Origin of the sequence: Streptomyces sp. SAI-170, from assembly GCF_049739565.1 — a bacterium.
Classification (GTDB): Bacteria; Actinomycetota; Actinomycetes; order Streptomycetales; family Streptomycetaceae; genus Streptomyces.
In genome coordinates, this window is sequence record NZ_JBMGQD010000001.1 from 7,297,254 (window position 1) to 7,354,924 (window position 57,671).

Below are 57,671 nucleotides of genomic sequence, written 5' to 3' on the forward strand. Positions count from 1 at the left end.
CAGCTGCCGCCGCCGTACGCCGACGAGATCCTGACCGCCGGCGTGTCCAGCGCGTTCATCGTGGCGGCGATCTTCACCGCGCTCGCCGCGGTGATCGCGGTTCTCGTCATCCAGGTACGCTCCTCCGATCTGGAGCGCCTCCAGGGCGGCGGACTGGGACCCGGCCCCGGCTGAATCCGGAGCCGGGGTGCCGAGGTGCCGCGAACGAGGGGGCGCTGTCAGGAGAACAGCAGCTTCCAGGTCAGGGGCCCGGGGAAACCGTCGGCGTCGCCGCGCAGTTCCGGGCGGGACTTCTGGAAATCGCGCACATTGAGCCGGTCGGCCTCGCCCCAGGTCCGGCCCGGGCCGACCTTGTAGTGGTCGCCGAAGCCGCGCTTGACCAGCTGCTTGCCGAGCTTCAGGACGTGGTCGTTGATCGCGCCCTCGCCGAAGAACTTGCGGCCCGGGAACGCCGGGATCTTCGGCCGGCTCGGCGCCGGCTGGGCCGGCGGTTCGTCCAGGTCCAGGTCCGCCCTGGCGCGCCGCAGGATGTCGGTGAAGTCGATCGCGCCGGGGTCGCCGTGCTCGTTCTCGGGGACGTGCATATGGCCGCACACTCCCGAGAACTTGCTCCACTTCGAGGCGCTCATGCGCTGCTTGTGGCCGTTGCCGAACGAGTCGGGGTAGGCCGGCCACGCCTTGGGTCCGGCGAGGGGCACGCCGTGCTCCTCGTGCATCCAGGACAGGAACCGCGCGACGCCTTCGAGCGCCCATTCCGGGGCCTCGGGCCAGAAGATGTGCTCCTGTCCCGCCTTCTTCCACTTGCGGTGCGTCTTGGGGTCGCAGGTGCCGACCAGCTCGACCTGGCAGACGTTGAGCGTGTTCGTCTCGACGCCGCCCTTGAGGTTCTGCAGCGCCCGGGAGGAGACCTCGACGTCGAAGTGCTGGAACCAGCGCAGCCGCTTCGCGCCGAAGTCGGGCACCGCGGTGAGGTTCGGAGCGGAGCCGCCGCCGCCGTAGCCCGGCAGGGTCGGGCCCTCGGTGGTGTGCAGGACGACGACGTTGACCTCCATCGGGTCGCCGGGGAAGTCGTCCTGGTACCAGTTCGCGCGGCTGGAGCCGGGGTACCGCTGGGGGCCGGTTTTCACGCTCATGCGCAGCCTTTCCGAGTCATGAGGTTCCCGGGGGCCTGGTGCGGCCCGGGGCATGCCTGATGATGTCTCAGTTGGCTGGCCACATGCTGAAGTTGACGGAACACGACACGTTTCGTGCATGCTTCGTGACAATTTGGACCGAGCGGGGACGAAGCGGATGCCCGGCCCCCCGGGCCCCCGGGCCCCCGGGCCCCCGGGCCCCCGGGCCGCCGGGCCGCCGGCCCCCCGGCCCCCGGGCCGCTGGAGTCAGGAGAAGCGGCTGCTCGGCACCGGGCCGCTGGATCGCAGGGCCGTGCGCTCGCCGCGCAGCCAGGTGGCGCGCATCGCCGTGGCGAATGCGGCGAACGCCTCGTCGGGGTCGTCCGGTGTCTCGCCGTCGCCCTCGTCGGGGGCGGGGTCGGCGGACAGGATCTCCTCGGCGATCCTCGCCGCGGGGCGCTCGTCGGCCGGCTCCCGACCCACTTCGCCGTCCTCGCCGACCCTCAGCCGCTCGCCCCAGGGCGCGACGGCCGACTGGTGCAGCAGCGCCACGCTGTCCGCGGTGACCGTGGGGGCGTCCGTCCAGCAGCTCGCGTGCTCGTGCAGCACCTGACCGGCGGCACGCTCGTGCAGCTGCCCCAGCAGTTCCGGGCCGTCGGGCGTGTCGAGTAGCCCGTTCAGGTCGTAGGCGACCACGACGGTGTCCTCGCGGCCGGGTACGAAGGGCTCCGCCGGGAGGCCGAGCAGGCCGGCCGCCGCGCGGCCGAGGATCTCGCTGTCGCGGTCGGGCAGCAGGGACACGGACCGCGGCCGCAGCTCGGCGGCCTCCAGCACCGTCCTGAGGCGCAGCAGCCCGCGCAGGCACAGCTCGGGCGTGTCCTGGAGCCAGGCGAACCGGCCGTTCATCCCGGCCCCGAAACCGTACGGAGAGATTGTGCCGAGGATGCTCCCGCCGATCACGTACTGCCATCCGCGCAGGTCGAACAGGTCCAGCGGGGTCGTCGGCGCGGCGGCCGCGGCGCGCTCCAGCATCCGGGTCTGCCGCTGCCGCGCGGGCAGCCACTGGGGGTCCTCGGGGTCGGCGAGCAGCGCGTGCTGTCGGCGGGCCAGCTCCAGGTCGCCCGCCATCAGCGCGTTGTACACGAGCAGGTAGCGGTCCGGCCATGGCGGGAGCGAGGCGTCGTACCGGCCGAGCAGCTCGACCGCCTCCCCGTGCCGGCCCTCCCGCTCGTACGCCGAGACCAGCTCGCGCACCACACCGAGCGCGTCCGGGTGGGTGCGCAGCACCTCGCGCAGTGCGGGGACCGCCAGGTAGGACACGCCGCGCTCGACGCAGGCGTACCCGAAGCCGTACAGCGCCTTGGCGTCCTCCGGCCGGGCGGCGAGCGCCTCCGCGGCCTGCCGCAGGTCGTCGAAACCGGCCCCCTCCGCGGCCCGCGCCGCCACCAGCGCGACCTCGCCCAGCGGCAGGGTGTCGGTGGCGGAGCGCAGCCGTCGCAGGGCGCCGGTTATGTCACCGGAGTCCAGCAGTTCCCAGGCCTCGAGGACGACGGGGGACTTCGGGCGGCGGCGATTCCTGCGGGAGAACATGGCGGTGATCATCACCGAGGGCGCCGCACGCCCTCAACCGGATTTCCCGCCCGAGGCGTCAGTGCTGCTGCTGCGCGCGCTCCGCGTCACGCTTCTTCAGCCGCGCCGCCTCCTTGCGGACCTCCGCCTGCGTGGCCCGCTCCTTCTGCAGCCACTCGGGCATCTCGGCCTTCAGCGCCTCGATCTGCTCGGTGGTGAGCGCCTCGGTGACGCCGCCCCGGGCCAGACCCGCGATGGACACACCGAGCTTCGCCGCGACCACGGGGCGCGGGTGCGGACCGTTCTGCCGCAGCTCGCTCAGCCACGCGGGCGGGTTCGCCTGCATCTCGTTCAGCTCGGCGCGCGTGACGACCCCCTCCTGGAACTCGGCGGGGGTGGCGGGCAGGTACACACCCAGCTTCTTCGCCGCGGTGGCGGGCTTCATCGTCTGGGCGGTCTGGTGCGACTTCATGCAGACCAGACTATCCGCCGGGTGCGGGGCCGCCGACCACAGCGCTCTCCGCTGGGCGCGGGGCCGCGGGCTGCAGCGGGGTTCGCTGGGCCGGTCTGCCGACCGCCGTGCTGCTCGCCGGGTGTGCGGGCAGGGCCCGGAGTGATGGTCGCCGGGTGCGCGACCGCGACCACACCGCTGCCCGCCGAGCGCGCGCCCGCAGGCCGCAGCGCTGCCTGCCGAGCGCGGAGCTGCCGACCACAACGCTGCCCGCCGAGCGCGGAGCTGCCGACCACAGAGCTGCGCTTAAGGCGCGCGCCCGGCGGGACGGCCCTGTCGGCCGGGTCAGGCCCCCACCAAAGAGCCGTCCGCCGGACGCGCGACCCCGGTCACAACCCAGCCCGCCAAGCCGGGGCGGCCAGCCGCAGCGCTGCCCGCCAAACCCAAGCGCGCCCACGCCAGCCCTGTCCGCCGAGCCCAAGCTCGCCACCGCAGCGCTGCCCGCCAAGCCGGCCCACCCGCCACAGGGATGTCCACCGGACGCGACCGCTGATCACAGCCCTGCCTACCGAGCATGTCCGCCGGCCACAACCCAGTCCGCCGAGCCCAGCCCCGTATGCGACAACCCCGCCCGCCAATCCCCAGCCCGCCCACCAACGCCTCGCCCGTCACACCCAAGCCCGCCCACCCCACCGCCCGCCGGTGCAGGCCGGCCAACCCGTACCCGGTAACCTGGCGGAGTGACAGGCCCCGAAACACCCCCCTCGTTCCGGCTCGCGTACGTCTCTGGGGCCACGCCCGGAAAGTGGGTGCGGATCTGGGCGGAACGCCTGCCTGACGTCCCGCTCGTGTTGCTGCCCGTGGCTGCGGCGGAGGCACCCGAGGTATTGCGGGCCGGGGAGGCGGACGCGGGTGTTGTGCGGCTGCCCGTGGACCGTACGGTCTTCAGCGCGATTCCTCTCTACACCGAGACGTCGGTCGTGGTCGTGCCCAAGGACCACCTGCTGACCGCGGCCGAGGAGGTGGCGGTCGAGGACCTCGCGGACGATGTGGTGTTCCATCCGCTGGACGACGTACTCGGCTGGGAGCGGCTGCCGGGCAAGCCGGCCATCGAGCGGCCCGCGACGACCGCGGACGCGATCGAGCTGGTAGCGGCGGGGGTCGGTGTTCTGGTCGTGCCGCAGTCGCTGGCGCGGCTGCATCACCGCAAGGACCTCACTTACCGCACGGTGACCGACGCGCCGCAGTCGAGCGTCGCCCTGTGCTGGCCGGAGGACGCGCACAGCGACTTGGTCGAGGACTTCATCGGCATCGTGCGTGGCCGCACGGTCAACAGCACGCGCGGACGGCAGCGGCCGGCCGAGGAGCAGGAGCGCAAGCAGAAGCCGGCGGCCGCTTCCGCCGCCCGCCGCAAGCCCGCTCCCGCGAAGGGCGGCCGCCCCCGCACGGGAAGTGCGAAGGGCGGCGGCAAGGGCGGCGCGGGCCGGGGCAAGCCGCGCCGCCGCTCCTAGAAAGGCGTCAGCGAAGGGCGTCAGGGAAGGGCGTCAGCGTCGATACGACGCCGCCTCGGCCGTCCGTACGACCGTGTCCGCGTCGCCCCGCGACAGCAGCCCGGCCGCGACCCAGGCGTCGGCCGTCGCCCGAACGCGTGTGACCAGCGCGCTCTTGTTCACGAAGGGCGCGCCCGCCCAGATCTCGTCGAGCAGGGTCGTGCCGTCGGCCTTCGCCGGGTTGGCCACGCCGGAGTCGATGCCGCCGAACACCACGCGTGGCTCCGAGCGCCGGAAGTAGGCGTGGGTGGGGTCCTCGGTGCCCTCCAGGAAGGGGGCGATCTCCCGGCCGTCCAGCGTGAAGTGCAGGGGCTTGCCGGTCACGGGGGAGAGCGAGGGCAGCAGATCGCCCGAGAGGGCGGCGTTGCGGTACAGGCCCAGCTGAAGATGTGTGGTCGCCGGGTCGCGGGCGACCAGGTTGACCGGGCCGAGGAACAGGGTCTGCAGCGACGGGTCGTCCAGGGCCTTCTCCACCCGCAGCCGGAAGGGGAAGGAGACCCGCACGAGGTCGCCCGAGCGCCAGGTGCGGGACACCGGGAAATAGGAGCCGGGCCGCGGAGTGCCGCTCACGGCACGGCCGTTGACCGTCACCCGGAAGCCCGCGGTCGCCCAGGACGGCACGCGCAGCAGCAGCGTGAAGGTGCCGCCGCCGCGGACGGTGAGCGTGCTGCCCTGCTCGAAGGGGAAGTCGGTGGTCTGCGTGACGGTGACACCGCGCTCGGCCCAGGCGACGGAGGCGGGGCTGTAGAGGTTGACGTACAGGGCGCTGCCGTCGGCCCGTTGGAAGTACACCGAGTCCTGGTACTTGGTGGCGCTCTCCATGCCCGTGCCCTCGCAGCAGGTCGTGCCCTGCTTGGGCGTGTAGTCGCGCACATGCCCGGGCGTCAGCCCGATGAAGTAGGTGACGAGCGGCTTCTCCGCGTCGGGCCGGTCCTGCTTGGAGCCGAGGACCTGGTTGAACAGGGCGCGTTCGTAGTAGTCCATGTACGCCGGGTCCTGCTCGTGGAAGAACAGCGTCCGGCTCAGCTTCAGCATGTTGTACGCGCAGCACGTCTCGGCCGTCGTCGCGGACAGCGTGCCCGCGACGGCGTCCCGTGCCCGCCAGAACTCGCCGGTGCTGGTGCCTCCGATGCCGTACATGCGGTGCGGTACGACCATGCGCCAGAAGTTCCTCGCCGCCGTGAGGTAGCGCTCCTCGCCGGTCGCGTCGTACAGCCGCAGGTAGCCGGTGAAGATCGGGATGTGCTGGTTGGCGTGCAGTCCGTCGAGGATGTCGGTGCCCGCCGCGCAGGCGTCGATGAGCCGGTCGAGGTCGAACAGCCGGGCCAGCGCGAGGTGTTCGGGCTTGCCGGTGAGCGCGTGCAGGTCGCAGATCGCCTCCACGATGCCGCCGAACTCGCCACTGGAGAACAGCCCCCACATCCGTTGGAGCGTGGCCTCGGGCAGCCGTGACAGCCGGAAGTGCATCCAGTCGCCCATCCCGGACGCCAGGTCGAGGGCCCGGGTGTCGCCGGTGGCCAGGTGCGCGTCGAGCAGGCCTCGCAGGATCTTGTGCGCGGTGTAGTACGGCGCCCACACGCGCGTGTAGTCGCTCGCGGTCATCGACTCCAGCGCGATGAACTGCGTCTCCGGGTACGCCGCCAGGAACCCGGGGTGGCTGGGCCCGCCCCAGGTGCGCCGCAGCGTGGCGGTCAGGCCGCGCCCCGAGGCGTCCGCGAAGGTGGAGCCGGTCGTCTCGGTGAAGGCGTAGGAGGCGAGGTCGCCGTGTCCGGGGCTGCTCTGCAGCGCGGTCACCTCGGCCGGGGTCAGCGCCCGGGACCATATGTCGAACCCGCCGAAGGCCCCGGCGAGGACCGGGTCCGCGGGGTAGTGGGACCGGCCGAGCCAGTGGTGGGCGAGGGTGCCGAGGGCGGCCGGGGTGAGGGTCATGGCCGTGTTCGTCGCCACGGCCGTGCCGTTGACGTAGAGCGTCCCGGTGCCGCCCGCGAGGGTCACCGCGAGATGGCTCCACCGGTTCAGGGGCAGCGCGGCGGTGCCGTCGAGGCCCTGCTCGGCGCCGGGGCCGTCGGTGGTGACGGCGAAGCGCGGTACGCCGCTCGCGTTGCGCGCGGTGAGGTACAGATACCGGGTGGTGTCGTCGCCGAAGTCGAGGACACGTGCCCAACCGGCCTCGTGCGTGGGCTTGATCCAGGCCGCCAGCGTGATCTCGGCCGCGCCGCCGAGGACTTGGGCGGGCAGGTCGACGTACTGGTACGACCCGCGCACGTTCTCCGCGGCGGCGCCGAACCTCCCCTCCACGCTCAGCACTTGAGGATCGGTCCGCAGCGCCTCGCGCACCTCGGTCAGGGCCGTGACGATCGTGCCGATCCGGTCGGCGAAGACCTGCTCGCCGGTCCCCGCGTACGCCTGGGACAGCATGGTGAGGAAGTGGCCCGTGTAGTGGCCGCGCAGGTTGCCGTTGGCCTCCCCGTCCAGTCCCTCCCAGCCGCCGGGGGCGACCGCGCCCAGCGTGGACAGGCCCGCGTTGGCGCGGAAGACCTGGAGCAGCCGGTTCACGTCGTACCCACGGGCGTGGTCGAGCATCAGCGCCCGCTTGGCGGCGAGCACGCCGTCCCCGAGTGCCACGTCCTTCAGTGCGAACGGCCGTACCGTCCAGGCCGGTGGCGCGGGAAGCGCGGCCGCGGCCGCTCGACCGGCCGCCGCCGTGGCGATTCCGGGGGTGGTCGCGGCGAGCAGTGCGCCGCCGATCAGGGTGCGTCGGGACAGGGGCGGGGCCATGTACTCCTCCACGTTGTTCGATATGGCGAACGCTGTACGGGTAATCGACCAGACGCTAGAGGTGTGGGGAAAAGGCGTCAACGGTACTGACGGGTTCGGCAGTTGCGGCCGGGGCCGGTACTGTCACCCCCATGGGGGATACGACGACCGACCTGGAACTCGACGCGTACCGCGCCGAACTCACCGGCTACTGCTACCGGATGCTCGGCTCGGCCTTCGAGGCCGAGGACGCCGTGCAGGAGGCGCTGCTGCGGGCCTGGAAGAACGGCGACCGCTTCGAACAGCGCTCGTCGGTGCGGACCTGGCTCTACCGCATCACCACCAACGTCTGTCTGGACGCCCTCGCCGCCCGTGGCCGGCGCGCCCTGCCGATGGACCTCACCGAACCGGCCGTAGGTGCCACGTCACCGGGTGCGCCGCTCGACGCCGCCATGTGGATCGAGCCGTGCCCGTACGGGGACCCCGCGCAGTCTGCCGCCGCCGACGAGTCCGTACGCCTCGCCTTCGTCGCCGCGCTGCAGCACCTCCCGCCCAAGCAGCGCGCCACGCTTCTGCTGCGCGAGGTGATGGGCTTCTCCGCCCAGGAGGTCGCCGAGCTGCACGAGTGCAGCGTGGCCTCGGTCAACAGCGCGCTCCAGCGGGCCCGTGCCACCCTCGCCGCACGCCGCGCATCGGGTGGGGAGGCCGCTGCTGAGCCGTCCGGCACCGTCCGTTCGGTCCTCGCCCGGCGCTATGCCGCCGCCTTCTCCCGCTTCGACATGGAGGAGCTCGGCATGCTGCTCCACGTCGACGCCACGCTGTCCCTCCCGCCGTACACCGTGTGGATGCGCGGCGCCTCCGACATCCGGGCCTGGCTGAGCGGGCCGGCGGTCGGCTGCCGGGGGTCGCGCCTGGTGCCGGTCGAGGCGAACGGCTCGCCGGCCTTCGGGCAGTACCGGCCCGCGGGCGCGACCTACGAGCCGTGGGCGCTCCAGGTCCTCGACGTGCGCGGCGACCGGGTCGCCGCGATCCACGCCTTCCGGGACACCGAGCGGCTGTTCCCGCTGTTCGGTCTGCCGGAGAGCATCCCGGCCTAGGGCTGCCTCGCGCCCTGCCGATCCTCCCGGCGTCGCCGCCCGGCCGATTCTTCCCGGCCTAGGACTGCCGCGCCGCCCGGCCCGTTCTCCTGGCCTAGGACTGCCGCGCCGCGCGGCCGATCGACTCGACCAGGGGCAGCAGTCGGTGCGGGACGCGTTCGCGCAGGGCGACCTCGGTGCGGGTGCGGACCACACCGGGCAGGCTGATCAGCTTCTGGATGACGTCCTCCAGATGCGCGTTGTCGCGGGCCACCACGCGGGTGAGCAGATCGCCCCCACCCGTGATGGAGAACGCCTCGACGATCTCCGGCACGGACGCCAGCGCGTCGCCCACGTCGTCGAGGTGCCCCTGGGTCACCTCGATGTGCACGAACGCCAGCACCGGATGACCGAGCGCGGCGGGGGAGAGGGCGGGACTCGTGCCGGTGATCACACCGTCCCGCTCCAGCCGGTCCAGGCGGGCCTGGAGCGTGCCGCGGGCCACGCCGAGGATGCGGGCGTACTCGCGGACGCTGGTGCGGGGCTGCTCCAGGAGCAGCCGCAGAATGCGGGTGTCCAGTTCGTCCACGGCCATGGCGCACGGCCTCCTCGTCGCTTGTTGATCTTCATCGACTGTACCAATGGCCCATCGCCGCGCGACCCGGCTGGACCACGGCCGGTGGTCCGTTGGCCCTCCTCTGGTCGACCTGCAGCATTTACGACTGTGCCATTGGCCCACCGATGGTGAGTCGACTTGAGCCACTGGCGGCCGGGATGCTGTCATGGAGACGTCGATGGCGCTGCGGATCCCGCGGCGCCTTTTTCATGCCGGTCGGTACGAGGGGGCGGTAGCCAGTGCTGAAGAGGGTGTTCGTGGCAGCGGACCCGGGGCGGACGCGACTGCGTTTCGCCACGCGGGCCGTCCTCGGCGTCGGGCTCGCCGTGGTCGTCTGCGGACTGGCGGGGCACTCCCTCGTCGGCGCCGTCATCGGTGGTCTCGCCGCGCTCCTCGCCCTGTTCACCGTCACCGACACCACCGTCCGCGGTCAGGCGGTCACCACCGCCCTGCTGCCCGCCGTCGGCCTGCCGGTGCTCGCCCTCGCGGCCGAGCTGCACGACCGTCCCGTCGCCCGTGACCTCGCTTTCCTGGCCGTCGTCGGGGTCGGCGTGTACGCCCGTCGCTGGGGGCCGCGCGGCCACAGCCTCGGCGTGTTCGCGTTCATGACGTACTTCATCGCCCAGTTCCTGCGCGCCACCCCGGACCGGCTGCCCGAGCTGTACGCCGCCGTCCTGCTGTCGGTGGTGGCCGCGGCCGCGGTGCGCTTCGGGCTGTGGTGCTACGAGCGCCGGCTGCCTCCGCCGCCCGCGGTCGCCCCGCCGGGCGGCACCGGGCTGGCCCGCATCACCACGCGGCAGGCCGTACAGGCCACCGCGGGCGCGGGCTTCGCGCTCGTCGTCGGGCAGCTGGTGTCCGGGCAGCGCTGGTACTGGGCCGTCGGCGCCACTTGGTGGATCTTCGTCAACACCACCTCACGCGGCGAGACCCTGGTCCGCGGCTTCCGCCGCGTCCTGGGCACGGTGATCGGCATCGGCCTCGGCCTGCTCGTCGCCGTCCCCGTGGCGGGCGAGCCCGTGGCCACCTGCGTGCTCCTGGCCGCCTGTGTCTTCGGCATCTTCTACACGGCCGCCGTGTCCTACACCTGGATGATGCTCTGCGTGACGCTGCTCGCGTCCCTCCTCTACGGCCTGCTGGACCTGCTCGACCCCGCCCTGCTCGCGCTGCGGCTGGCCGAGACGGGCGTGGGTGCGCTCGGCGCGGTCCTGGCCGTGCTGTTCGTCCTGCCCGTCACCACCCACGCCGTCACGGACGCCTGGATCCAGCGCGCCCTGACCTGCGTACGGGCCGCCACCACCGAGGCCGCCGCACGGATGGCCGGCGTTCCGGACGCCGACCCGGCGCCGCGCGTGGCCGAACTCGAGCAACTGCTGGGCCGGGTACGGCTCGCCGTAGCGCCCCTCGTCCACCCGCTGAACCCGATGCTCGTCCGCAAGCGGCGCGCCCGCCAGGTGCTGGCCCTGCTCGACGCCTGCGCCCGCGAGATCCGCGGCCTGGTCGCCGTCGCCGCCGACCCCGAGGCCTCCCACGACGCCCGCCTGGCCACCGCCTGCCACCGCGTCGAGGCCTCCGTCCAGGCCCTGATCGACAGCCCGGCCGGCAAGGGCCCCCGCCCGCCCGAGCCCGGCCCGGCCCCGCTCGTCCACCCGCCGGTCGCCGAGCCCGCCCTCGCCCACCTCCACGGCCTCGAACGCGCCCTCTCCGAACTGGCGACCCCGCTGCGGACCCCTTCGGGCTCGCCGCTCGTGGGGGCGTGAGCAGGTCCGCAGCGTCGCGTCGTGGGTGTCCCACGCTGCGGTAGGTCGTCCTGGACGAGAGGCGCGCCCCACTCTTCCGCCTCACCGCCGTGCCCGCTCGCACCCTTGGTCTAGACCGCAACTGCTACCGTCGCCTCCGACGGGCAGTCGACCGAAAAGGGGACAGCGGTGGCAGACGGCGGCATGCGGCGGGTGCGGGCGTTCATCGGGTCGTTCACCGCGGCGGGAGGCCCCGGCGTGGTCGTGGCGGCCGTGGAGCCCGCCGACGGCTCACTGGCCGTGCTGGGCGGCGTCGACGGCCTGCCCGACCCCTCCTACCTGGCGCTCTCGCCCGACGGCGGCACCCTGTACGCCGTGAGTGAGACGGCCGAGGGCGCCGTCGCCGCGTACCGGGTGGCCGGGGACGCCCCCGAACCCCTCGGCAAGCCGGTGCCCGTCGGCTCGGGACCGACCCACCTCACCGTCTTCGCGGATCACCTGCTGACCGCCGACTACGGCTCCGGCAGCGTGTCGGTCGTGCCCCTGCGGCCCGACGGCACGCCGGAGGGCGCCGCGTCCGACGCGCTCCAGCACACCGGCTCCGGCCCGCACACGCCCCGCCAGCAGGGCCCGCACGCCCACCAGGTGCAGCCCGACCCGAGCGGCCGCTGGGCCGTCAGCGTCGACCTCGGCACCGACTCGGTGCGCGTGTGCACCCTGACGGACGGCAGGCTGAAGCTGCACCGCGAGATCGCCCTGCGTCCCGGCTCAGGACCCCGCCACCTGGCCTTCCACCCCGACGGCGACCGCGCCTACGTCGTCAACGAGCTCACCCCGACCATCACCGTCTGCCACTGGGACGCCGCCGACGGCACCCTCAGGCCGCTCACCGAGACACCGGTACTGCCCGGTGCTCCCGACGGGGACGCCTACCCGTCGGGGATCGTGGTCTCGCCGGACGGCCGGTTCGTGTGGACCGCGGTCCGCGGCGAGGACGTGCTGTGCGTGCTGTCCGTCGAGGGCGACGAACTGCGCCTGGTCGCCACCGTCCCCTGCGGGGGCCACTGGCCGCGTGCCCTCACCGTCTCCGGCGGCGTCCTCTACGTCGCCAACGAGCGCTCCGGAGACGTCACGTGGTTCCGCCTCGACCCGGACACCGGACTCCCGCGACGCACGGGTTCCCTCCGGGTGCCCGCCGCCTCCTGCGTCGTCGTCGGCTGACCGCACGAAAGGACCCGCAAAAAGGGCCCGCTCCCCGGCGGGAGCGGGCCCTTCGGTCGTACGGCGTCCAAGGCCGGCCCGGGTCAGCGGACCGGCGCGCCCTGCGGGGTCTGCGGGGCGATGCCCAGGGCCGTGGTGTACTGCGCCAGCGCGAGCTTGCCGATCGCCGGGTAGGGGCCCAGCGCCTCGGCGGCGGGGCACCCCGCCTCCTGCGCGGCCGCCTCGACCAGCGAGGCGTCGATCTCCGGGCCGATCAGGTACGGCGCCAGCGCCAGCTGCTGCGAGCCGGAGGAACGCAGCTGCTCGGCGACCGACGTGATCGAGCCCTCCTGGTCGAGCGCCGCGGCCATCACCGGCACGGCCAGCCGCGCGGCGAGCAGCATGCCGGTGATCCCGGCCGCCTGCACGGCCTCCTCGCCGCCCACGGACGCCAGGATGATGCCGTCCGCGGCCGTGGCCACGGTGAACAGCCGGGCACGGTCGGCGCGGGCCAGACCGGCCTCGGACAGCCGCACGTGCAGCGCCTCGGCGAGCAGCGGGTGCGGACCGAGGACGTCCGTCAGATCGGCGGCGACCCGGCTGTCCATGACGGCCTGGCGGACCTGGCGCAGCAGCGCGTTGTCCGGGCCGGCCAGCAGCGGCACGACGACGGCGACGGGACCCTCGGGCTCCTTGGCCTCAAGGCCGGCGGCCAGCGCCTGCTCGTAGCGGGCGGTGCGCTCGTCGGCCGCGTGCGCGAGCACGGCCTGCAGCGAGGGGAACTCCGCGTCGTCCCCGTCGAGGTACCCGATCCGGGCGTCGAGGCCGGGCAGCTCGGAGCGGGCGATGCTCACGATCTCCTCGGCGAGGCCGCGGGTGGCGGCGCTGGGCGCGCCCGGAACCGCGAGGACGAGCGCGGGCGCGCCCTCGGGAGCCGCCAAGGGCTCGGGTCGGCGGTGGCGCCCGGGCTGGCGGGGGCGCGGCATTCGTACTGGCAGGCCGGACGCGGGCCCAGTGGGGGAGCTCATGGCGCCGCATGTTACTGGTTTCCTGGGCTCCCCTGTTCGGGGAGGGGGCAGGTGAGCGGTATCCGTCCGGTTTTGTCTGATGAGTTCTGATGAGTTACGGGCGGATCAGCCACGATCCGTCCACAACTCGGCCCTCACCGGCCCCCGTCACGTGCTGTGACCGCCCGTCACCTCTCCAGGGTCGTGACCTGCAGCATTCGCTCGTCGCGCGGCAGCGCGAGCCGCCCCTCGGCGAGCGCCGCCGCGACGCGCACCGCGCCCAGCATCGGATCGCCCTCGGCCTCCACCTGCCGCGCCCGGGGCAGCCGCTGCGCCAACTCCTCGGCCAGCGGTTCCAGCAGCGGCTTGCCCATGCGGAACAGGCCGCCCGTCAGCGCGATGACCGCCTCGTCCTCGCCGGGGCAGACCGCGGCGGCCGACTCGGCGATGTGCCGGGCCGCGTCCCCGAGGATCCGCTCGGCGACCGGGTCGTCGTCCGCGCACGCGGCGACCTGCGGCGCGAACGAGGCCAGCACGGCGGGCCGGTCCGGCCGCGGATACAGCTTGCCCGGCAGCCCCGCCATCGGCCCGAACACCTCCTCGGCGCGCGAGAGCAGCAGCGCGGAACCGCCGTCGCGGCCGTCGTGGGCGCGCAGTGCCGCCTCAAGTCCGGCCCGGCCGATCCAGGCCCCGCTGCCGCAGTCGCCCAGCAGATGCCCCCAGCCGTCCGCCCGGCGCCAGCGCGTCAGATCCGTGCCGATCGCGATCATGCCGGTGCCGGCCGCCACCACGGCACCCGGCTGCTCCCCGAGGGCGCCCACGTACGCGGTGACCGCGTCGGCGGCGAGCGCGACCGTCCCGACCCCGAACTCCCGCCGTAGCGCACCCGGCAGTTCGGCGCGCAGCGCGTCCCCCAGCGTGCTCAGCCCGGCCGCGCCGACCGCGGCGGTGCCCAGCTCGGCAACCCCGGTCTCGGCCCTCAACGAGCGGACCAGCGGCAGCAGTTGGGCCATGAGATGGTCGGCGTCGATACCCCCGGGCCCGGTCCGCACCGGCACCGCCGACTCGCGTCGCGCCGACACGGCACCGTCCGCCGTACCGACGACGACCCGCAGGCCGGAGCCTCCGGAGTCCACGGCGAGAAACCCGGCGGGCCCGCGGCCCCCGCGCCCGGTGCAGGACAGCGGTGCGCTTGCTGCGTCGGCCGCCCCGTCCGTCGCCGACTCCGGTGTCCGCGACGGTCGTGTTGTCCGTGACGGGCGTGGTGTTCGCGGTGTCGGCGCCGTTCCCCCCGGACCGGTCACGGCAGGCGCCAGTCCACGGGCTGGCCGCCCTGCTGGATCAGCAGGTCGTTGGCCCGGCTGAACGGCCGCGAGCCGAAGAAGCCGCGGTCGGCGGACATGGGGGAGGGATGCGCCGACTCCACCGAGGGCAGGCTGCCCAGCAGCGGCCGCAGATTACGGGCGTCCCGGCCCCACAGGATCGACACCAGCGGCTTGCCCCGCGCGGCCAGCGCGCGGATCGCCTGCTCGGTGACCTCCTCCCAGCCCTTGCCGCGGTGCGCGCCGGGGCGGCGCGGAGCCGTGGTGAGCGCCCTGTTGAGCAACAGCACGCCCTGCTGGGTCCAGGGCGTCAGATCGCCGTTGGACGGCTGCGGGAGGCCGAGGTCGGAGTTGAGCTCGCGGAAGATGTTGATCAGGCTGCCCGGCAGCGGCCGTACCTCCGGCGCCACCGAGAACGACAGCCCGACCGCATGCCCCGGGGTCGGATACGGGTCCTGCCCGACGACGAGGACGCGGACCTCGTCGAAGGGCTGCTGGAAGGCCCGTAGGACGTTCGCCCCCGCGGGGAGGTAGGTGCGCCCCTCGGCGATCTCCCCGCGAAGGAAGTCGCCCATCTCGGCGATCCGCCCGGCCACGGGTTCCAGAGCCTTCGCCCAGCCCGCTTCGACGATTTCATGCAACGGTCGTGGTGCCACGGCGTCACCCTACTGCCGTACACGGCACGGCGATCAACCGGTGGCGGCCGACGGCGGATCGGGAAGACCTCATCCGACGACCGCGGCCCGCACGCACAGCACATCCGGCAGATGCGACGCCAACTGCCGCCAGCTGTCGCCGTGATCGGCCGAGGCGAACACCTCGCCGTTGCGATTGCCGAAGTACACACCCGCGGGGTCGGCGTCGTCGGTGCACAGGGCGTCGCGCAGCACGGTGCCGTAGTGGTCCTCCTGCGGCAGGCCGGCCGTGAGCGGCTCCCACGACTCTCCCGCGTCCTCGGTGCGGTAGACCCGGCAGCGGCGGTCGGCCGGGACCCGGTCGGAGTCGGCGGTGATCGGGAAGACGTACGCGGTGTCGCCGCGGTGCGGGTGGGTCGCCATCGCGAAACCGAACGTCGACGGCAGGCCCGCCCCGATGTCCGTCCAGTGCGCCCCGGCGTCGTCGCTGCGGTACACGCCCCAGTGGTTCTGCAGGTACAGCCGGTCCGGGGTCACCGCGTCCCGCGCCACCTTGTGCACGCACTGACCGAACTCCGGGTTCGGGTCCGGCAGGAACACCGCGGAGACGCCGGAGTTGGAGGGCGCCCAGCTCGCGCCGCCGTCGGACGTACGGAACACGCCGGCCGTGGAGACGGCCACGGTGATCGCACCCGGGTCGCGCCGGTCGGTGAGGACGGTGTGCAGGCCCTCGCCGCCACCGCCCGGCACCCACTGCGAGCGTGTCGGGTGCTCCCACAGCGGGCGCACCAGCTCGAAGCTCTCGCCGCGGTCCTGCGAGCGGTACAGCGCGGCCGGTTCCGTGCCCGCGTACACCACGTCCGGCTCGGCCGCCGCCGGGTGCAGCTGCCACACCCGCTCCAGCGAAGCGCCCGTGTCCTGCGGGAACTTGACGGCCGGCCGGGCGGGTTCGGTCCACGTCCGGCCGAGGTCGTCGGAGTGGAACACGGACGGGCCCCAGTGCGCGCTGTCGCCTCCGGCCAGCAGGCGCGGGGTGTCGCCGCGGGTGTCGATCGCGACCGAGTAGACGGCCTGCGCGTTGAAGTAAGGAGTCTCGTCGAACTCCCATGCGCCCCCGCGCCGGCGCCCGATGAAGAGGCCCTTCCGGGTGCCCACGGCCAGCAGTACGTCGGACATGCCGCTCACCTCCGCTGTGCTTTGACGTATGCGTCTCAGACACCGGCCAGTCTGCACCCCACCACTGACAGTCACCCCTGGAAGCGGCGTCGCCGCAGGTCAGAGCGTGTCGGTGGGCGCCTGGGCAGAAATGCGGGCGCGGCGGCGGGAGCACATCCGAGCCACCGTCGGGGGACTTTTCCGCGAAGTCGCCCGCACGGAACGAGGCGCATGGCACCTTCATGGCGGAGGCCGCCCCTGAGCATCGGCGGGCCGCCGCCCGTATGGGAGGCCGGTGGGGTGGCCGTGCGCTGATGAGGAGGCGGGCTTCGATGGGCCTGCAGGGTGTGAGGGGTCGCCGCATGCGGCGCGTGCGTCGGGTACGGCGGGTTCGACGGGCCTGGCTGTGGCGCTGGCGGCGCAATCCGCTCAGGCGCCGCTCCGACGCGGTCGAGGCGTGGGTGCTGCTCGGGGCGTGGACGCTGACCGTGCTGTGCGGGGTGCTCGCCGGAGTGACCGTCGCCGGGTCCGTGGAGCGGGGGATGGCCCGCGAGCGGGTGGAGTGGCGTCCCACCACCGCCCGGCTCACGGAGGACGCGGTCGGCACGTCCGCCGTGCCGGCCGCGGCGGGCGGCTCCCAGGTGTGGGCGAAGGTCGGCTGGACCGCACCGGACGGCTCCCCGCGTGCCGGACAGGCTCGGGTCCGTCCCGGCACCGCCGAGGGCACCCCGGTCACCGTGTGGATCGACCGCACCGGCCGCCTCGTCACCCCACCCGCCAGTCCCGACCAGGCCCGTGTCCGCTCCGCCCTCGTCGGCACCCTCGCCGGCCTCGGCGCGGCCGCCGTCCCCCTCGCCTGCGGCCGCGCCGTCCGCAGCCGCCTGGAGTCCCGCCGCCTCGACCGGTGGGACGTCGACTGGGCCCACTTCGACCCGCTGTGGGGCCACCGCACAGGGTGATACGACGGCACGCCGGCGGCGCCCAAGGGGCGCGGGGAACTGCGCGACCAGCTACAAGGCGCCCGCACCCGGATACGCACAGCACCACCCCCGGCAGGCGCCGGCCTTTGTGCCCTCGGCGAAGGCCCCTCCCCGCTCCGGAGGCCTGGCCCCAGTCACCGGTGAGGCGGGCGGCGCAGAAGGCGTCGGCGACGGCGGGAGGGGCGTGCCGGACAAGGACCCGGCACTGGCGCGGGACCAACGGGGGCTCCGGGCCGGTCGCACCACCAGGCCAGGCGGCTCCAGGCCCGGCGGCACCACCAGGCCCGACCGCACCACTCGGCCCCGCCCTCAGTGACCGAACCCCAGCGACCTCCCCAAAATCCCCTCCAGATCCGCCGAGTCCGGCAGCGTGCCGAACGCTTGGCCCCAGTCGCCCGCCAGGCGCGTGGCACAGAAGGCGTCGGCGACGGCGGGAGGGGCGTGTCGGACGAGGATGGAGGCCTGGAGGGCGAGGGTCATGGCCTCCACCAGGCGGCGGGCGCTCGACTCGGACGCCGTGGTCAGGCCCTCCTTGAGGCGGGCGACCGCAGCGTCCAGCCGGGCGTCCGCCCCCTGGGCGAGGGCGAGTTCGGCGAACAGGGCCTCGGACGTGCGCGGGTCGCGGGTCAAGGCCCGTAGGACGTCAAGGGCGTTGACGTTCCCGGAGCCCTCCCAGATGGACAGCAGGGGCGCCTCGCGGTAGTGGCGGGGCATGCTCGAGTCCTCGACATAGCCGTTGCCGCCCAGGCACTCCAGGGCCTCGGCGGTGAAGGCGGGACCCCGCTTGGTGACCCAGTACTTGCCGACGGCCGTGGCGATCCGGCGGAACGCGCGCTCGTCCTCGTCCCCGCGTACGGCGCGGTCGGCGGCTCCGGCCAGCCGCAGGGTGAGCGTCGTCGCGGCCTCCGACTCCAGCGCCAGGTCGGCCAGCACATTGCGCATCAGCGGCTGGTCGGCGAGGCGCGCGCCGAACGCGCTGCGGTGCCGCGCGTGATGCCCCGCCTCGACGAGGGTGCGGCGCATCAGCGTCGCCGACGCCATCACACAGTCCAGGCGGGTGCAGTTGACCATCTCGATGATCGTCTTGACGCCCTGCCCCTCGGGCCCGACGAGCCAGGCGACCGTCCCGTCGAACTCGGGCTCGGAGGACGCGTTGGAGCGGTTGCCCAGCTTGTCCTTCAGCCGCTGGATGCGGAAGGCGTTGCGGGTGCCGTCCGGCAGCACGCGCGGTACGAGGAAGCAGGAAAGGCCCCCTGGCGCCTGGGCGAGCACCAGGAACACGTCGCACATCGGCGCCGACGTGAACCACTTGTGCCCGCGCAGGGTGTAGACGCCGGACTCCGAAGTCGGCGTCGCCGCCGTGGTGTTGGTGCGGACGTCCGAGCCGCCCTGCTTCTCGGTCATCCCCATCCCGGCCAGCAGGCCGCGCTTCTGCGTCGGCACCCGCAGCCCGGGGTCGTACGCGCGGCTGGTCAGCAGCGGTTCGTAGACCTTGGCCAGCTCCGGCTCCCGGCGCAGCGCCGGGATCGCCGCGTACGTCATCGAGGTGGGGCAGCCGTGCCCGGCCTCGCTGTGCCCCCAGACCAGCCCACCGGCCGTCCGCGCGACATGCGCTCCCGGCCGGTCGTCCGCCCAGGGCGCCCCGGCCAGGCCCTCGGCGACCGCGACGCCCATGAGGCGGTGCCAGCTCGGGTGGAACTCGACCTCGTCGACGCGGTTGCCCCACCGGTCGTGGGTACGCAGCTCCGGCTCGTGCCGGTTGGCCTGCTCGCCCCACTCCTGCGCCTCGGTCCCGCCCGCCAGCAGCCCGAGCCGGCGGACGTCCGGCTCGGCCCAGCCGGCGCCCTCGCGGCGCAGCCCCTCCAGCAGCGCCACGTCCTCGGAGGCGTCGTAGGGGGCCAGCGGCGGGGGCTGGTTGGTGACGTCGTGCGTCGCGTACGGCAGCTGCGCGGGTGTCAGGACCATGCGCCGAGTGTTGCACTCGCTCTGCGGTCGCAGCAATAGTGCAACACCTGCCGGTGGCCCGTACAGTACGAGGCCATGGCCGGCCCACCCCACGAGATGACCGCCCCGGACGCCTTCGAGCTGCGTCCGCTGTCCGCGCGGTCCGTCGTCCTGAGCCTGCTGCTCGGCGCGGATCCGCCCGAGATGGCGGCGAAGGACCTCGCCCGCGCGGTGGCGCCCTTCGGGGTCGGCGGGTCGACCCTGCGGGCCGCGCTCAGCCGGATGGCGGCCGCGGGCGATCTGCGCCGCACCGGCACCGGTTACCGGATCGGCGAGCGGCTGCTGGAGCGCAGACGCCGGCAGGACGACGCCGTACGGCCCCGCACGCGCGCGTGGGACGGCGACTGGGAGATGGTCGTGGTCACCGCGACCGGCCGCGGCCCCGCCGAACGCGCCGAACTGCGCACCCGGCTGGCCGGCCTGCGCCTCGCGGAACTCCGCGAGGGCGTTTGGCTGCGCCCCGCCAACCTCGCCCGGGAACTGCCCGAGGACCTCGATCAGGTGGCCGAGCGGTACACCTCCCGCCCCGCCCGGCCCGCGCGCGAGCTGGCCGCGAGCCTGTGGCCCCTGGATGCCTGGACGGCGACGGCCGACGCCCTGCTGGCCCATGTCGCGCGCGTGGAGCGCCCGGCCGACCGGCTCACCGCCTACGCGGCCGTCGTACGGCACCTGCTCGCCGACCCCGTCCTGCCGGACGCCCTGCTGCCCGCCGGCTGGCCGGGCGCGGCCCTGCGCGCCGCCTACGCCGACTACCGCCGCGAACTGGAACAGCAGGTGCACGCGCGCGTGGCGGACTGAGACGCGGACACGCAGAACAGCACAGGCGGCCGTACGAAGCGCGGTGCGGGAACGCTCCGTACGGCCGCCGTCCTCATCCCCGAGCCGTCACCGGTAGGTGATGTCCGAGGCGGAGTAGAGGCAGTTGGTGCTGTCCGGGCCGACACCGACCGCCGTGTTGTTGTTGTACTTCTGGCACGGGACCACCTTGCGCGAGGCGTCGTTGAGGATCGTGATGCCGCGCAGGGTGGCCACGTCGTTGCGGTTGACGTTGATGCCGACCAGCCGGGCCGTGGTGCCGGTGCCGGTCACCTCGATGGTGTTGAGGTTGACCTTGCGGGTGTACTGCGTGGAGCAGTCGCCGCAGGAGCGGTACAGCGTCTTGAACTCCTGCACCGCGAAGTTCGAGATGTTCACGGTGCCGCCGCCGTTGTGCTGGAACACCTTGTCGGACGCCTTCTTCGCGCCGCCGCCGACGACGTTGTAGGTGGCGCCGCTGCCGCCGCGGAAGGTGGCGGCGTCCTCGCCGACGTCCTCCCACCAGACGTTCTGCAGCGTGCAGCTGCCCAGACAGTGGATGCCGTCGGCGCCGGGCGCGCCGATGATGACGTTCTTCAGCGTGACGCCGTTGGCGAGCGTGAGGATCGGCTGCTGGTCCTCGGACTGGTCGCCGGTGCCGAGGGCGCCGCTGCCGTAGAGGCGCAGCATGCCGTAGTCCTTGGAGCTGGTCAGGTTGATGGTCGCGGTGACCGGCTGGCTGCCGGAGGCGGAGGGCCACGTGGCGGCGTTCGCCGGGGTGAGGGCTCCGCTGGTCATGAGCATGCCAACAGAGAGCGCGGCCAGGGTCCCGACGTGCCTCCGGCTGTGCGGGTGTCGTGCGTGGGGCATGTCCCGATTCCTTCTTCCGTGTCGTGGGGTCTGCGGCTCGAATCGGTCATGGTGCTGAACGGAACGTAGATGGAAAGCGCTTACTGGTCAAGAGGGTGTGGGAGCGCTTCCACGTCAGGCGTGTCCATGTCACCATGCTTCTCGGGACGTCTCTCCTCACGAAGGGGCAGTCGATGTCGACTCCACGTATGTGTACGTACGTCAGCGGGCTGATCGACCGCGCACGCAGAGCCCCTGGCAGGGCGCCCGCCCTGATGCGCACCCTCCTCGCAGCGCTCGTGCCCCTGCTGCTGGCCCTGCTCGCGGCACCCCCGGCCGCCGCGCGCGGCACCGAGGCCGAGGCGGCCGCACCCACCGCGGCGCTGACCGAGATCACCGGCTTCGGCGCCAACCCCAGCAACCTGCAGATGTACCTGTACGTCCCGGACAGCGTCACCGCCCACCCGGCCGTCGTGGTCGCCGTGCACTACTGCACCGGTTCCGGCCCGGCGATGTACAGCAACACCGAGTACGCCTCGCTGGCCGACCGCCACGGCTTCATCGTCGTCTACCCGTCCGTCACCCGCGCCAGCAAGTGCTTCGACGTCGCCTCCCCGCAGGCCCTGCGGCGCGACGGCGGCAGCGACCCGGTGGGCATCAAGTCGATGGTCGACTGGGTGGTGCGCACCTACGACGCCGACACCCGGCGGATCTTCGCCACCGGCATCTCCTCGGGCGCGATGATGACCAACGTCCTGCTGGGCGACTACCCCGACGTCTTCGCCGCGGGCGCCGCCTTCTCCGGGGTCCCCTTCGCCTGCTTCGCCACCACGAACGGCTCCGAGTGGAACAGCGACTGCGCGAACGGCACCGTCGTCCGCACCCCGCAGGCCTGGGGCGACCTCGTCCGCGGGGCGTACCCCGGCTACACCGGACCGCGGCCCCGTATGCAGCTGTGGCACGGCACGGAGGACGACGTCCTGCGCTATCCCAACTTCGGCGAGGAGATCAAGCAGTGGACCGACGTCCACGGCCTGACCCAGACGCCCTCCGCCACCGACAGCCCCGCCGCAGGCTGGACCCGTACCCGCTACGGCGGCACCGGTGACCGGGCCCCCGTCGAGGCCATCAGCCTCCAGGGCGTCGGCCACAACCTCTACGCCTCCGGCATGGGCGCCCGGGCCATCACCTTCTTCGGCCTCGACACCGAGGGCCCGGCCCCGCAGCCCCAGCCCGGCGGATGCCGGGTCACCGTCACCACCAACGCGTGGAACACCGGCCTGACGGCCTCCGTGACGATCACCAACACCGGCAGCACCGCGATCAACGGCTGGAAGCTGGGCTTCACCCTGCCGTCCGGCCAGACCGTCACCAACGGCTGGGGCGCCGGATACGCCCCCACCAGCGGCTCGGTGACCGCCACGAACGTGTCGTACAACGGCACGATCGCGCCGAACGCGAGCGTGAGCATCGGCTACCAGGCCACCCACACCGGCAACAGCGCGGCCCCCTCGGCCTTCACCCTCAACGGTGCCGCCTGCGCCAGCGGTTGACCTTGCCGTCGTACGGCGGCCCCGGACGCCGACCCGGGGCCGCCTGCGCGTTTGCCTCCATGTGGGACGGATGAGCGGCCGGATCATGGGCACTCGGCGGTGCGCAGAGGCCGATCACTGTCTGGGAGGCGAGTAGAGCCATGGCACGCGAGAATGCGCCCGCCGGCCTTCCCCAGCCGCTGCGCGCCACCGCGTCGGTGCTGAGCCGGGTGCCGGGAGCCGGAGCGGTGGGCCACGCCGCCGAGGGCGCGCTGAACGCGGTTGGGACCGTGTCGCCGCGCGGCCGGCGGATGGCCGCGTACGCGGGCGCCGGAATCCTCGGCGCCGCCGGAGTGGTGGAGTGGCCCGTCGCCCTGACCGGGGCGGCCGTCGTCTGGCTCACCCAGCAGAAGCCGGGCGCGCGCACCGAGAAGGCCGGGAAGGCGACGTCCGGGGCCGCCGGGTCGCCGAGCCGCGCCAAGAGCGCCACCATCGCCGCCGGCCGGCCGAAGGGCCCCGCCGGCACCCCCACGCGCACGGCGTCCCACCCGGGACACGGCCGCGCACATCACAGCCGTACCACCGAAGGCGACTGAGGAGGCGGGCAGCGGATGGGGCTGATCACCGGAACCACGGCGGCGGTCCTCGCCGGACCACGGCTGCTCGCGTGCGGTGCCGTGCCCGCGGCCGGGGCGGCCGTCGGCGCCGCGGCAGGAGCAGCGCGGGCCGGGGTGCGCGGCGCCGACAGCGCGGTGCGGGTCGCCCGCGTCGCGCGCAACGCCCTGCCCGGCGGCGAGCGGTCCTGGCGCTCCGGGCGACGGGCCCACCTCGCGCTCGAGCCCACCGCCCCCGCGCAGGTGCACCGCGCGGGCGGCACTCAGCGCGCCCTGCGCAAGACCGCCGCGGCGCTCGCGGAACGCCCCGAGGTCGCGTACGCCTACTGGGACGGAGGCCTGCGCCGACTGGTCGTGGCCGCCGTCGACGAGGCGGTCGCGGACCGGGTGGTCGAGCGGGCCACGGACCTCGCCGCCCGGCACGGGCTCAGCCCGGCGGGCGGCGGCGTGGAGGAGTTCTCCCACCCCGGCGACCCGGCGGGGGTGCGGTACGCCGCCGCCGCGCTGGCCGCCGACGTGGCCGGTGCCGCCGTCGCGGTCACCGCCCGCGCCCTGCGGCTGCCGCCGACGCCCCGCACGCTCACCGCCACGGTGTCGGTGCTGCGCGAGAACCCCGCCTTCCGCGGTCTGCTGCGCTCCCGCCTCGGCCGCTCCCGCTCGGACCTGCTGCTGGCCGTCGCGCACGCCGCCGCACGGGGCGCCGGCCAGTCGTCGACCTCCTTGCTGCTCGCCGCCTCCCTGCGGGCCCTGCAGCTCGGGGAGACGGTCGCCCGCGCGGCCGCCTTCGACGCCGACCACGACCGGCTGTGCGTCCCCGGCCGCGAGGACGTCGCCGCCGACCGCTGGCCCAGGCCGCCGCTGCGCAGCACCCCCGCCGAGGACTACGCCGGTTCCGCCTCGGCCGGCCGGCTCCTCGGTGCCGCCGCCGCGCTGCTCGTCAAACGCGACACCAACGAGGCCGCCGAGGCGGCCCTGGCCGGTTCGCCCAAGGCCGCCCGCTACGGTCCCGCCGCCTTCCACGCCGTCCTCGGCTGCGCGCTGGCCCGCACCGGCGTCCTGGTCCGCGACACCGACCGGCTGCGGCAACTGGAGACGGCCGGGACGCTGCTGCTGCACCCCAGCGCGCTGTGCCGGCAGCAGGAGTCCGGCGAGGACGTCTGCGACCCGTGGGGCGAGGCCGTGCTGGACGCGGCGCGGCGGGCCGGTATGCGGGTCGTCGTGGTGGACGACCCGGTGGTGGGCGAACTCACCGGCCTGGCCGACCAGGTCGTGGAACCCGGGCGGCCGCTCGCCGACGTCGTCGCCGAGCTGCGCGAACCCGACGGCACCGTCGTGACCGTCGCGCGGCCGCGGTCCGCCGACGACGAGGACGTCCTGTCCGGCCTGCTCGCCGGGGACATCGCCGTCGCCCTCACCGACCCCGGTGCCGCCGTCGCCTGGGGCGCCGACGTGCTCGCGGTGCAGGGTCTGGTCGACGTGTGGCGGCTGTTGGTGGCCGTCCCGGCCGCCCGCCGGGTCGGGGACCACGCGCAGGTGCTCGCCAAGTCGGGCGCCGCGCTGTCCGGGCTGCTCGTCGCCATCGGCGAGTCCCCGCACGGCAGGCGGCGCAGGGGCCTGGCCGCGCTGCGGGACGTGCCCGTCGAGACGGCCGCTGCCGCCTCCCTGTTCAGCGGGGTGCGCGCGGCCCTCGGCGTGGCGGTCACCCGTGCCCCGCACCCGCGGCCGCGCGTGGCCTGGCACGCGCTGGAGACGGACGCCGTGCTGTCCCGGCTGGAGCAGGACCCCGGCGTGCGGCCCGAGGGGCTGGCCCGGACCGCCGACCGGGTGCGGACCAGGGCGCGGTCCGTCGGGCGGACACCGGTGCTGGCGCCCGCCCGCTGGACCCTGAGTCTCGCCCGCGCGGTGCGTGGCGAACTGGACGATCCGCTCACCCCGATCCTCGCCGTCGGCTCCGCCGCCGAGGCCATCCTCGGCTCCGCCGTCGACGCCTTCCTCGTCCTCGGCGCCCTCGACCTCAACGCCCTGGTCGGCGGCGCCCAGCGGCTGCGCGCCGAGCACGCGCTGTCCAAGCTGGTGGCGGAGCAGAAGCAGAAGGCGCGGCTCGCTCCGCGCGAGGAGGCCGAGGCCGGCCAGGACACCGGGGCCCCACCGTCGTACGGCACCGCCCCCGAGGACGAACCCGCCGACGCCCTGCGTACGGTGGACGCCTCCCGCCTCGCCCCCGGCGATGTCATCGACCTGCGTGCCGACGACGTGGTGCCCGCCGACGCGCGGCTGCTGTGGCAGGACGGCCTGGAGGTGGACGAGTCCGCGCTGACCGGCGAGTCGCTGCCCGCGGACAAGCAGACCGACGCGACCCCGCGGGCCACGGTCGCCGACCGGCACTGCATGGTCTTCGAGGGCACGACTGTGGTCGCGGGCCGGGCCCGTGCCGTGGTCGTCGACACCGGCGCTCATACCGAGGCGCACCGGGCCGTCGCCCTGGCCGCACGGACCCCGCCGTCCGCCGGTGTGCAGGCCCGGCTGCGTGAACTCACCGAGAAGGCCCTGCCGATGACCCTCGCGGGCGGTGCCGCCGTCTCGGGCCTGGCCCTGCTGCGCGGTACGCCGATCAGGGAGGCGGTCAGCGGCGGCGTCGCGGTCGCCGTCGCCGCGGTGCCCGAGGGCCTGCCGCTGGTGGCCACGGTCGCCCAGCTGACGTCGGCGCGCAGGCTGAGCCGCCGCGGCGTGCTGGTGCGCACCCCGCGCACCCTGGAGGCGCTGGGCCGCATGGACACCCTCTGCTTCGACAAGACCGGCACCCTCACCGAGAACCGGCTGCGCCTGGTCCGGGTCTCCGACGCCGCGGGGAGCGTGCACCGGCCCGGCGAGGACGGCGCCGACCCCACCCTGCGCGCTGCCGCCCGGGCCTGTCCGCGCCTGGACGGCGGCGACGAGCGCCCCGCGCACGCCACCGACGAGGCCGTCCTGGACGCGGCCGGCCCGGACCCGGAGTGGGAGCAGAGCGAGGGCCGGCCCTTCGAGGCGGCCCGCGGATACGCCGCCGCTGTCGGTCGCGCGGCGGACGGCTCGCCGGTGCTGGTGGTCAAGGGCGCCCCGGAGACGGTCCTGCCGGCCTGCCGCGCCCTGCCCGACGACGCGTCCGACAGGGCGCACCGGCTGGCCCGCGACGGACTGCGGGTCCTCGCGGTGGCCGAACGGAGCCTGAGCGAGGGCGAGTCGGCGGCGGACGTCCTCGAAGAGCCGCTGCAGGAGCTGGAGTTCACCGGCCTGCTGGGTCTCGCCGACACGCCCCGTGAGACGTCCACGGCCCTTGTCGAGGGGCTGAGCAACGCGGGCGTACGACCGGTGATGCTGACCGGTGACCATCCGCAGACGGCCCGGGCGATCGCGGCCGAACTGGGCTGGCCCGAGGACACGGTGGTGGTGACGGGCGAGGAACTCGCCGCGGCGGACCGCTCGGTGCGGGCACGGATGCTGCGTGACGCCGGAGTCGTCGCGCGGGTCGCGCCCGAGCAGAAGCTCCAGGTGATCGAGGCGCTGCGGGACGCGGGCCTGGTGGTCGGCATGGTCGGCGACGGCGCGAACGACGCCGCGGCGATCCGCGCCGCCGATGTCGGCGTCGGCATCCAGGCGCGGGGCTCGGCGGCCGCCCGCAACGCCGCCGACATCGTGCTCACCGGCGACGATCTGACGGTGCTCATCGAGGCGGTGGGGGAGGGGCGCGCCCTGTGGCACGGCGTCGCCGACGCCGTCGCCATCCTGATCGGCGGCAACGCCGGCGAGGTCGGCTTCGGCATCCTCGGCACCCTGCTCTCGGGCGCCGCGCCGCTGTCCACCCGGCAGATGCTGCTGGTGAACCTCTTCACCGACCTGTTCCCGGCGATGGCGGTCGCCGTGACGCCGAAGGGCGAGGAGTCAGGGGCGGAGGACGGCGTACCCGAACCGGGTCCCCAGCCGCTCGGCACCTCGCTGCTGGGCGCCCCGCTGATCCGCCAGATCCGCCATCGCGCCCTGACGACCTGTCTGGGCGCCACCGCGGCCTGGCTGTTCGGCCGCTTCACGCCCGGCACCCGGCGCCGCTCCACCACGATGGCCCTGTGCGCCCTGGTCGGCACGCAGCTCGCCCAGACCCTCGCCGACCGCCGCGGCAGCCCCCTCGTCCGGGCCACCGCGATCGGCTCCGCGGCCGCGCTGTTCCTCCTGGTCGAGACCCCCGGCGCGAGCCAGTTCTTCGGCTGCACCCCGCTGGGCCCCTTCGCCTGGGCGGGCGTGGCCGCGGCGATCGCCCTGGCGGTCATGGGCCAGCGGGCCCTGCCGGGCCTGGAGCGGACGGTGTCCCGGCTGGCCCGGTGAGGGGGCGTGGCCGTCAGACCGAGCGGTGGTACTGGTCCGGCACCCGCACCTCGCCGCCCAGTTCGCGGGCGGCGTGCCGGGCCCAGGAGGGGTTGCGCAGCAGTTCGCGGCCGAGCAGGACCGCGTCGGCCTCGCCGTTGGCGATGATCTTCTCGGCCTGCTCGGCATCGGTGATCAGGCCCACCGCGGCGACCGGCAGGTTGGTCTCGGCCTTGACCCGGGCGGCGAAGGGCACCTGGTAGCCGGGGCCGGTGGGGATACGGGCGTCGGCGACGTTGCCGCCGGTGGAGACGTCGAGCAGGTCGACTCCGTGCGCCTGGAGGTCACGGGCGAAGCGGACGGTGTCGTCGACGCTCCAGCCGCCCTCCTCCAGCCAGTCGGTCGCCGAGATACGGAAGAACACCGGCTTGTCCTCGGGCCACACCGCGCGCACCGCGTCGACGACCTCCAGGGCGAAGCGGGTGCGGTTCTCGTACGAGCCGCCGTAGGCGTCGGTGCGGTGGTTGGAGTGGGGGGAGAGGAACTCGTTGACCAGGTAGCCGTGGGCGCCGTGCACCTCGACGACCTCGAAGCCCGCGGCGAGCGCCCGCCGGGCCGCGTCGCCGAACCGGCCGACGATCTCCCGGATCTGCTCGACCGTCAGCTCCTCGGGCACGACGTGCCCCTCCTTGAACGGCACCGCGCTCGGCGCGAGCGGCGTCCAGCCATGGGCGTCGGCGCCGACCGGCTCGCCGCCCTTCCAGGGCTGGGCGGTCGAGGCCTTGCGGCCCGCGTGGGCGAGCTGGACGCCCGGCACGGTGCCCTGCGCGACGAGGAAGCGGGTGATCCGGCGGAACGCCTCCACCTGCGTGTCGTTCCACAGACCCAGGTCGTACGGCGAGATCCGGCCCTCGGGGCTCACCGCGGTCGCCTCGGTGAGGATCAGCCCGGTACCGCCGGCCGCGCGGGCCGCGTAGTGAGCGAAGTGCCAGTCGTGCGGGACGCCCGCTTCGGGGCCGTCCGGCGCGGCCGAGTACTGGCACATCGGGGCCATCCACACACGGTTGGGGATGGTCAGTTCACGCAGGGTGTAGGGCTCGAAGAGCGCGCTCACTGCGCCTCCATTCGTCGCGGGTCCGATGCCGAGTCGTACGATACTCATCGTAGTACGGGAAATGTCAAACTACGAGAATCCTCGTACAATGAACCTCATGGCCATCACCGCACCCACCGGCAGCCGCGACCTCCCCCATCCGGACCGCGAGGAGATCCGGCTGGAGGACGTCCTGCACGCCCTCTCGGACCCGCTGCGGCTGCAGATCGTGCGGGAACTCGCCGGCACCGGGGGCGGGGAGCTCACCTGTTCCCAGTTCGTGGTGCCGGTCGCCAAGTCCACGACGACCCACCACTTCCGGGTGCTGCGCGAGGCAGGCGTGATCCGGCAGATCTACCGGGGCACGGCCAAGATGAACGGCCTGCGCAAGGACGACCTGGACGCTCTCTTCCCGGGCCTTCTCGACGCCCTCCTGGCCGGCGCCGACCGCCAGGCCGCCCGGCTCGGCTAGGGCCTTTCTTCCAGACCCCGCGACGCCGGCATGATCCGGAAGACAGGCCCTAGACCGCCGGCCGGCCGAGCCTCGGGCGGCCGGGTGCGCGCAGGGTCCAGCCGGCCGCGCGCCAGAGAGCGGCGTCGAGCGTGTGCCGCGCGTCCACGACGGCCGGGACGCGCACCACGGCGGCGAGGGCCCCGGGGTCGAGTCCCCGGTACTGGGCCCACTCGGTGAGGTGCAGGACGACATCGGCCTGTTCGCAGGCCTTGGTGACCTCCAGGGCGAACTGAAGGTCGGGATGGGCCGCTCGGGCGTTGTCGACCGCCTCCGGGTCGTGAACCCGGACCTGGGCGCCCCGTTGCCGGATCGCCTCCGCGACGGCGAGGGCCGGCGAATCGCGGACGTCGTCGCTGCGCGGCTTGAAGGCGGCTCCCAGGATTCCGACGTTGCGACCGGCGAAGGACCCGCCGACCATCCGTTCGGCGAGGCGGACGACCCGCAGACGCTGCCGGGTGTTGATGGCGTCGACCTGACGGAGGAAGGCCACCGACTCGCCGAGGCCGAGTTCCTCGCCATGGGTGGCGAGCGCCCGGATGTCCTTGGCCAGGCAGCTGCCGCCGAAGCCGAGACCGGGGACGAGGAAGCCGGGGCCGATCCGGGAGTCGGCGGCCATCCCGCCGGCCAGTGTCAGGACGTCCGCGCCGGTGGCGTCGCAGATCTCCGCCATGGCGTTGATGAAGGAGATCTTCGTCGCGAGAAAGGCGTTGGACGCGAGCTTGACCAGCTCGGCGGTCGCGGTGTCCGTGACGATGAGCGGCGTGCCGGCCCGCGCCATCGGCGCGTAGATCTCCCGCAGCCGCGCCTCGGCGTGCGGCGTACGGACACCCGCGACGACACGCTCGGGCCGCAGGGTGTCCTGGATCGCGTGGCCCTCGCGCAGGAACTCGGGGTTCGAGGCGACGTCGGCGGCCGGGCCCAGCCGGGCGACGAGCCGCTCCGCCGTACCGACGGGCACGGTCGACTTGCCGACGAGCAGGACCTCGTCGCGGCCGCACGCCCGTGCGTACGACATCACGCTGTCCGCGGCGGCCCGGAAATGGCTCAGGTCGGCCGCGCCCGAGTCGCGCCGCTGGGGCGTGGGGACGCACAGGAAGTGCGTGTCGGCGAACTGGACAGCCTCGGCCAGGGAGGCCGTGAAGCGCAGCCGGCCCGAGGCGACGGTCCGGCGGAGCAGGGCGGCCAGGCCCGGCTCATGGAAGAAGGGACGGCCGGCGGCGAGGGCCGTGGCCTTCTCGGGGTCGATGTCCACGCCGAGGACGGTATGGCCGAGATCGGCCATGCAGACGGCGTGGACCGCTCCGACGCGTCCGGTGCCGATCACTGTCATTCGCATGTCCGTCTCCCAGGGTGGCCTAGTCCAGCCGCCGGATCATCGCCGCGTAGTCGTCGAGCGAGGAACCCGGTGTCCCGTCGTAGAGGTTGTCGTCGAAAGCCCACATCAGGCCCTGGAGGTGACAGGACCGGACCTGGGCGGCGGCGTCGTCCATCACGCCGCTGTAGTACGGATGCACATGCGTGCCCGCGCTCTCGCCGCTGACGGCGAATCCCTCGCGTCGGGCGATCGCGGTGACCCAGCGCACCGAGGACCAGCCCCGTACGCGGGCGTCGTCCACGGCATCGAGGTCGACGGCCGCGTCCGCGACGGGCCGGCAGGAGTTCGCGGGAGGGTCGCCCGTTCCGTTGACCAGGGACGTGGCGACGATCTGGACGTCCTTGTCCTGCCTCAGCTTCCCGATCGTCCGGTAGAAGCCGGCGCCGAGACCGAGCAGTTCGCTGACGTCCGGCCCGGCGAAGTACTCGTCCACGGCCTCCGCGTAGTCGCTCGGGTAGTAACCCTGGCCGGGGACCAGCACCTTGAGCAGACCGCCGTACCCCAGCGAACGGTAGGTGCGCTGCTGCCAGTTGACGGCGTCGGCCAGAGCGTCGAGATACCAGTCGTACCAGCGGGCCGCCTCTTCCCGGCTGAAGTGCGCGCCGCGGTACTCGCGCTGTCCCGGCCGCCAGCCCGGGTACGGGTTGGGCGGCACGGTGGCCGCCCGCTCGTCCGGCGGCGACTTCCGCTGGGCGTTGCTGTCGAAGGCCCAGTAGTCGGGGCCGGGGCGGTCGTCGTCCGGCACCTCCGGCGGATAGGTGAACTCGCCGTGGTCGTTGGTCCCGAGGCGGATGGCCCAGAAGTTGTCCAGGCCCACCTTCTCGTCCAGGACCTGGACGTAGCGGCGTACCTCGTTCCTGATCTCCTGGCTGAAGACGATGTTGGCGACGGCCTCGTAGCGGTCGCCGTGCTCGTCGGTGAACGTCGCGTCGGGGTACTGCTCGTACACCCACTCCGGGGCGTGGTTGATGCCGATCCCCACCTCGACGCGGGCGCCGGCGTCACGCAGGGTCCGCAGTTGGTCCTTGATCTGATGGACATAGCCGTCGTCGTACTCACCGTCCTCCGGTTCGAACTGCTCCCAGCGGATGGTGATGTGCGCCACGTCGATGCCGTTGCGGTGCTCCAGACGCGCCTTGTCCGGGTCGGTGCGGAGCGTGCCGAAGTAGTACGACGGACGCTCCGCTCGAGAGTCCGCCGGACGGTCCCTCGGCAGGGCGAGCACCGCTCCGCCGGCCAGGACCGCGAGGGCGAGTCCGGCCAGCAGCTGACGGCGCCGGGCGGTCCTCATGGCAGCAGCTCACGGTAGAGATCGGCGTACCGCGCGGTGAACCGGTCGACGCCGAACCGGGCTTCCACCGCGCGCCGGCCCCGCTCGGCCAGCAGGTCCCACCACCGGGGCTCCTGGAGCAGCCGGCACAGCTGCCGGCCCGCTCCCGCGGGGTCGTCCCGCGGGGCGCGCACCACCGCGTCACCGAGAGCGCGGAACTGGGGATGGTCGCTCAGCACCGCGGGGCGCCCGGTGGCGAGGGCCTCCAGGACCGTCAGGGGGATGTCCGCCTTCCCGCCGAGCCGGCGCGGCAGGTGCAGCAGGACGTCCGCGCGGTCCATCAGCGACCGCATGTCGTCGACGGCGCCGAGCACCTCGACGTCGGGGAGGCCGTGCTCCTGCGCCCGGGCGCACAGCTCGGCCCGCAGCGCCCGCGGGTTCTGCCCCGACCGCGGCCGGAGCGCCATGACCAGCCGTAGGCGCGCCCCGGCCGCGGCGGCGGCCGCGACGGCCGCGAGGCTCTCCTGCGCGCCTCCCGCCGGGTCGTGATGGCCGGTCACCAGGACGACCGGCACGGCGTTCGACGACCGCGGACGCCGTGGCCAGCGGTCGATGCGCAGGGGAGGCGGGATCACGGACACGTCCCCGAAGCCGGCCCGGAGCAGGTCGCCCGCGGTGGCTTCGGAAAGCGCCACGGTCCTCCCCAGGGGACGGCACCGGCGCAGCAGGGCGGGGTCTCTGACCCCGGGCACCGTGTGCAGCACCGGCCGGCCGCGCAGGAGCGGCGGCCAGAGCCGGGAGAACAGCGGATAGCCCGAGCCGATCGTCAGCACGGCGTGGACCAGGTCGGCCCGGCGCCCCAGGACGGTGCCGGCGGCGGCCACCTGGAGCCGCTGCCATGGATGGGGCAGTCCGTCCAGGGACACGACGGGAACCGGCCGCCCGCCGGCCACCCGGGGCCGCAGGCCGCGGCTCGGCCAGCGGGTGAACCACAGGAAGTCGACGTCCGGCACGGTCTCGGCGAGCACCGCCGCCAGCTGGATGTCGGCGCCCTCCTGCCCCTCCAGCGGCCCGCTGGTCAGGAGCAGCACGCGCGGCCGGGCGCTAGTGGCGCGCATCGGGCTGCCCCTTGGCGGAGCGCTGGGGCGGCAGCAGGTAGAGGGCCACCGTGCCGTACATGTCGCTGTGGGTGCTGTGGAGCAGCGTGCCGTTGCCGACGACGCGCCGCATCTGCTCCGGCGTGAAGCGTCCATAGCCGTCCTCGAGCAGTTTCCAGGGGACGACGAGGTAGCGGAACTCCGTCGGGTGCGGTCCCAGCCGCCTGACGTCGTAGATGTCCCTGAGCACCCAGCCGGTGATGCCCCGCGTGGTCACCCCGTCCGCCGAGATGACGGTGCTTCCCTTCGGCACGTGGGCCGTCATGTAGCTGCGCATCTGCGCGTAGCCGTCCTCTATCTGCGTCCGGGATCGCGCATAGGACACGCTGGAGGCGGTCACGACCGCGACGACGAGGACCGCCGCCGCGGCTCGCAGGACGCCGTGCCGGCGGCTGGGAACCGGCCGTTTCGCCACCACCCCGGAGAAGGCGACGGTCACCGCCGCCAGGTTGGGGACCACGAGCAGGTAGAGGAACTGCTCCTCCAGCGTGCCCAGCGCGAGCGCGTACCCGAGCGTGATCCCCGCCGACAGGTGGAACAGGACCAGCAGGCGGTGCGCCCGGTCCCGGCGCCGCAGCAGCAGGACCAGCGCGATCGGTCCGAGGGCGAGCAGGAGGTAGGTGGGCCAGAAGGTGGGCAGCTCCTCGTAGAGGCGCTCGGACAGCGAGTTGCCCCTCGGGGCGTTGAACCCCGTTGCCTGGACGAGTCCCAGGAGGCGGCGGATGCCGTAGGTCTTCACGTTCCAGTAGAGAGGGAAGTGTCCCGAGGCCACGACGATGCTCACATAGACGCCGTAACAGGCCACGGCGACACCGGTGGTCAGGGCCACGAGGCGGCGTGGAGGCCCCCACTTCAGGACCAGCGCCAGCACCATGGGCAGCAGCGTGATCAGCGTGCTGTGCTCCTTCGTCAGAATGGCCAGGCCGAAGCACAGCCCGGCGCCCGCGGCCCGCAGTGCCGCCCGTCTGGGCAGCGGGTCCTTGGTGAGGGCGAGGAGCAGCACATAGCCCGCCACGACCCACAGCATGGTCTCGGTCTCCAGCTGCGCCCGGTTGTTGTGCCGGAGGCAGTACGGGTCGACCGCGAAGATCAGGCCCGCGACGAGACCGACCCGCCAGGTCGCCAGACGGCTGACGAAGAGCACCAGCAGTGCTGCCGTGGCGGCTGCCAGCACGGCGTTCAGGGCCCTTCCGTCGTACACGCCGACGACGACGTCGGGCGGGTCGCCGAGCAGGAGGCCCCAGCCGGCCCGCAGATAGAAGAAGCCTGGCGGGTGCAGGAAGAACAGCCCGTTGTCGTCCCGGGGGAAGCCCCCGTGCCCGGCGCTCTCGCTCAGCTCGTAGTAGATGATCTCGTCGATGAACAGGTCCGCCGAACGTTCCGAACCCAGCAGTCTCAGCAGGCCGGTCAGCACGGCCACTGCGGCGGCGACGGGAAGCAGCGGCGTCGTGGCCGCTCGGACCCGGGACGGCGTGGGGCTGGGAGCTGTCGTCGTGATCACCGTGGTCTCCGGCTGGCTGCTGTGTCGGCGGGACGGGTGTGCCGCACCCCACCACGTGCGGGGACGTCGAGGTCCGCGGCGGGTTCGTCGAGGACTCGCTCGACGAGGGAGAGGTAGTGCTGAGCCATGGCGTCGGCGGTGAACCGCCGTGCCGTGCGGGCGGCTTCCTCACCCAGACATGCGCGGCGGACGGGGTCGGCGGCGAGCTCCTTGATCCGGTCGGCGAACAGACCGACGTCGAAGGCCGGTACCCGCACCACGCCGGCGCCCCCGGTCCAGCGCAGGGCGGGCAGATCGAAGTGCACGACGGCTTTGCCGTGGGCCATCGCCTCCAGCGCCACCACACCGAACGTCTCCTGGCGCGACGGCATCACGACGAACGTGCTGCCCTGGATCAGACGGCGCTTGCGCTCGCCCTCCACATGCCCCACCGCGCGCACCGCCGGCAGGCACCCGCCCGTGTCGCCGGTGGGCAGGCGCAGGGCGGCGAGGAGCCGCGCCAGCCGCTGTTCCTCGGCCTTGGTGCCCCGGCCGGCGAGGACCAACGGCAGGCTCACGCCGGACGCGGCATAGGCGGTGAGCAGGAGATCGAGGCCCTTCTGCCAGGTGTCGATCCGTCCCAGGAACAGCAGATAGCCCTGGTCGCCGGCGGCGGCCTCGTCCCGCTCCACGGCGTCCGGCGTGGTCGGGTCGACACCGTTGGGGATCACCTCGACCGCGGTACGGGGACTCAGCCTGCGGATCTCCGCCGCGTCGGCGTGGTTCATGACGATCAGGTCCCGGTAGCGGCGGTAGCCGACGCGTTCCACGAAGCCGAACGGGAGGTGGTACTTGCGCCGCATGAACTCGCCGTAGCGGACCTTGTCGATACCGACGACGGGGGCGCGTGCCACCAGCGGCAGCAGGCCCGCCGGGAAGGGCGGGGTGAAGTTCTCCAGCCACAGGTCGTACGAGAGGCGCCGGGCTATGAACGGGAGCATGGCCTGGAACAGGATCTGCCCGCCGCGCGGTCCGGCCCAGGACACCGGCAGGATCCGGTACGTCACCGCGCCCTCGGTGCGGGTCAGGGCGTGCCGGCCGGCGGTGACCACCGTGACCTCGAACTCCGTGGCGAGGCTGCGGGCGACCCGTTCCAGGGTCACGGCGCTGCCTCCCGCGTACTCGCGCAGGCCGGTGTTGTCGAAGTTGGAGATCACGACATGGCGCCGCCGTACGTCCGCGGCAGGCGCGCCCGCGGCCCGCGCCAGGACCAGGCGCAGCGCGTCGGCCGACTGCAGGGAGACATGCCGACCGGCCTGCATCCGCCGCACCGACGGTGAGTGTCGCGCCCACCGCTCGTACCGGACGGTCCGGCCGTCCGCCGGTCCGGCTCCGCGGAGCCGCGCTCCGAGTGGCGTCGGCGGGCCGTCGAACAGCAGGGTGACGTCGTAGCGGCCGATCAGCCGGGTCAGCCTGCGTGCGGTGGCGGAGTCCGGGGCGGGGTCGAACTTCGCCAGGGTGTCCAGGGGGCCCCGGTCGGTGATGATCACGGTGGGCCGGCCGTGCCGGCGCCGCAGGGACCGGCGCGCCACCGCGAGACGGGTCCGCAACTCGACGGTCTCCACGAGCGCGTGGCCCTGAGCCACCCGCAGGCGCAGGGCGGCGCGCAGACCGTGCCCTCGCGCCGGCTGGTCACGCCAGTGGCGGTGCAGGTGCAGCCGCCGGCAGAACACGCAGCCGTAGCAGTGGAAGCCCGCCACGGCGTATCCCCGTCGCCGCAGAGTGACCGTGAGCAGGTGGGTCAGTGTGGTCTTGCCGCTGTGGTCGGGGCCGGACACCGCCACCATGAGCGGCCGGGCCACCGTGCTCGTCGAGGTCATGAGCGGCCTCCCCTCATGGTCTTGGTGACCACCAGCGGCAGGCGCAGCGCGGCCTCGCGCGCGGCGGTGCGCCCTGCCCCGCGGCCGGCGAGGTGCCGCGCGTGCTCGGCACCGGCACGCAGCGACACCGGCACGGGCAGCGGCACGGGCAGCGGCACCGCGTCGCCGTTGTCGAGCCGCTCCACGGCCGCCGTGGCCACGCCGAGGGTCGCCAGGAAGCCGGACTGCCAGCCCTCCCGCGCCGCGTGCCGTCGGGCGCGGGCGATGACGTCCGGTCGCAGCAGGGGGCGCAGGGCCAGGAGTTCGGAGAGGTTCAGGGTGAGGTTCTGGAACAGGGCGTGCGCCAGCCAGATGCGCAGTGCGGCCGCCTCCTGCGGCAGCAGACAGCCGCAGGACGGGTCCGGTGCCGCTTGGGCGAAGAGCCGGTCGGCGGGGATGACGGGTACGCCGAACCAGGAGACGGCGGAGTGCAGATGCGCGGCCGGTCCGCGGGGCGGCCGGAGCAGGATCTTGGTGGAGCGCTCCAGCCAGTACGTCTCCCGGTGTACGGCCCACCCGGACAAGGCCTGTTGGGCGTCCTGCCAGTGGGCGGCGGGGACCACGAGATCGAAGTTGTCGTAGGTGTAGACACCGGCCGGGTCCCCCTTGATGAGCACCGCGGGGACGCCGTGGGCACGCAGGCGGTCGGTGGCCTCGGCGAGGTTGTCGCGGAAGTCCCGGGTGGCCTCCTCGGCTTCTGCCAGCGTGTCCGCCAGCTGTTCGGGGTAGGCCCGGGCGAGGTGGCCCTCCACCTGGTTGCGCCGGGCGAGGGTGAGGGCGCGGCGCAGCGTGTCGTCGGTGGCGGGGGGAGGTGTGCCGGTCCAGAGGGCGTCGCGCAGCACGCGGGTGGCGTCGCCGTCCGGTGCGGGCGGGCGCGGTGCCGCCGCCGTGGCAGGGCCGGCTGCCGGGTCGGCCGGGGGCGTACCGCGGTGACGGAGGAAGCGCGCGGCCGTGCGGACGCCGGCCAGCGTGGCGACCGCCAGCCAGATCAGGGGGACGGGCCGGACGGCGATCAGGACACCGGTGATCAGCAACGGCTCCAGCAGGGCGGGCCGGGCGAGGAACCCGATGCCCCGCCGGCGCATCTGCCGTCCGACGAGCAGGGCCGCCGCCGGTACCGTCCCGCACACCGAACCCGCCGCGAGGCCGATGATCCCGCCGGCCTGCCATCCGAGCAGCGGCGCCGCCACGCACAGCACGAGGCCCACCGCCTGGGTCCGCACGCACCGGAAGTCGTCGACCGCCTGGGAGAACGTGGCCGCGAGGTTCAGCGCGCCGACCGCGCAGCCGGACACGGCGGCGAAAGCCAGCAGTGCGCTCATCCGGCCGTAATCGGCGGGGAAGAGAACGCCGATCACGGCGGAGGGAACCGTCGCGCAGACGGCCGAGACGGGCAGGGCGATGACGAGGTACATGCGGACGGCGCTCGCGGTCAGCGAGGTCGTGTCGCCGCGCCGGGACAGGGCCGGGAAGAACGCCGTGGAGATGGCACTCGCCAGGAACAGCGGCACCCTGCCGAGCATGGCGCTGGCCTGGTAGCTGGCGGCGTCCGCGTCCGCCACGGGCAGCAGGGCGACCAGCACCACGTCGGCGGAGGCGACCAGGGCGACCATCGCCTGCACGGCGGCGATGCCGCGGACCCGGCGTCCGAGGTCGCGGTGGACGCGCGTGCGCGGCCGACGGACGGTCCGTGCGGCGTGGGCCCCGTAGGGCCAGCAGACCACGAGCGGCAGGACGCAGATGCCGAGGGCGGCGACGGCACCGGTGTCGCTCAGTCCGACGACGGCCACCAGCAGCACGCCCGCGGCGAACTTCAGCGCCGCCTCACTGACCGTGATGCAGGCCAGGGTGCGCAGCCGTTCCGTGCCCTGCAGCCAGCCGAGGGTCGTGGTGGTGACGTACATGAGCAGGGTGGCCAGGGCGAGCATGAGGGTGGTGGCGGGACCGGCGAACTGCCCGGCGATCACGGCGACCACGCCGGCCGCGACCAGGCCGGACACCAGTCCGAGGGCGGCGGTGAACCGGATCGCTCCGGCCCGTTCGGCCTGCGAGCCGGCTCGGGCGAGGGCCTGCGCGAGCACCCACGGAAGGGCGACGAGCGCCACGCTCGCCGCGGCCAGCACGACACGCTGTCCGGCGGCGAACACCGAGAAGGCCCGTACGTCCAGCAGCCGGGTCAGGACGAGTGCGTAGCCGTAGTTGAGCACTCCCACGGCCACCGCGCCGGTGGTGATCCAGCGGGCGCCGCGCTCCGCCGTGCCGTGGTGGGGCGCCGGCGGGGGCGGCCGGCGCGGCAGACTCGGTGCCGTGTGGTCGAGACCGGTGTCCGACACGGTCATGAGCCTTCCTTCCCGCCCAGCAGAAGGTCCCGTCGCCCGGCGAGCCGGGTCTGGGAGATCTCGCTCTCGCTCACCCCGAGCCGGCGCAGCACGGCACGGGCCTGCACCTCGTCGCAGCCGTGGAGGAGCACCTGGAAGGAGGTGCCGGACCGGTCCCACTCGTCGGTGTCGCGCAGACCGCGGCGCAGGGCGCGTTCCATGGCGTCGGCGTCCCCGTCCCCGGCGTGGAACCGGGTGCGCACGGTCAGGTCGACGGTCCGGCGGCGGGAGCGGCGGTGGCGGTGGATGCGGTGCAGTTCCTCGACCACCACCGCGGCGAGCCGCTCCGCGCTGTGGTCCCAGGAGAACGCCCGGCTCCAGCGACGGCACCGCTCGGCCCACCGCTCCCGCTCGGCGGGGTCGGCGAGCTGCTCCAGGGCGCTCTGGACGCCGTCCGCGAGGTCGGTGTCGGGCGCCAGCAGCCATCCGGTGGAGCCGTCCAGGACGGCGTCGCGCAGGCCGGGCACGTCGAAGGCGAGCGCCGGCTTGCCGAGGGCGTTGGCCTCGATCACCGTGAGCCCCCAGCCCTCGGCGGCGGAGGGCACGACGGTCAGCCAGGCGCGGGCCAGTACCTCCCGCTTGCGCTCCTCGTCGACATGGCCGTGGAACGTCACGCTCTGCGCCACCCCGAGGCGGGCGGCGTACTCGCGCAGCCGGGGCAGGGCCTCACCCGTGCCGCAGATCTCGACCCGCAGCTGCGGGGTGCCCGCCAGGAGCTTGGGCAGTGCGCCGATGAGCAGATCGACCCTCTTGTGCGGCACCAGCCGGCTCACGACGGCGACGGTCGGGGTGGCGGCGACGGGCGCGGGAGCGGGGTCGGACGCGAGTGGTTCCGGAGCGCCGTTCGGGACGATGTGGGTCGGATTGCGGAAGCCGAGGACGCGGCGGATTCCCTCACGGGTGGACGGCGAGACGACGACGATCGGACGTCCTCGGTAGACCCACTTGCTCAGCCGCTTCTCCATGAACCGCCCCAGGGCGTTGAGCGGCCAGGGGAACCAGACGTCGAACTGTTCCTGGTGCACGTGATGGATGACGCAGATGTCGGCGGTCCAGCGCGGTGTGAACACGGGGGAGTAGAAGGGGATGCCGTTCTGGAAGTCGATCACCGCGTCGTACGCGTGCCGGTGGCTCAGCAGGTGCCACGCGGCGGCGGCGTAGACGCCGAACGCACCGCCGCCGCGGAGGATCCGGACGCCGTCCTCCTGGACCGTGCGGCGGGCGGCGCCGGGATGACGGGCCGTGAAGACGGTGACCGCGGCGCCGGCGTCGGCGAACCGCCGTGCCATCTCGAAGCAGTACGCCTCGGCGCCGCCGGCCTGGGGGTGGCCGGGACCGCGCCAGTTGAGGAAGAGGACGTCCGTCGTGGACAGTCGGTCGAGCGCAGTAACCACCGTGTCACCGCCAGGAGAGAGAGATCCTCAGAAGGTCGGCCATCGAGCGCAGGCCGTCGCGGCGGGCCGAGAACGTCGAGCCGGGGACGTCGGACCAGGCGACCGGGACCTCGACGACGTCGTGTCCGGCGCGGATCAGGGCGGCGAGGATCTCGACGTCGAAGGCGAATCCGTTGACGCGGCAGTCGGCGATGACGTCCCGTACGGTGTCGCCGTCGAAGAACTTGAAACCGCACTGGCTGTCGGCGATGCCGGGCAGGGTGAGCCGGGCCAGTTCCCGGAAGACCCAGGAACCCCAGCGCCGGCTGAGCGACTGCTCCACCTCGTAGTGCGCACCGGGGGCCCGCCGGGAGGCGATGACGGCGCGGTGCCCGTCCTGGAGCAGCGCCATGACCTGGTCGAGGGTGTCGATGGGGGTGGCGCTGTCGGCGTCCAGGAAGCCGACGAACCTGGCCCGGGAGGTGGCGATGCCCCGCCGCACCGCCGCGCCCTTGCCGCGCTCGCTGCACCCGATGACGTGGAGCGGGACCGGGGCGGCGCCGAACCCGTCGGCGACCTCGAGGGTGCCGTCGACGCTGTCGTTGTCCACGACCACGACGGCCGACGTCCAGCGCCTGCTGGTGAGGTAGTCGAGGGTGACGCCCAGGGTGCGGGGCAGCCGGCGTTCCTCGTTGAAGGCCGGGACGATCAGTTCCACGTCCACCGCGGGGCGGACCAGCCCGGCGGGCAGAGGGGCGGATCGTGCCGCGTACCGTCGTGCGGGGAAGACGCCCGGGCCGGCGCGGGGCGACTGAGTCAACGGGATCACTCCCACTACTCGCTGGTTTACGACGTATACATACACGTTCAACCCATATGGCCCGAAATGTCAACTTGTGTGCAGGTGTGGGCTGCTCAGACCCCTCGGAAGCGAATCGCCCGCTTGACGGCCGTCCGCAGCGCGCGGTCGGCCGTGTGGACCCCGGGCCGCTCGCGGTAGTAGCGCGGGGACGGCAGGTCCCGCGTGCCGAAGGTCTGCTTGAAGTGGGCGAGTGAGGCGCCCTGGCGGGACCCTCCCATGTCGTACTGCAGGCAGCCCGCCTCACAGGCGTCCTCGATCGCCAGCCGGTGCAGGAGGTGGTTGGCCCGGACGGGGTGCGCCAGTTCCCGGTTCATGGCGGCGCGCCAGAACAGGGCGTGCCGGCCGTGCCGCAGGACGATGACGGCCGCGACGGGCTCCCCGGCGTGCCACGCCGCCCAGATGGCGCACGACTCCCCGAGCCGGGCGGTCACCGTCTCCAGCAGCCGCTGCGGGAACAGGCGCTTGCGGCGCCACCGGGCCAGCGCCAGAGGTTCGTGCTGCTGGACGGCCCAGCGCTCGATCGACTGCTCGAACAGGTCGTAGAAGACCGGCACCAGGCGCCCGGTCCGGTCCACCTCCACCTCTACGCCGGAGCGCTCCGCGCGGCGGACCCCGCGGCGTACGCCCTGATCGAAGCGGCGCTCCCAGACGGTGCCGAAGCCGCCGTCGAGATCGAGCACATGCGCCCGGTGCTCCTCCAGTCGGAAGCCCGCGGGCACGGCCTGCGCCCACACCTCGCCGTCCCCGGGCCGCAGTCGCACCGCGACACGGGCGGCCGGCCGCCCGGCGAGGTCCTCGAACACCGCGCGGGCCTCGGCCCGGCCGATCTCGCCGGCCGACACCGGTCCTCCCACACCCCACTCGCCCGGCCAGGACTCCTCCGCCGCCAGCCAGTGCGGGCGCCGCGCGGACACCAGCGGGAGGACCAGCCGCCCGCCGTCCCCGAAATCGTAGAGCCGGCTGGTGTCCCGGTACGGCCCCGTGGCGCAGACGCAGTCGAGCCAGGTCGGGGTCTGCGTGACCTGCGCCGCCAGGTCCTCGGCGGCCAGCTGCCACCAGATCTCGCGGGGGGCCGGAGTGGTGATCTGCACAGTGGGTGCGTTCACGGCCTGCTCCTGCGCTCGATGAACAAATAGGGCACTTCCGACAAAAGGAGAGTATGCTCGTTTACGGCGTAAACTTCCATCGCATACGGAAGGAGCGCTCCATGTCCTCGGTCCAGGCCGTCGGCTCGCCGCTCCCGCCACAGCAGGCCCCCGCAGTACGCCGCGAAACCGACCCTGCGTCGATATGACCTCCGCGCACAGTTCCGTCGCCGTCAGCGCGGCACGCCCGGACGACGTCACCACCGTGCGCGGAGCGCGCTGGGTCACCGCGGCCTCCCTCGCCGTCGGAGCGCTCAACTACTGCTATGCCCTGCTGCTGACCCGGCTGTTGGACGTCGACGTCTTCGCGACCGTCGCGGCGGGGCAGGGACTTCTGCTGTGCGCGTCGACCGTCGCCGCCGTCGCGATCCCGTGGGTGCTGGCCCAGGCCCTGGCCCGGGCCCCCTCGGGGGCCGCACGCCGTGACGCGGCCAGGTTCGCCACGGTCATCTCGGTGCTCGGCGGCACCCTGGCCGGCGGCATCGTCGCCGCCGTGGCGACGCAGTTCGCCGGTCCCGGCGTCGTCGCCGTCCTCGGTGTCACCACGCTCCTGGTCTACCTCACCCGGGTCAGCGGTGGCTGGCTGCAGGGCACGGAGCGGATGAGGACCCTGTCATGCGTCCTGACCAGCGAGGCGGCGTTGAAAGTCGTCATCGGTCTGCTGTTCGTCGCGGCACTGGACCTCGGAGCCGCCGGCGCCCTCGCGGCATACGGGGTCGCGGCCGTCCCACTGCTGATCTGGTGGCCGTACCGCATGATGAGCGGCGGCGGGGGACGGTGGTTCTCCCCCCGGGCGCACCGTGATCTGTGGCGGCGTGCCGTCGAACTGGGCACCGTACAGGGCCTGGTGGCGGCCATGGCGACGGTCGATCTGGTCGTGATCGCCCTGCTTCCCGCCGACGGGCCCGCCACCGCCAGCTACCAGGCGAGCGTCATGGTGGGCCGTGCGCCGCTGTTCCTCGCCGGTGCCATCTCGGTGGCCTTCTTCCCGGCCCTTTCCCGGCGCCGCATGGGCGCCCCCCTGGCCGCGAACGCCGTGCGCATGTACCTCATCGTCGCCCTCCCGCTCGCGGCCGTGTGCGCCACCGCGCCGGAGGACGTGCTCGGCGTCCTCTTCCCGTCCGGGTACGAGACGATGGGCCGACTGGTGATGTTCACCGCCGTCGCGGGGTTCGCCATCGGCGGCGTCAACCTCGTCTCCACGTTCTTCCAGGCCGTCAACGACCAGTCCTGTCTGCGTCGCCAACTGCTCGGCGTGTTCGTCTTCCTCGGATGCGCGCTGGCCGGCTGGTCGATCGCCGGAGTGCGGGGGTTCGCGAGCGGCGGCGCCGTCGGCGCCCTGGTGGCCCTGCTGCTGCTGGTTCACCTGCTGGTGCGCAACCAGGGAGGCAGCGCCTTCTCCCAACTTCCCGTCCTCGAACCGGTCGTCGTCGTCGGCGTGCTCGTGATGCTGCGCGCCGTGCCCCTCGTGTGGCTGATCGCCGCGACCGCCACCGGAATCGTGGCGATGGCCCGGTTCGTGGGCCACCGAGAGAGTCCCCCCGCCCCGCGGTCCGGCACCTCGGGCTCACAGGACGCGGGCGGGGACGGGGAGCCCGTCGCACTGCTCCTCGACGCCGTCTGGCACCGCGTCGCCCGGCCCGCCGGGGACGAGGAACTGCGCCGGGCGCTCACCACCGCTCGCCGCGGCGGGGCCGACGGCCTGCTCGCCCGTGCCTACCCGCGGCAACTGGCCGGAACCGTCGCCGAGGTGAAGCGCGCGGAGGCACTGTTCCGCGGAACAGCGCGTGGGGTGACCGAGCGCCTGCGCGACGCCGGGATCCGCAGTGTGCTCGTCCTGGCGGACGGGCCGGGCGACCACCGCCGCGGTGACCTCGACGTCATGGTGCCCGATGGCCAGTGGGCGGCGGCACAGGAGGTCCTGGTGCGGTGGCGCGGGGGACCCGAGCGGAGCGGGCCGCAGCACGGCACGAAGCCGGACGGTCCTGCCGTGCGCCTGCGTTCCCTCGTGCGCTGGTTCGGCGTCCCCGTGCTCTGCGACGACCCCTTGTTCGACCGCGCCGCCCGCGCGGACGGGCATCCCTGGCTGGAGCCCCGTCCCGCCGACCGGCTGCGCATCCGCCTCGCCCACGGGCTGTTCCGCAAGCGGGCGTTGGACCTGTCGGATCTGCTGGCGATCAGGCCGCTGCTGCGGGCGGACGTGCTGGCCGACGCCGCGCGGGAGGCGGGCCGGGAGGGGTGGGCCGAGGCGCACGCCCACGCCCTGCGGACGGCCCGCGAAGCCATCGACCTGATCGACCGGGGGGAGGTCGTCGACCTGCCGGTGCCGCTCGCGGCCTCACTCGCGCACGGTGCCGCAACGGCACACACAGGCCGTCCGCGGCACCAGGGCCGGCCCGGCGTCGCCGCACGGGAGGCCGCGCTGCGGACCACCCCTGTCCCTCTCAGCCAGGAGGGCGGAAGCCGCGTGACCACTCCGGCTCCTGCCCCGCCCACGACGCCCGGCGGACCCGCGCCCACCGCCCGCCACAGGCTCGGGCGACACCATCGGCAGCGGGACCGTCTGCTGGTGGCCGTGTCGGGCCCCGACGGAGCCGGCAAGACCACCCTGGTCGGTCATGCCGCGTCGGCGCTGCGCGAGCACGGCTACACGGTCGCGAGGACGTACTGCCACGGCTGTGTGATCTGCCGCCGGTTCCCCGGCCGCCCCCGGTCCGGGCAGCGCACGGTTCCCCCGTCGAGGCCGAGGAGCTGGGCCGGTGCGGCGCACGCACAGCTCGACGCCGCCGAACTCGCGCTAAGGCTGGCCGGCGCCCGGCTCAGGGCGGCATGGCACCACCACGACCACCGCCCCGCCGTGATCCTCACCGACCGTGGCCCGCTGGACTGCCTGGCCGAGTTCGCCCCGGCCCCGGGCTCACGCACCGCCGCACTCCTCGAGCGACTGCACGGCGCCTACGACCTGACGCTGCTGCTCGGAGCGGACCCGGCCGACTCGGACCGCGCGCGGGAGGGATGCGGACGCCCCCCTCGCACCCGCTACCGCCGGTGGGCGGACAGGGAGACCAACGTCGTGAGGTTCCCCGGCTGGGAAGCCCGCCCGGCGACCGATGCCGACCCGGCGCTTCGGCTCATCGAGGAACGGGCACAGGCCCTGCGGCCCGCCCCGCGCGGCTCCACAGCCGGCGCCCGGTCCACCGCCCCCCGCGGCCGCGTCGCCATCTCGATCTTCGACGACGCCGACAACGCGGACTACCGGGGCGGCGGCTCCGTCGTCGTGGAGCGGGTGGCCCGCCGGCTGGCCGGGGAGTTCGACGTCACCGTCGTCACCGCGGCACGACACGGAGGCACACGGATGCGGGACGGAGTGCGGTACCGCTTCCTGCCCGTGTGCCGGGCCGGACCACGGGTCGCCCAGCTGCTCTTCCAGGCCGCGCTGCCCTTCATAGCGCGGCGCGTCCCGCACGACGTGTGGCTGGAGAGCTTCACGCCGCCCTTCTCGACGAGCTTCCTGCCCCTGTTCACCGGCAGACCCGTCGTCGGGATCAACCAGTGCCGCGGCAGCGAGGTCACCTGGCGGAAGTACCACGTGCCGACCTTCCTCGTCGAACGTCTCGGTCTGCGGCTCTACCGGCATCTCGTCGTCCTCAACGACACGGACGCCGCCGACGCCCGCCGCCACAGCCCCAAGGCGGACGTGCACCTGATCGAGAACGGCGTGGACGTGCCGGACCTCGACGACGCCGTGTTCGGCGCGGGCGGGCACATCGTGTACCTGGGCCGGGTGGACATGCGGGCCAAAGGCCTGGACCTGCTGCTCGAGGCGTACGAGAAGGCCGCCCCGGACCTGCCCCTGTACATCGCCGGACACGGCACACCCGCCGAGGAACGCAAGCTTCAGGCGGCGCTGGCCCGGACCCCGGGGGACGTGCGATGGCTGGGTTACACCGGCGGGGAGAGCAAGGAGCAACTGCTCAGGCAGAGCGCCTTCATGGTCATGCCCTCGCGTTACGAGACCTTCGGCCTCGTCGCCCTGGAGAGCATGGCCCACGGCAAGCCCGTGATCCACTTCGCGCTGCCGTGGCTGCGCTGGATGGCGGGGAAGGGCAACGTCGCGGTGCCTCCCTTCGACGCCGACCGGCTGGCCGAGGAGATCGCCCGTCTCGCCGCGCACCAGGACGTCCGCCGGGCGCTGGGCCGACAGGCCCACCGGGCCGCCGCAGGCTACACCTGGGAGGCGATGACCGGTTCGTACCTGGCCCTGGTCCGGGATCTGCTCGCGACCACGGCGGCGCCCTTCGAGGCGCCCGGCACGGCAGGTGGCCACCCGTGACCGCCGACCCCCTCACCGCGGCCCTCGACCGAGGAGCTCCTGTGGTGGTGCTCTCGCCCCACCTCGACGACGCGGTGCTGTCCTGCGGAGCGCTGATGGCACATGCGCGGCGTCGGGTGCCGGTCACCGTCGTCACCGTGTTCACCGCCGGCTCGCCGCCGCCCTACACCCTGTCGGGGCGGCGCTGCATACGGCTGGCCGGGATGCGTGACGCACAGCAGCTGTACGCGGCCCGCCGCGCCGAGGACACCTCGGTGCTCTCGGCCATGGGCGTCGCCTGGCAGCATCTGGGGCTCCCTGAGGGGCTGTTCCGCGTCAAGCCGGGACGTGGTGGCCGGGTGCGCCGGCTGCTGCCGGAGCGGGACCACGTCTATCCCACCTACCGCGGGCATCTCGCCACGGGCCGGATCTCGCCCCACGACAGCGAGGTGCTGCGCACGATCACGGAGACCGTCATCGCACTCGGCGCACTCGCCGCCACGGTCGGGCCGAGCCCGCCGCTGCTGCTCGCACCGCTCGCCGTCGGCGGCCACGTCGATCATCTGCTGCTCAGGCAGGCCGCGGAGCAAAGCGGCCGGCACGCCGTCTACTACAGCGAGTTCCCCTACAACCGGCGTCATGAGCCCGACGCCGAGTTCATCCGGCGCAACGCCCTCGGCGGACCGGTCACCTGGTCCGCAGGGCTGCGCGACAAGGAGCCCTGGATCCTCGGCTACCGCACCCAGGCCCGCGCCATGTTCCCCACAGGGAGGATTCCGCTGCGCCCCGAGCTCTATCTGTGCACCGGAGACCCGCCGTGATCGCCGGCGGCCGGCGGCGGCCTCGCGTCCTCATGCTCACCAGCGGTCCGCTGGACGGCCATCTGGGCGCCGACACCGATCTGGCCATGGTGCTCCTGGAGCACCTCGACGACGTGCGCTACTCCTGGTTCAGGAAGTGGCCCCGGCCCGACGAGAGAGTGCGGGCTTTGCCCGGCCGGCCGCTGCCCATCGCCTCCCGCGACGGTGAGCCGCATCTGCCCGAGCGGCTCCAGGCGGCGGCCTACGCGCTGGCCATGACCCGCCGGTCCGATCTCGTGCACGCCCTGATCACCATCGGGCCCGGATTCCCCGCCGCCTCCCGGGCCTTGTCGGCCCTCGTCGGCGACCGGCCCGTACTGCACACCGTCCCCGGTGTCATGGACCCCGCGCTCCTGCGGCGGTCGCGCCCGCTCGGTCTGACGGTAGCGCTGTCGCAGACCACCGCCGAAGCGCTGCGCACCGCCGGCTTCGGTGACGTCCGGGTCGTGTCTCCCGTCATCCGCATGGACCGATGGCCCCTGGTTCCCCGGCCGTCCGGGGACACACCGACGATTCTGGTCACCGGGCACCACGACCCGCAGGGCGGTTCCTGTGAGGCGGTCACCGCCGCCGCGGTGGCCCGCCGGGCGGGCGCTCGGTTCAAGCTGGTCCTCGCGCTCCGCGGGCGGCCGGGGCAGGACGTCCGGGCCCTGGAGGGAGTGCTGCGCGCGCAGGCGCAGCGCGAGGGCATGCCGGACACCGAGGTGCTCGGCCACGTGGACGACATGCCCGCCCTCCTGGCCGCCGCCGACATCCTGCTCTACGTGCCCCAGTCCACCGGCGGTAAGGCGGACGTCCCGCTGACCGTCCTCCAGGCGCTGGCCACCGGACGCCCGGTCGTCCTGAGCGAGCTTCCGCAGTTCCTGCCCCTGCGGGACGTGGTACTGCGGGCTCCGCCTGGTGACTGCGGGCACACCGGCAACCTGCTGGCCGACGTGCTGGCCCGGCCCCGGTGGTGGCGGTCCCTGGCCGAACGGGGCCGCGCCGCGGTGGAGGTGCGGTTCGCGGAGGCCGGGTTCGCCTCCCAGTACGCGCGTCTCTACAAGGAGTTGCTGCCATGACCGGTGTGCCTGCCGGCGGGTGCCTTCCCGCTCGCGTTCCTCCCCCGTCCCCGGAAAGGAGCCGCCCCGTGACGACGACCGTTCTCCACCCGGACGACCTCGGTGCCGCCGACCTCGCCGCGTGGCGCGCCCTCCAGCTGGCCGTCCCGGCCCTGGCCAGCCCCTTTCTGTCGCCCGAGTTCACCCGCGCCGTCGGCCGCCTGCGGCCCGCGGCCCGCGTGGCGGTGCTCGCGGACGCGTCGGGGCCGGTGGGCTTCTTCCCGTTCGAGCGGCATCGGTTCGGCCTCGGCCTGCCCATCGGCAGCGGTATGAGCGACGCCCAAGGGCTGGTCCACGCCCCGGGACTGGAGTGGGACGCGCAGGCACTGCTGCGGGCCTGCGGGCTCAGAGTGTGGCGGTACGACCATCTGGCCGAGGGACAGACGCCGTTCGAAGGGGGGCTGGCGCGCCGGTCGGCGTCACCGGTGATCGACCTGACGCGGGGCTACGACGCCTACGACGCCGCGCTGCGCCGCGCATCGGCCGACCGGGCCAGGCAGCTGAGGGCGAAGGAGCGCAGACTGCGGGCCTGCCTGGGCGAGCTCCGGCTCGTCTTCGACGAACGGACGCCCGAGCATCTCGACCTGCTGATGCGATGGAAGTCGACCCAGTACCGGGCGAAGGGGACGCGTGGACCTGTTCGCACGTCCCTGTGCGGTGGCTCTGCTGCGGGAGCTGAGCCAGGCGCGGTCCGCCACCTGCACCGGCACGCTGTCGGCGCTGTACGCGGGCGACCGGCCGGTGGCGCTGCACTTGGGACTGCGCTCCGGACGTGTCCTGCAGTACTGGTTCCCCGCCTACGCGGCAGAGGCGGCACGCTTCTCGCCCGGCATCCTCCTGCTGCTGAGGCTGGCGCAGACCGCGGCGCAGGAGGGGATGGAGCTGCTGGACCTCGGCAAGGGCGGCGAGCGCTACAAGGAGGAGATGAAGACCGGCGACCTGAGCGTCGGAGAGGGGCAGGTCACGCTGGGCACCGTGCCGGCGGCGCTGCTGCACGCCCGGGCGGAGTCGGCACGCAGGCTGCGGGCGACGGTCTCGGCCCACCCCGCACTCCGCACGGCCGCCCTCCGTGTCCTCAACTCCGCACCAGGCCCCGGCAGTTGACAGCACCGGCGCCGAGAGCGATCGAGGGGCCGTTCCCGAGGGGAAGGAAGCGACCTACACCGCCGAGTCGGCCGCCTGTGCCGCGGTCAGCAGCGACTGCCAGTCGGGGAGCTTCACCACGCCCCGGCCCAGCGACGCGCCGAGCTCCGCCTCGGCCCGCTCGATGGCCTGCCACCCCGCCCACTCCACCGGGGCGAGGCCCAGCGCGCGCAGGGCGGGCAGCGGATCGTCCGGTACGTCCGCGAGCGCGAGGACGGGCGCGTCCTCCAGCAGGGACAGCACCGTCTCCTTCGCGCAGGGACGGTTGGTGCCGATGACCCCCGTGGGACCCCGCTTGATCCAGCCCGCCACGTACACGCCGGGCGCGACCCGGCCCGCGTCGTTCGGGACCGTGCCGGTGGCCTCGTCGAAGGGCAGACCCTCCACGGGCACCCCGCGGTAGCCGACCGAGCGCAGCACCAACTGGGCCTCGATCTCCTCGAACCGGCCCGTTCCGACGACCCCGCCGCGCCCGTCGGGGACGGTCCGCTCGAAGCGCACCGCGCCCACCCGGCCGCCGTCCGCGAGGAGTTCGACCGGACGCAGGAAGAAGCGCAGGCGGATGCGGCGCGGTGCCTCACCCGGCGGCAGCCCGGCCCAGCCGCGCAGCACCTCCACATTGCGCCGCTGCACGGCAGGCAGCCCCGACGGGTCGGTGTACGCCGGGTCGAGCGCCAGCTCCGCCGGATCGACCCGGACCTCGGCACCCGGCAGGGTCCCCAGCTCGCGCAGCTCCTTGGTGGTGAAGCGGGCCTGGGACGGTCCGCGCCGGCCCACCATGTGCACGTCGGTCACCTCGCTCGCCGCCAGGGCGGAGAGCGCCGCCTGCGGCATGTCCGTCGGGCTCAGCTCGTCCGCGCCACGCGCCAGGATGCGGGTGACGTCCACCGCGACATTGCCCACGCCGATCACGACGGCCGACCGCGCGCCCCGGACGAACCCGTCGTCGACCGCGTCCGGATGCGCGCTGTACCAGGACACGAACCGCGTCGCCGACCAGCTGCCCGGCAGGTCCTCGCCCGGGATGCCGAGGTGCCGGTCCGTGGCGGCGCCCACGCAGTACACCACCGCGTGGTAAAGCTCCTGCAGCCGGGCCGCAGGCACGCCCCGCGCGCCCACCTGGACGCCGCCGAGGAAGCGGATCCGCTCGTGCTCCAGCACCGTACGCAGGTTGTTCTGGAGCGACTTGATCTTCTCGTGGTCCGGCGCCACGCCGTAGCGCACCAGGCCGTAGGGGCAGGGCAGCCGGTCCAGGACGTCGACCAGCACCCCGGGATCCCGCTCGACGAGCGTCTGGGCGGTGTAGACCCCGCTGGGTCCGGAACCGACGACGGCGACACGCAGCACTGCGGAACTCCTTGTCCGACGGTGTGGCAGGAGATCGCTGATGTCTCCAGCATCGCACCGGCGGGCCCGCGCGGGGAGGGGGCGGGGCTGCGCCGTCGGAGTGCCCGATGTGCGTGTCCCATGGGTGCTTTCGTATGGAATGTGATGATGCGGTTACGTTGCGTGTGTGCTAGAAGCATCCTTTCTTAATCTTTCTGATCGCCGTTTCGAGGACGGCGCGGTGTCCGTGTGGCCCGCCTGGGAAGTGCAGGAGAGCGACGGGGCCACCTCCTGGTTCCAGGTGCGGCTCGCCTTCGCCGACGGCGCCCGCGTCGATGCCCTGGCCGTGCTGAGCGCGGGATGCCTCTCCGTCGAGGACGTCCGCGCCCAGCCCGCGCTCTCCCTCGCCGACCTCACCGTGCTCGCCGACTGGATCGAAGGACCCCTGACCGAGGCGTGCGGCATCGAACCGGGCGAGGAGGAGGCGTACGAGGAGGAGGCCGGGGCCGGTCTTCCCGCGCAGGACGCCGACCCGCCGGCCCCGTACCGCGCCCGCCCCTCCTGGCCGCGTGGCATGGAGGGCCGCAGGCTGGTCGCCCAGGAGTACCGGGCGGCGCAGGAGGAGGGCTTCGACCCCGTACTCGCGGTGATGTGCGCGACGGGCCACAGCCGCCGCAGGTCCCTCAAGCTGATCGCCCAGGCCCGCGACGCGGGCTTCCTGACGCCGCGTCACGCCCGGCGCTGAGCCGGGGCGTTCAGATCATGTCCCGCATCCGCGAGATCTCGCTCGTCTGCTGGGCCACCACATCGTCGGCCATCTCCTCGACCTGGATGTTGTTGCCCTGCGCCTTGACGTCCGTGGCCATGGTGATCGCCCCCTCGTGATGGGCGATCATCAGCCTCAGGAACAGCGCGTCGAACGCCCCGCCCCGCGCGGCCCGCAGCTCCTTCATCTGGGCCTCGGTCGCCATTCCCGGCATCGCGGTGTGGTCGTGGCCCGAGGTCTTCTGGCTCTGCCCGTGCGTCTCCAGCCAGCCCTGCATGGCGCCGATCTCGGGCCCCTGCGCGGCCGTGATGCGGTCGGCGAGCCGCTTCACCTGGGTCGAGCCCGCCTGCTTCGGGGCCAGTTCGGACATCTCCAGGGCCTGCCGGTGGTGCTCGATCATCATGCGTACGTACGACACGTCCGCCGAGTTGGGGGTGTCGTCCTCGGCCTGCTGAGCTGCCGCCTCCTCGGCCGACAGGGTCCGGTTCTCCTCGCCCGGCAGCCCCGGCACCAGTACCGAAGGCCCGCTCGCCGCGGGTGACTTGGCGCCGCCGGCGGAGTCCGTGTCCGAGTCGCAGCCGGCGAGCGCGAACGCGGCCAGAGTGGCGAGCGACGCCGTTGCGAGGGATGCGCGCAGGGCGCGGCGGAAGTGCACGACGGCCTCCTGTGGCAGGCGATGTGGGCGGGCACACCTTGTGAGTGTTGGTGACTGTCCTAGCACTGTTCCGTGCACGACTGATCAAAAACCTGGATTACATCTACGTTTCACCCCTGTTGATCTGTGCATGATGAAGACGATACTTCGGGGGTCCGTGAACCGTTCCACCGCGAACGGAACAAGGGAGGAAGCAGTGACCCTGTCCAACGATCCCCGAACGCGGCGCAGACGTCTGGGAGTTGCCACCGCGGCGGCCGGACTTCTGGCCGCCCTGCTCACGGCCCACCCGGCCATCGCGACCCCCGACCCCGGGGACGCCCCGACGACCCAGAAGGGCGTCTCCCGCAGCGACCAGACCGAGGTGCGGGAGGCCATCGCCGACGGCGCGATACCCGGCCAGGACGAGATCGTCCACTCGGCCAACATCGAGCACCTGGCGAACGTCCCCAAGGACCTGGTCAAGGGCACCAACTCCGACCTCGCCTTCCAGGGGAAGTACGCCTTCGCCGGCAACTACGACGGCTTCCGCATCTTCGACATCAGCGACCCGAGCGCCCCGAGGACGGTCGCCCAGGTGCTGTGTCCCGGCTCGCAGAACGACATCTCGGTCTCCGGGAACCTGCTGTTCCTCTCCACCGACTCCTCGCGCAGCGACAGCAGTTGCAACAGCACCACCCAGCCCGCGACCGAGAAGTCCTCCTGGGAGGGCATGAAGGTCTTCGACATCAGCGACAAGGCGAACCCGAAGTACGTCGCCGCCGTCGAGACCGCCTGCGGCTCGCACACCCACACGCTGGTGCCCGAGCGCCGCAACGTCTACATCTACGTCTCCTCCTACTCGCCGAACGCGACCTACCCGGACTGCCAGCCCCCGCACGACGGCATCTCCGTCATCAAGGTGCCGCGCAGCGCCCCCGAGAAGGCGGCGGTCGTCGGTTTCCCGGTCCTCTTCCCCGGTGACGGCCCCGACGGCGGCGGCAACCCCGGCGGGCCCACCAACCCGGGCGTCAGCAAGACCACCGGCTGCCACGACCTCACCGTGCTGCCCTCCAAGGACCTCGCGGCGGGCGCCTGCATGGGCGACGGCATCCTGTTCTCCATCGAGGACCCTGAGCACCCCAAGGTCATCGACCGGGTCCAGGACAACGTCAACTTCGCTTTCTGGCACTCCGCCACCTTCAACCAGAAGGCCAACAAGGTCGTCTTCACCGACGAACTGGGCGGCGGCGTAGGCGCCACCTGCAACGCGGCCACCGGCCCCACGCGCGGCGCCGACGGCATCTACGACATCGTCGGCCGCGGCGAGAACCGCAAGCTGGTCTTCCGCAGCTACTTCAAGATCCCGCGCATGCAGGCCGACACCGAGAACTGCGTCGCCCACAACGGCTCGCTCATCCCGGTCAAGGGCAAGGACCTGATGGTCCAGGCGTGGTACCAGGGCGGCGTCTCCGTCTGGGACTTCACCGACTCCTCGAACCCCAAGGAGATCGCCTACTTCGAGCGCGGCCCGCTGACCACCGACAAGCTCACGGTCGGCGGCTCCTGGTCGGCGTACTACTACAACGGCCACATCTACTCCAACGACATGGCCAAGGGCTTCGACGTGCTGAAGATCAGCGACAAGCTGACCGACCCGGCGCGCCGCGTCCGGCTCGGCGAGCTCAACGTGCAGACGCAGCCGGACTACTTCGACTGACGCCCTACTCCTGCTGATCCGCGGGCCGCTTGTCCGTGGCGAAGAACCGCGACAGATCCGTGTCGCACGTCCCGCCGGGCGCCTCGGTGTCCGGCGGGACACCCATGTTCCAGTCCAGGCCGTAGCGCCGGAACAGCTCCGCGCGCAGCGGCGCGACCGGCATGCCCACATTGGGCAGCACCATCGCGTACACCGCGCCCATCAACTGCGCCCGCAGCAACGGGTAGTCGACGTCCGGGTCGCAGGAGCCGTGCCGGGATACCGTCTCCAACAGCAGCTGGGCGAGCCGCTGTTGCTCCGGGCACTGCACGAACCCCTCGGCCTGCAGCAGTCCCGCCATGTGCTGTCGCATGAGGACCGGCCGGTCCCGGGCCAGCCCCAGGATCGCGTCGATCGCCCGCGCCATGCGCTCGCGGCCGTCGTCCGTGCGCGGCTCGCGCTCCAGCCCCTCCTCCAGCGTGCGGTGCATCAGCCGGTGCACCGCGGACTGCACCAGCTGGCGCTTGCCGGGGAAGTAGTACGACACCAGACCCCGTGCCGAGCCGGCCCGGTCCGCGATGTCGCCGAGGGTCGTGGCGTCGTATCCGCGCTCGTTGACCAGCTCGACAGCCGCCTGCAGAAGCCGTTCCCGAGAACGCCGCCGCAACTCTTCATTGACCTGGGCGCTGCGCGGGGACATCCTGGACTCCTGCGTTGACTGGCTGCCAGCCAACTATACTCAGCGCAGCGGGATCCGCCTCTGGATCGGCGTGGTTCCGTTTTGCCGTCCGCCCTGGGCGACGCGGGGGATCGTCCAGGGTGGACGTCTTCTCTCGCACATAAAGTCGCCTGAGGCGACTTGGCCAGGGGGCTCGTCAGCCCACCAGGTCCAGCACCGGCCGCAGCCCGTCCGGGCGCCGCTCGGCCGGCAGCGGGTCCACGAAGTGCACCGGACAGCCGAGCACGGCCGCGCCGCCGTCCGCCCGCCGGTCGTCACCCACCATCAGCACCTCCCGCGGCTCGGCGCCCAGCGCCTCGCACGCCGTACGGAACAGCCGCGGATCGGGCTTGCGGATGCCGTGCTCGTACGACAGGACGTACGCGTCGACGAAGGGGTCGAGGCCGTGGGCGCGGAACACCGGGCGCAGATCCCAGCCGATGTTGCTGACCACGGCCACCCTGATCCCGCGCTCGCGCAGCCCCCCGAGGACCTCGGCCGCGTCCGGGTACGCCGTCCACGCGGCGGGCGTCCTGTGGCGCTCGTACAGCGCGTCGTGCAGCCCCGGATCCGGCAGGACGACCTGACGGGACAGGCCCGTGTACGCGGCCCGTGGCAGCTCGGCGCTCTCGTCGCGGGTCTCCCACACCTCGGCCAACTGCCCGGGCACACGCAGCGGCGGCGCCCCGCCCGGCAGCGCCCCGGCCTCCTCCAGCGCCCGCGCGGTGTCCGCCAACTCCCGCTCGGACAGCGCGATCCGCGCGTCGGAGAGCACCGCGCCGAGCCAGGACTCGGCGGACTCGATACGGAAGAGGGTGCCGGAGAAGTCGAACATCACAGCGAGCATGATCGGAGTGTAGGGTCCCGCTTTCGCCCTACGGCACCGAGCCGGGCGTCCGCCGGGGCGGCTCGGGGCGCCACCGCTGATGCGCCGCCACCGCCAGGGCGACGAGCGTCCCGCCCAGGAGCCAGCCTCCGAGCACGTCCGTGAGCCAGTGGACGCCCAGCCAGACGCGGGTCAGCCCCACCCCGACGACCGAGACGGCGGCCACCGCCAGCCCGGCCCGGAACAGGCCCCGGCCCGCGCCGAAGCCGCGCAGCAGCCACAGCAGCAGACCGCACACCACGGTGGCCGTCATGGCGTGCCCGGACGGGAAGGCCGCGTAGTGCGCCGAGTCGACGGGGTCGGGCCACACCGGGCGCTCCCGGTCGACCGCCGCCTTCAGGCCCTGTTGCACGAGGGTGCCGACGGCGACGGTGAGCGCCAGCCAGGATGCCGTCCACCAGGCCGCTCTGCGCCACACCAGCCACAGGATCACTATCAGGCACAGCAGACGCATGGTGGTCGGGTCCCAGACCCAGTCCGTCAGGATGCGGCAGGCGTGGGTGAGCGTCCGTTCGTCCACGGCCCAGCGGTGCGTGGTGCGGGCGACCTCGCGGTCGGCGGAGATCAGCGGGTGCCATGCCGTGCCGACCAGCACGAGGAGGACGAGTGAGCACCCGGCCAGGGCGCCGGCGAGGCGCAGGGCGCTCCGCTTGGGGGCGCGGGTCGGTGAGGCGGTGGTCATGCTGCGATCCTCGCGGAAAGTGGCATTCCGGAGCCAATCCCTACGGGGTTTTGCCATGGGGCTTTCCGTTCGTTGCCGAGTGCAGGCAGTCGTGGCGACCAGCCACATCGGGCCCGCAGCCGCCTACTGTCCCAGCGCGCGCAGGCCCGGGACGAAGGCCACCAGCAGCGGAACCACCGGGATCAGCGCGGCCGTCGCCGTCAGGCGCAGCCGGCGGGCCGCGGTGAGGCGGTCCGGCGGGGCGAGCAGGCGGTGCACGCGCTGGGTGACGTGGGCCTGGGCCGCGGGGCCGGGGCCGAACACACCGCGGCCCTCGTTGAGTTCCACCAGGGCCAGCGCGGTCGTGAGCCGCCCGAAGCGCCGCGAGGCCATGTCGTCGGCGGCCAGCTCGACCAGCCGGTGCATCTCGTCGCGGAACGCCGCGAACACCGGGACCTGCGGAAATCCGGCGGCGAGCGCGGCCGAGCAGTGCAGCAGCCAGTCGTGGCGCGCCTGCGCGTGGCCCTGTTCGTGCGCGACGACGGCGTCGAGCTGGCGTCCCTTGAGCCGGCGCAGCGCCGCGGTCGTGATCACCAGGCGGGGCGTCGCGCCCGACAGCCACCAGGCGTCCGGCCGCTCGCCCTCCAGCACCACCAGTGGTCCGCCGCCGGGCTCCTCGCCGGGCAACAGCGGGGCCCGGACGAGCAGTTCGGCCCGCCGCTGCCGACCCCTCGCCCGCGCCCGGACGACCTCGCGCACCAGCATCGCCCCGCTCCACAGCCCGGCGAGCGCCAGAGCCACCGCCGTGGCCGCCGCCCAGGGGCCACCGGCCGCGCCGAGGGCGTAGGCCTCCACGACCGGGCGCGGGGCCGGGGCGAACAGATGGCCGCGCACCGCCTGCCAGGCGGCCGCCGCGCTCAGTGTCATCGACAGCGCACAGCACAGCAGCACGGCCGCGACCACGCACTGCCACGCCCACAGCGCGACCACCGGCTCACGGTCGGGCCAGTCGACCCGGGACAGCAGGCGGGGCGCGACGAAGGCGGTCAGGGCGCCGAGCAGCATCAGTGCCACGGGGACCATCATGTCCGCCACCCTAAGAGCCCCGGCTACTGCGCGGTACGGCCCGCGGCGGCAAGTGACGCAGACCACGGTTTCGTACGGCCGTGGCTCACAAGGCGCCGGTACGGCCGGAGTTCACCACGCGCACGTACACCCGGGTTCACCACGCGCACGTACACCCCGGGTGCACAACGGGCATGTACAGCCGGGGTTCAGGACATGCAGGTGCAGCCGGGTTCAGGACGCGCAGGTGCAGCCGTGGTTCACAACGTCAGCAGCATCGCCACCATCGCGATCCCCATCGACAGCCGGCAGGCCCGCGACAGTTCCGGCCGGTCGCCCCATGCGACGGCCCCGCCCGGCCCGGCCGGAGCACCGGCGACGGGCACGAGCCGCGCGCCGGACAGCAGCACGTATCCGCTGAAGTACAGCAGCAGTACGCCGGTCAGCGCGGGCACACCGGAGCCGCCGTGGCCGTGGCCGCCGGGGGAGCCGGCCATCGCCAGGGCCATGTACACCATGGCCGTGTCGCCGACCAGGTGATGCAGATGGTGCGCGTCGGAGCGCGCGGCCCACAGCGCGTGCAGCGCGGCCCCGGCGAACAACGCCGCGTAGGCGGCCGCGGCCCACGGCGGCGGCGCGA

At 73.6% G+C, this 57,671-nt stretch carries 45 protein-coding genes (2 of these 45 cut by a window edge); 17 read left to right on the forward strand and 28 right to left on the reverse strand.

Going from position 1 to position 57,671, the window contains the following annotated elements:
* Window positions 1–174: the 3' end of an MFS transporter gene (locus RKD23_RS32920; protein ID WP_424857002.1), read on the forward strand. Its footprint begins 1,383 nt before the window's first position; the window shows 174 of its 1,557 coding nt (coding positions 1,384–1,557); its start codon lies beyond the left edge, outside the window; it ends in the stop codon at window positions 172–174.
* 44 nt (window positions 175–218) lie between these two features.
* Here the strand turns inward: RKD23_RS32920 and RKD23_RS32925 are convergent, their stop codons facing one another.
* The 3 genes from RKD23_RS32925 to RKD23_RS32935 all read right to left on the reverse strand — a co-directional run bounded on the left by RKD23_RS32925 (window position 219) and on the right by RKD23_RS32935 (window position 3,153).
* Window positions 219–1,133 (reverse strand): peptidoglycan-binding protein, encoded by a 915-nt coding sequence (locus RKD23_RS32925; protein ID WP_424857003.1) that lies wholly within the window; start codon window positions 1,131–1,133, stop codon window positions 219–221.
* Window positions 1,134–1,379: 246 nt separating this feature from the next.
* Window positions 1,380–2,702 carry a hypothetical protein gene (locus RKD23_RS32930; RefSeq protein WP_424857004.1) on the reverse strand — a complete coding sequence of 441 codons (1,323 nt, stop codon included), beginning with the start codon at window positions 2,700–2,702 and terminating at the stop codon, window positions 1,380–1,382.
* 58 nt (window positions 2,703–2,760) lie between these two features.
* Window positions 2,761–3,153: a DUF5997 family protein gene (locus tag RKD23_RS32935; protein ID WP_404039448.1), complete on the reverse strand. Its 393-nt coding sequence runs from the start codon at window positions 3,151–3,153 to the stop codon at window positions 2,761–2,763.
* Between the two features lie 719 nt (window positions 3,154–3,872).
* Between RKD23_RS32935 and RKD23_RS32940 the strand changes: the two genes are divergently transcribed.
* Entirely contained in the window at window positions 3,873–4,643 is a 771-nt protein-coding gene (locus RKD23_RS32940; RefSeq protein WP_424857005.1) for a LysR substrate-binding domain-containing protein, read from the forward strand.
* 33 nt (window positions 4,644–4,676) lie between these two features.
* On the opposite strand, the gene RKD23_RS32945 is transcribed toward RKD23_RS32940, so the two are convergent.
* A complete protein-coding gene (locus tag RKD23_RS32945) occupies window positions 4,677–7,460 on the reverse strand; it encodes a beta-L-arabinofuranosidase domain-containing protein (RefSeq protein WP_424857006.1) in 2,784 nt (927 codons plus the stop codon).
* Window positions 7,461–7,591: 131 nt separating this feature from the next.
* Here RKD23_RS32945 and RKD23_RS32950 point away from each other — a divergent pair, with 131 nt between their 5' ends.
* On the forward strand, window positions 7,592–8,536 hold the full coding sequence (locus RKD23_RS32950) for a sigma-70 family RNA polymerase sigma factor (protein WP_424857007.1): 945 nt from the start codon (window positions 7,592–7,594) through the stop codon (window positions 8,534–8,536).
* Window positions 8,537–8,630: 94 nt separating this feature from the next.
* Here RKD23_RS32950 and RKD23_RS32955 read toward each other — a convergent pair whose 3' ends face one another.
* A complete protein-coding gene (locus RKD23_RS32955; protein ID WP_404039439.1) occupies window positions 8,631–9,110 on the reverse strand; it encodes an Lrp/AsnC family transcriptional regulator in 480 nt (159 codons plus the stop codon).
* 260 nt (window positions 9,111–9,370) lie between these two features.
* Between RKD23_RS32955 and RKD23_RS32960 the strand changes: the two genes are divergently transcribed.
* Together RKD23_RS32960 and RKD23_RS32965 are read left to right on the forward strand one after the other, a co-directional pair.
* Window positions 9,371–10,888 carry an FUSC family protein gene (locus RKD23_RS32960; protein WP_424857008.1) on the forward strand — a complete coding sequence of 506 codons (1,518 nt, stop codon included), beginning with the start codon at window positions 9,371–9,373 and terminating at the stop codon, window positions 10,886–10,888.
* A 168-nt stretch (window positions 10,889–11,056) separates the two neighbouring features.
* The gene (locus RKD23_RS32965; protein ID WP_424857009.1) at window positions 11,057–12,088 is read left to right on the forward strand and encodes a lactonase family protein; all 1,032 of its coding nucleotides are present in this window, start codon (window positions 11,057–11,059) and stop codon (window positions 12,086–12,088) included.
* An 83-nt stretch (window positions 12,089–12,171) separates the two neighbouring features.
* On the opposite strand, the gene RKD23_RS32970 is transcribed toward RKD23_RS32965, so the two are convergent.
* From RKD23_RS32970 to RKD23_RS32985, 4 genes are all read right to left on the reverse strand, one after another.
* A complete protein-coding gene (locus tag RKD23_RS32970) occupies window positions 12,172–13,095 on the reverse strand; it encodes a sirohydrochlorin chelatase (RefSeq protein ID WP_424857010.1) in 924 nt (307 codons plus the stop codon).
* A gap of 167 nt (window positions 13,096–13,262) precedes the next feature.
* Window positions 13,263–14,258, reverse strand: a complete 996-nt coding sequence (locus tag RKD23_RS32975) for an N-acetylglucosamine kinase (protein WP_424858387.1) — start codon at window positions 14,256–14,258, stop codon at window positions 13,263–13,265.
* Window positions 14,259–14,374: 116 nt separating this feature from the next.
* Complete coding sequence (locus RKD23_RS32980; RefSeq protein WP_424857011.1) at window positions 14,375–15,052, reverse strand: uracil-DNA glycosylase; 678 nt, start codon at window positions 15,050–15,052, stop codon at window positions 14,375–14,377.
* Between the two features lie 69 nt (window positions 15,053–15,121).
* On the reverse strand, window positions 15,122–16,207 hold the full coding sequence (locus RKD23_RS32985) for a WD40/YVTN/BNR-like repeat-containing protein (RefSeq protein WP_424857012.1): 1,086 nt from the start codon (window positions 16,205–16,207) through the stop codon (window positions 15,122–15,124).
* Window positions 16,208–16,548: 341 nt separating this feature from the next.
* Here RKD23_RS32985 and RKD23_RS32990 point away from each other — a divergent pair, with 341 nt between their 5' ends.
* Window positions 16,549–17,145, forward strand: a complete 597-nt coding sequence (locus RKD23_RS32990; RefSeq protein ID WP_424857013.1) for an Rv1733c family protein — start codon at window positions 16,549–16,551, stop codon at window positions 17,143–17,145.
* A 330-nt stretch (window positions 17,146–17,475) separates the two neighbouring features.
* Here the strand turns inward: RKD23_RS32990 and RKD23_RS32995 are convergent, their stop codons facing one another.
* Complete coding sequence (locus RKD23_RS32995; RefSeq protein WP_424857014.1) at window positions 17,476–19,131, reverse strand: DNA alkylation response protein; 1,656 nt, start codon at window positions 19,129–19,131, stop codon at window positions 17,476–17,478.
* A 75-nt stretch (window positions 19,132–19,206) separates the two neighbouring features.
* Here RKD23_RS32995 and RKD23_RS33000 point away from each other — a divergent pair, with 75 nt between their 5' ends.
* On the forward strand, window positions 19,207–19,968 hold the full coding sequence (locus RKD23_RS33000) for a PaaX family transcriptional regulator C-terminal domain-containing protein (protein WP_424857015.1): 762 nt from the start codon (window positions 19,207–19,209) through the stop codon (window positions 19,966–19,968).
* A gap of 87 nt (window positions 19,969–20,055) precedes the next feature.
* On the opposite strand, the gene RKD23_RS33005 is transcribed toward RKD23_RS33000, so the two are convergent.
* Entirely contained in the window at window positions 20,056–20,835 is a 780-nt protein-coding gene (locus tag RKD23_RS33005) for a pectate lyase (protein ID WP_424857016.1), read from the reverse strand.
* Window positions 20,836–21,089: 254 nt separating this feature from the next.
* Between RKD23_RS33005 and RKD23_RS33010 the strand changes: the two genes are divergently transcribed.
* The 3 genes from RKD23_RS33010 (at window position 21,090) to RKD23_RS33020 (ending at window position 27,316) form a co-directional block, all read left to right on the forward strand.
* Window positions 21,090–22,367 (forward strand): PHB depolymerase family esterase, encoded by a 1,278-nt coding sequence (locus tag RKD23_RS33010; protein WP_424858388.1) that lies wholly within the window; start codon window positions 21,090–21,092, stop codon window positions 22,365–22,367.
* A 140-nt stretch (window positions 22,368–22,507) separates the two neighbouring features.
* The gene (locus tag RKD23_RS33015; RefSeq protein WP_424857017.1) at window positions 22,508–22,942 is read left to right on the forward strand and encodes a hypothetical protein; all 435 of its coding nucleotides are present in this window, start codon (window positions 22,508–22,510) and stop codon (window positions 22,940–22,942) included.
* A 15-nt stretch (window positions 22,943–22,957) separates the two neighbouring features.
* On the forward strand, window positions 22,958–27,316 hold the full coding sequence (locus RKD23_RS33020) for a cation-translocating P-type ATPase (RefSeq protein WP_424857018.1): 4,359 nt from the start codon (window positions 22,958–22,960) through the stop codon (window positions 27,314–27,316).
* A gap of 13 nt (window positions 27,317–27,329) precedes the next feature.
* On the opposite strand, the gene RKD23_RS33025 is transcribed toward RKD23_RS33020, so the two are convergent.
* The gene (locus tag RKD23_RS33025; protein ID WP_424857019.1) at window positions 27,330–28,409 is read right to left on the reverse strand and encodes an NADH:flavin oxidoreductase/NADH oxidase; all 1,080 of its coding nucleotides are present in this window, start codon (window positions 28,407–28,409) and stop codon (window positions 27,330–27,332) included.
* 97 nt (window positions 28,410–28,506) lie between these two features.
* Here RKD23_RS33025 and RKD23_RS33030 point away from each other — a divergent pair, with 97 nt between their 5' ends.
* Window positions 28,507–28,860, forward strand: coding sequence for an ArsR/SmtB family transcription factor (locus RKD23_RS33030; RefSeq protein WP_424857020.1), 354 nt, complete (start codon window positions 28,507–28,509; stop codon window positions 28,858–28,860).
* A gap of 49 nt (window positions 28,861–28,909) precedes the next feature.
* Here the strand turns inward: RKD23_RS33030 and RKD23_RS33035 are convergent, their stop codons facing one another.
* The 9 genes from RKD23_RS33035 to RKD23_RS33075 all read right to left on the reverse strand — a co-directional run bounded on the left by RKD23_RS33035 (window position 28,910) and on the right by RKD23_RS33075 (window position 41,822).
* Window positions 28,910–30,238: a UDP-glucose dehydrogenase family protein gene (locus tag RKD23_RS33035; protein WP_424857021.1), complete on the reverse strand. Its 1,329-nt coding sequence runs from the start codon at window positions 30,236–30,238 to the stop codon at window positions 28,910–28,912.
* Window positions 30,239–30,257: 19 nt separating this feature from the next.
* The gene (locus tag RKD23_RS33040) at window positions 30,258–31,568 is read right to left on the reverse strand and encodes a beta-galactosidase (protein WP_424857022.1); all 1,311 of its coding nucleotides are present in this window, start codon (window positions 31,566–31,568) and stop codon (window positions 30,258–30,260) included.
* Window positions 31,565–32,665, reverse strand: coding sequence for a glycosyltransferase family 4 protein (locus RKD23_RS33045; RefSeq protein ID WP_424857023.1), 1,101 nt, complete (start codon window positions 32,663–32,665; stop codon window positions 31,565–31,567). The genes RKD23_RS33040 and RKD23_RS33045 overlap by 4 nt, the downstream gene beginning before the upstream one ends.
* Window positions 32,652–34,205 (reverse strand): ArnT family glycosyltransferase, encoded by a 1,554-nt coding sequence (locus tag RKD23_RS33050; protein ID WP_424857024.1) that lies wholly within the window; start codon window positions 34,203–34,205, stop codon window positions 32,652–32,654. Before RKD23_RS33050 ends, RKD23_RS33045 begins: the two co-directional genes overlap by 14 nt.
* Window positions 34,202–36,064 carry a glycosyltransferase family 4 protein gene (locus RKD23_RS33055; protein ID WP_424857025.1) on the reverse strand — a complete coding sequence of 621 codons (1,863 nt, stop codon included), beginning with the start codon at window positions 36,062–36,064 and terminating at the stop codon, window positions 34,202–34,204. Before RKD23_RS33055 ends, RKD23_RS33050 begins: the two co-directional genes overlap by 4 nt.
* Complete coding sequence (locus RKD23_RS33060; RefSeq protein ID WP_424857026.1) at window positions 36,061–38,442, reverse strand: lipopolysaccharide biosynthesis protein; 2,382 nt, start codon at window positions 38,440–38,442, stop codon at window positions 36,061–36,063. The genes RKD23_RS33055 and RKD23_RS33060 overlap by 4 nt, the downstream gene beginning before the upstream one ends.
* Window positions 38,439–39,875, reverse strand: coding sequence for a glycosyltransferase family 4 protein (locus tag RKD23_RS33065; RefSeq protein ID WP_424857027.1), 1,437 nt, complete (start codon window positions 39,873–39,875; stop codon window positions 38,439–38,441). The genes RKD23_RS33060 and RKD23_RS33065 overlap by 4 nt, the downstream gene beginning before the upstream one ends.
* 4 nt (window positions 39,876–39,879) lie before the next feature.
* Complete coding sequence (locus RKD23_RS33070) at window positions 39,880–40,674, reverse strand: glycosyltransferase (protein WP_424857028.1); 795 nt, start codon at window positions 40,672–40,674, stop codon at window positions 39,880–39,882.
* Between the two features lie 95 nt (window positions 40,675–40,769).
* Complete coding sequence (locus tag RKD23_RS33075; protein WP_424857029.1) at window positions 40,770–41,822, reverse strand: GNAT family N-acetyltransferase; 1,053 nt, start codon at window positions 41,820–41,822, stop codon at window positions 40,770–40,772.
* Window positions 41,823–42,006: 184 nt separating this feature from the next.
* On the opposite strand from RKD23_RS33075, the gene RKD23_RS33080 reads away from it, so the two are divergent.
* From RKD23_RS33080 to RKD23_RS33095, 4 genes are all read left to right on the forward strand, one after another.
* Window positions 42,007–46,194, forward strand: a complete 4,188-nt coding sequence (locus RKD23_RS33080; RefSeq protein WP_424857030.1) for a glycosyltransferase — start codon at window positions 42,007–42,009, stop codon at window positions 46,192–46,194.
* A complete protein-coding gene (locus RKD23_RS33085; RefSeq protein WP_424857031.1) occupies window positions 46,191–46,994 on the forward strand; it encodes a PIG-L family deacetylase in 804 nt (267 codons plus the stop codon). The genes RKD23_RS33080 and RKD23_RS33085 overlap by 4 nt, the downstream gene beginning before the upstream one ends.
* Window positions 46,991–48,094: a glycosyltransferase gene (locus RKD23_RS33090; protein ID WP_424857032.1), complete on the forward strand. Its 1,104-nt coding sequence runs from the start codon at window positions 46,991–46,993 to the stop codon at window positions 48,092–48,094. The genes RKD23_RS33085 and RKD23_RS33090 overlap by 4 nt, the downstream gene beginning before the upstream one ends.
* A gap of 669 nt (window positions 48,095–48,763) precedes the next feature.
* A complete protein-coding gene (locus RKD23_RS33095) occupies window positions 48,764–49,237 on the forward strand; it encodes a GNAT family N-acetyltransferase (RefSeq protein WP_424857033.1) in 474 nt (157 codons plus the stop codon).
* A 54-nt stretch (window positions 49,238–49,291) separates the two neighbouring features.
* Here the strand turns inward: RKD23_RS33095 and RKD23_RS33100 are convergent, their stop codons facing one another.
* Window positions 49,292–50,623, reverse strand: a complete 1,332-nt coding sequence (locus RKD23_RS33100; RefSeq protein ID WP_424857034.1) for an FAD-dependent oxidoreductase — start codon at window positions 50,621–50,623, stop codon at window positions 49,292–49,294.
* 220 nt (window positions 50,624–50,843) lie between these two features.
* On the opposite strand from RKD23_RS33100, the gene RKD23_RS33105 reads away from it, so the two are divergent.
* Window positions 50,844–51,347: a DUF6214 family protein gene (locus RKD23_RS33105; RefSeq protein ID WP_424857035.1), complete on the forward strand. Its 504-nt coding sequence runs from the start codon at window positions 50,844–50,846 to the stop codon at window positions 51,345–51,347.
* A gap of 10 nt (window positions 51,348–51,357) precedes the next feature.
* On the opposite strand, the gene RKD23_RS33110 is transcribed toward RKD23_RS33105, so the two are convergent.
* A complete protein-coding gene (locus RKD23_RS33110) occupies window positions 51,358–52,023 on the reverse strand; it encodes a DUF305 domain-containing protein (protein ID WP_424857036.1) in 666 nt (221 codons plus the stop codon).
* 196 nt (window positions 52,024–52,219) lie between these two features.
* On the opposite strand from RKD23_RS33110, the gene RKD23_RS33115 reads away from it, so the two are divergent.
* Entirely contained in the window at window positions 52,220–53,722 is a 1,503-nt protein-coding gene (locus RKD23_RS33115) for an LVIVD repeat-containing protein (protein ID WP_424857037.1), read from the forward strand.
* 4 nt (window positions 53,723–53,726) lie between these two features.
* Here RKD23_RS33115 and RKD23_RS33120 read toward each other — a convergent pair whose 3' ends face one another.
* The 5 genes from RKD23_RS33120 to RKD23_RS33140 all read right to left on the reverse strand — a co-directional run.
* Window positions 53,727–54,401: a TetR/AcrR family transcriptional regulator gene (locus tag RKD23_RS33120; protein WP_424857038.1), complete on the reverse strand. Its 675-nt coding sequence runs from the start codon at window positions 54,399–54,401 to the stop codon at window positions 53,727–53,729.
* Window positions 54,402–54,576: 175 nt separating this feature from the next.
* Complete coding sequence (locus tag RKD23_RS33125; protein WP_424857039.1) at window positions 54,577–55,266, reverse strand: HAD family hydrolase; 690 nt, start codon at window positions 55,264–55,266, stop codon at window positions 54,577–54,579.
* A gap of 28 nt (window positions 55,267–55,294) precedes the next feature.
* Window positions 55,295–55,987, reverse strand: a complete 693-nt coding sequence (locus RKD23_RS33130) for a phosphatase PAP2 family protein (RefSeq protein ID WP_424857040.1) — start codon at window positions 55,985–55,987, stop codon at window positions 55,295–55,297.
* Between the two features lie 123 nt (window positions 55,988–56,110).
* The gene (locus RKD23_RS33135) at window positions 56,111–57,052 is read right to left on the reverse strand and encodes a M56 family metallopeptidase (protein ID WP_424857041.1); all 942 of its coding nucleotides are present in this window, start codon (window positions 57,050–57,052) and stop codon (window positions 56,111–56,113) included.
* 239 nt (window positions 57,053–57,291) lie between these two features.
* Window positions 57,292–57,671, reverse strand: partial view of a DUF5134 domain-containing protein gene (locus tag RKD23_RS33140; RefSeq protein WP_424857042.1) — the 3' portion only. Its footprint extends 169 nt past the window's final position; 380 of the gene's 549 nt are visible here — the last part of the coding sequence; its start codon lies off the right edge, out of view; its stop codon occupies window positions 57,292–57,294.

Excerpts from the sequence above, each read along its gene's own strand:
- RKD23_RS33040 (WP_424857022.1), bottom strand. The coding sequence starts at position 31,568 with ATGAGGACCGCCCGGCGCCGTCAGCTGCTGGCCGGACTCGCCCTCGCG.
- RKD23_RS33045 (WP_424857023.1), bottom strand. The coding sequence starts at position 32,665 with ATGCGCGCCACTAGCGCCCGGCCGCGCGTGCTGCTCCTGACCAGCGGG.
- RKD23_RS32970 (WP_424857010.1), bottom strand. The coding sequence starts at position 13,095 with ATGAGCTCCCCCACTGGGCCCGCGTCCGGCCTGCCAGTACGAATGCCG.
- RKD23_RS32990 (WP_424857013.1), top strand. The coding sequence starts at position 16,549 with ATGCGGCGCGTGCGTCGGGTACGGCGGGTTCGACGGGCCTGGCTGTGG.
- RKD23_RS32955 (WP_404039439.1), bottom strand. The coding sequence starts at position 9,110 with ATGGCCGTGGACGAACTGGACACCCGCATTCTGCGGCTGCTCCTGGAG.
- RKD23_RS33015 (WP_424857017.1), top strand. The coding sequence starts at position 22,508 with ATGGCACGCGAGAATGCGCCCGCCGGCCTTCCCCAGCCGCTGCGCGCC.
- RKD23_RS33000 (WP_424857015.1), top strand. The coding sequence starts at position 19,207 with ATGGCCGGCCCACCCCACGAGATGACCGCCCCGGACGCCTTCGAGCTG.
- RKD23_RS32930 (WP_424857004.1), bottom strand. The coding sequence starts at position 2,702 with ATGTTCTCCCGCAGGAATCGCCGCCGCCCGAAGTCCCCCGTCGTCCTC.
- RKD23_RS32935 (WP_404039448.1), bottom strand. The coding sequence starts at position 3,153 with ATGAAGTCGCACCAGACCGCCCAGACGATGAAGCCCGCCACCGCGGCG.
- RKD23_RS33125 (WP_424857039.1), bottom strand. The coding sequence starts at position 55,266 with ATGCTCGCTGTGATGTTCGACTTCTCCGGCACCCTCTTCCGTATCGAG.
- RKD23_RS33135 (WP_424857041.1), bottom strand. The coding sequence starts at position 57,052 with ATGATGGTCCCCGTGGCACTGATGCTGCTCGGCGCCCTGACCGCCTTC.
- RKD23_RS33055 (WP_424857025.1), bottom strand. The coding sequence starts at position 36,064 with ATGACCTCGACGAGCACGGTGGCCCGGCCGCTCATGGTGGCGGTGTCC.
- RKD23_RS33035 (WP_424857021.1), bottom strand. The coding sequence starts at position 30,238 with ATGCGAATGACAGTGATCGGCACCGGACGCGTCGGAGCGGTCCACGCC.
- RKD23_RS33020 (WP_424857018.1), top strand. The coding sequence starts at position 22,958 with ATGGGGCTGATCACCGGAACCACGGCGGCGGTCCTCGCCGGACCACGG.
- RKD23_RS32985 (WP_424857012.1), bottom strand. The coding sequence starts at position 16,207 with ATGTCCGACGTACTGCTGGCCGTGGGCACCCGGAAGGGCCTCTTCATC.
- RKD23_RS32950 (WP_424857007.1), top strand. The coding sequence starts at position 7,592 with ATGGGGGATACGACGACCGACCTGGAACTCGACGCGTACCGCGCCGAA.
- RKD23_RS32995 (WP_424857014.1), bottom strand. The coding sequence starts at position 19,131 with ATGGTCCTGACACCCGCGCAGCTGCCGTACGCGACGCACGACGTCACC.
- RKD23_RS33010 (WP_424858388.1), top strand. The coding sequence starts at position 21,090 with ATGCGCACCCTCCTCGCAGCGCTCGTGCCCCTGCTGCTGGCCCTGCTC.
- RKD23_RS33080 (WP_424857030.1), top strand. The coding sequence starts at position 42,007 with ATGACCTCCGCGCACAGTTCCGTCGCCGTCAGCGCGGCACGCCCGGAC.
- RKD23_RS33060 (WP_424857026.1), bottom strand. The coding sequence starts at position 38,442 with ATGACCGTGTCGGACACCGGTCTCGACCACACGGCACCGAGTCTGCCG.
- RKD23_RS33005 (WP_424857016.1), bottom strand. The coding sequence starts at position 20,835 with ATGCCCCACGCACGACACCCGCACAGCCGGAGGCACGTCGGGACCCTG.
- RKD23_RS33120 (WP_424857038.1), bottom strand. The coding sequence starts at position 54,401 with ATGTCCCCGCGCAGCGCCCAGGTCAATGAAGAGTTGCGGCGGCGTTCT.
- RKD23_RS33130 (WP_424857040.1), bottom strand. The coding sequence starts at position 55,987 with ATGACCACCGCCTCACCGACCCGCGCCCCCAAGCGGAGCGCCCTGCGC.
- RKD23_RS32945 (WP_424857006.1), bottom strand. The coding sequence starts at position 7,460 with ATGGCCCCGCCCCTGTCCCGACGCACCCTGATCGGCGGCGCACTGCTC.
- RKD23_RS32925 (WP_424857003.1), bottom strand. The coding sequence starts at position 1,133 with ATGAGCGTGAAAACCGGCCCCCAGCGGTACCCCGGCTCCAGCCGCGCG.
- RKD23_RS33030 (WP_424857020.1), top strand. The coding sequence starts at position 28,507 with ATGGCCATCACCGCACCCACCGGCAGCCGCGACCTCCCCCATCCGGAC.